Annotated in this window: 44 protein-coding genes and 1 pseudogene (2 of these 45 running past the window's edge); 11 read left to right on the plus strand and 34 right to left on the minus strand. The window is 59.8% G+C overall.

The window, feature by feature from the left end; all coding sequences use genetic code 11:
* The 13 genes from DW189_RS05415 to rd form a co-directional block, all read right to left on the minus strand.
* On the minus strand, positions 1-1357 hold the 5' portion of the coding sequence (locus tag DW189_RS05415) for an NADH-quinone oxidoreductase subunit N (protein WP_117507125.1). It extends 71 nt beyond the left edge of the window; the window shows 1357 of its 1428 coding nt (coding positions 1-1357); its start codon is at positions 1355-1357; its stop codon lies off the left edge, out of view.
* Positions 1358-1363: 6 nt separating this feature from the next.
* Positions 1364-2848, minus strand: coding sequence for a NuoM family protein (locus DW189_RS05420; protein ID WP_022331851.1), 1485 nt, complete (start codon positions 2846-2848; stop codon positions 1364-1366).
* Positions 2849-2860: 12 nt separating this feature from the next.
* Positions 2861-4753 carry an NADH-quinone oxidoreductase subunit L gene (gene nuoL / locus DW189_RS05425; protein ID WP_117507126.1) on the minus strand — a complete coding sequence of 631 codons (1893 nt, stop codon included), beginning with the start codon at positions 4751-4753 and terminating at the stop codon, positions 2861-2863.
* 22 nt (positions 4754-4775) lie between these two features.
* A complete protein-coding gene (nuoK, locus tag DW189_RS05430; protein WP_022331855.1) occupies positions 4776-5084 on the minus strand; it encodes an NADH-quinone oxidoreductase subunit NuoK in 309 nt (102 codons plus the stop codon).
* Between the two features lie 13 nt (positions 5085-5097).
* Positions 5098-5607, minus strand: coding sequence for an NADH-quinone oxidoreductase subunit J (locus DW189_RS05435; protein ID WP_018694688.1), 510 nt, complete (start codon positions 5605-5607; stop codon positions 5098-5100).
* A 3-nt stretch (positions 5608-5610) separates the two neighbouring features.
* Positions 5611-6051: a NuoI/complex I 23 kDa subunit family protein gene (locus DW189_RS05440; protein WP_026318161.1), complete on the minus strand. Its 441-nt coding sequence runs from the start codon at positions 6049-6051 to the stop codon at positions 5611-5613.
* A 2-nt stretch (positions 6052-6053) separates the two neighbouring features.
* Positions 6054-7130: an NADH-quinone oxidoreductase subunit NuoH gene (gene nuoH, locus DW189_RS05445; protein WP_022331857.1), complete on the minus strand. Its 1077-nt coding sequence runs from the start codon at positions 7128-7130 to the stop codon at positions 6054-6056.
* Positions 7131-7205: 75 nt separating this feature from the next.
* A complete protein-coding gene (locus tag DW189_RS05450) occupies positions 7206-8753 on the minus strand; it encodes an NADH-quinone oxidoreductase subunit C (protein ID WP_181969295.1) in 1548 nt (515 codons plus the stop codon).
* A gap of 62 nt (positions 8754-8815) precedes the next feature.
* A complete protein-coding gene (locus DW189_RS05455) occupies positions 8816-9469 on the minus strand; it encodes an NADH-quinone oxidoreductase subunit B (protein ID WP_117507128.1) in 654 nt (217 codons plus the stop codon).
* Entirely contained in the window at positions 9460-9810 is a 351-nt protein-coding gene (locus DW189_RS05460) for an NADH-quinone oxidoreductase subunit A (RefSeq protein WP_018694683.1), read from the minus strand. Before DW189_RS05460 ends, DW189_RS05455 begins: the two co-directional genes overlap by 10 nt.
* 108 nt (positions 9811-9918) lie before the next feature.
* Positions 9919-10281 carry a hypothetical protein gene (locus DW189_RS05465; RefSeq protein WP_018694682.1) on the minus strand — a complete coding sequence of 121 codons (363 nt, stop codon included), beginning with the start codon at positions 10279-10281 and terminating at the stop codon, positions 9919-9921.
* A 281-nt stretch (positions 10282-10562) separates the two neighbouring features.
* Entirely contained in the window at positions 10563-11171 is a 609-nt protein-coding gene (locus tag DW189_RS05470; RefSeq protein ID WP_167496245.1) for a superoxide dismutase, read from the minus strand.
* 57 nt (positions 11172-11228) lie between these two features.
* Positions 11229-11396, minus strand: coding sequence for a rubredoxin (gene rd, locus DW189_RS05475; RefSeq protein ID WP_022331860.1), 168 nt, complete (start codon positions 11394-11396; stop codon positions 11229-11231).
* Positions 11397-11523: 127 nt separating this feature from the next.
* On the opposite strand from rd, the gene DW189_RS05480 reads away from it, so the two are divergent.
* Entirely contained in the window at positions 11524-12900 is a 1377-nt protein-coding gene (locus DW189_RS05480) for a tryptophanase (RefSeq protein WP_117507129.1), read from the plus strand.
* A 185-nt stretch (positions 12901-13085) separates the two neighbouring features.
* Here the strand turns inward: DW189_RS05480 and DW189_RS05485 are convergent, their stop codons facing one another.
* From DW189_RS05485 to DW189_RS05555, 14 genes are all read right to left on the minus strand, one after another.
* Positions 13086-14570 (minus strand): zinc ribbon domain-containing protein, encoded by a 1485-nt coding sequence (locus DW189_RS05485; RefSeq protein ID WP_117507130.1) that lies wholly within the window; start codon positions 14568-14570, stop codon positions 13086-13088.
* Positions 14567-14851, minus strand: coding sequence for a hypothetical protein (locus DW189_RS05490; RefSeq protein WP_141417868.1), 285 nt, complete (start codon positions 14849-14851; stop codon positions 14567-14569). Before DW189_RS05490 ends, DW189_RS05485 begins: the two co-directional genes overlap by 4 nt.
* Before the next feature lie 8 nt (positions 14852-14859).
* Positions 14860-17031: a zinc-ribbon domain-containing protein gene (locus DW189_RS05495; RefSeq protein WP_117507132.1), complete on the minus strand. Its 2172-nt coding sequence runs from the start codon at positions 17029-17031 to the stop codon at positions 14860-14862.
* Between the two features lie 10 nt (positions 17032-17041).
* Positions 17042-18889 (minus strand): C25 family cysteine peptidase, encoded by a 1848-nt coding sequence (locus DW189_RS05500; protein WP_141417867.1) that lies wholly within the window; start codon positions 18887-18889, stop codon positions 17042-17044.
* Positions 18890-18909: 20 nt separating this feature from the next.
* On the minus strand, positions 18910-20442 hold the full coding sequence (locus DW189_RS05510) for a hypothetical protein (RefSeq protein WP_117507135.1): 1533 nt from the start codon (positions 20440-20442) through the stop codon (positions 18910-18912).
* Between the two features lie 89 nt (positions 20443-20531).
* The gene (locus DW189_RS05515; protein WP_130065212.1) at positions 20532-21107 is read right to left on the minus strand and encodes a hypothetical protein; all 576 of its coding nucleotides are present in this window, start codon (positions 21105-21107) and stop codon (positions 20532-20534) included.
* 8 nt (positions 21108-21115) lie between these two features.
* Complete coding sequence (locus DW189_RS05520; RefSeq protein ID WP_117507136.1) at positions 21116-22393, minus strand: hypothetical protein; 1278 nt, start codon at positions 22391-22393, stop codon at positions 21116-21118.
* 4 nt (positions 22394-22397) lie between these two features.
* Positions 22398-23336 (minus strand): hypothetical protein, encoded by a 939-nt coding sequence (locus DW189_RS05525; protein WP_141417866.1) that lies wholly within the window; start codon positions 23334-23336, stop codon positions 22398-22400.
* Positions 23337-23368: 32 nt separating this feature from the next.
* Positions 23369-24319, minus strand: a complete 951-nt coding sequence (locus DW189_RS14410) for a hypothetical protein (RefSeq protein WP_162508139.1) — start codon at positions 24317-24319, stop codon at positions 23369-23371.
* Between the two features lie 10 nt (positions 24320-24329).
* Positions 24330-25598 (minus strand): DUF6175 family protein, encoded by a 1269-nt coding sequence (locus tag DW189_RS05535; protein WP_022331863.1) that lies wholly within the window; start codon positions 25596-25598, stop codon positions 24330-24332.
* Positions 25599-25692: 94 nt separating this feature from the next.
* Positions 25693-26556 (minus strand): hypothetical protein, encoded by an 864-nt coding sequence (locus DW189_RS05540; RefSeq protein ID WP_130065215.1) that lies wholly within the window; start codon positions 26554-26556, stop codon positions 25693-25695.
* Between the two features lie 546 nt (positions 26557-27102).
* Complete coding sequence (locus DW189_RS05545) at positions 27103-27612, minus strand: hypothetical protein (RefSeq protein WP_117507138.1); 510 nt, start codon at positions 27610-27612, stop codon at positions 27103-27105.
* An 88-nt stretch (positions 27613-27700) separates the two neighbouring features.
* Positions 27701-28693 (minus strand): aspartate-semialdehyde dehydrogenase, encoded by a 993-nt coding sequence (locus DW189_RS05550; RefSeq protein ID WP_022332557.1) that lies wholly within the window; start codon positions 28691-28693, stop codon positions 27701-27703.
* Positions 28694-28844: 151 nt separating this feature from the next.
* Positions 28845-32873 (minus strand): two-component regulator propeller domain-containing protein, encoded by a 4029-nt coding sequence (locus DW189_RS05555; protein ID WP_162508138.1) that lies wholly within the window; start codon positions 32871-32873, stop codon positions 28845-28847.
* Positions 32874-33599: 726 nt separating this feature from the next.
* Between DW189_RS05555 and DW189_RS05560 the strand changes: the two are divergent.
* From DW189_RS05560 to DW189_RS05575, 4 genes and pseudogenes are all read left to right on the plus strand, one after another.
* Positions 33600-36898: pseudogene (locus DW189_RS05560) on the plus strand (SusC/RagA family TonB-linked outer membrane protein).
* 28 nt (positions 36899-36926) lie between these two features.
* Positions 36927-38558: a RagB/SusD family nutrient uptake outer membrane protein gene (locus DW189_RS05565; protein ID WP_055210793.1), complete on the plus strand. Its 1632-nt coding sequence runs from the start codon at positions 36927-36929 to the stop codon at positions 38556-38558.
* A 24-nt stretch (positions 38559-38582) separates the two neighbouring features.
* Positions 38583-39467, plus strand: a complete 885-nt coding sequence (locus DW189_RS05570) for a putative zinc-binding metallopeptidase (RefSeq protein WP_117507140.1) — start codon at positions 38583-38585, stop codon at positions 39465-39467.
* A 17-nt stretch (positions 39468-39484) separates the two neighbouring features.
* Positions 39485-41284: a DUF4302 domain-containing protein gene (locus tag DW189_RS05575; protein ID WP_022332564.1), complete on the plus strand. Its 1800-nt coding sequence runs from the start codon at positions 39485-39487 to the stop codon at positions 41282-41284.
* 122 nt (positions 41285-41406) lie between these two features.
* Here DW189_RS05575 and DW189_RS05580 read toward each other — a convergent pair whose 3' ends face one another.
* Genes DW189_RS05580 through DW189_RS05590 form a run of 3 tightly spaced genes read right to left on the minus strand, consistent with a single transcriptional unit; the run spans position 41407 to position 47183 of the window.
* On the minus strand, positions 41407-43821 hold the full coding sequence (locus tag DW189_RS05580) for a transglycosylase domain-containing protein (protein ID WP_117507141.1): 2415 nt from the start codon (positions 43819-43821) through the stop codon (positions 41407-41409).
* Positions 43822-43861: 40 nt separating this feature from the next.
* The gene (locus tag DW189_RS05585; RefSeq protein ID WP_117507142.1) at positions 43862-46834 is read right to left on the minus strand and encodes a hypothetical protein; all 2973 of its coding nucleotides are present in this window, start codon (positions 46832-46834) and stop codon (positions 43862-43864) included.
* Between the two features lies 1 nt (position 46835).
* A complete protein-coding gene (locus tag DW189_RS05590) occupies positions 46836-47183 on the minus strand; it encodes a translation initiation factor (RefSeq protein ID WP_117507143.1) in 348 nt (115 codons plus the stop codon).
* 83 nt (positions 47184-47266) lie between these two features.
* Here DW189_RS05590 and DW189_RS05595 point away from each other — a divergent pair, with 83 nt between their 5' ends.
* Positions 47267-48370, plus strand: a complete 1104-nt coding sequence (locus DW189_RS05595; RefSeq protein WP_117507144.1) for a DUF4435 domain-containing protein — start codon at positions 47267-47269, stop codon at positions 48368-48370.
* Positions 48371-48451: 81 nt separating this feature from the next.
* Here DW189_RS05595 and DW189_RS05600 read toward each other — a convergent pair whose 3' ends face one another.
* Positions 48452-49708, minus strand: a complete 1257-nt coding sequence (locus DW189_RS05600; RefSeq protein WP_117507145.1) for an aspartate kinase — start codon at positions 49706-49708, stop codon at positions 48452-48454.
* 81 nt (positions 49709-49789) lie between these two features.
* Positions 49790-51925: a prolyl oligopeptidase family serine peptidase gene (locus DW189_RS05605; RefSeq protein WP_117507146.1), complete on the minus strand. Its 2136-nt coding sequence runs from the start codon at positions 51923-51925 to the stop codon at positions 49790-49792.
* Positions 51926-52087: 162 nt separating this feature from the next.
* Between DW189_RS05605 and DW189_RS05610 the strand changes: the two genes are divergently transcribed.
* Genes DW189_RS05610 through DW189_RS05620 form a run of 3 tightly spaced genes read left to right on the plus strand, consistent with a single transcriptional unit; the run spans position 52088 to position 54741 of the window.
* Positions 52088-52915, plus strand: a complete 828-nt coding sequence (locus DW189_RS05610; RefSeq protein ID WP_055204173.1) for a 2,3,4,5-tetrahydropyridine-2,6-dicarboxylate N-succinyltransferase — start codon at positions 52088-52090, stop codon at positions 52913-52915.
* Between the two features lie 25 nt (positions 52916-52940).
* Positions 52941-54011 carry a TlpA disulfide reductase family protein gene (locus DW189_RS05615; RefSeq protein ID WP_117507147.1) on the plus strand — a complete coding sequence of 357 codons (1071 nt, stop codon included), beginning with the start codon at positions 52941-52943 and terminating at the stop codon, positions 54009-54011.
* 1 nt (position 54012) lies between these two features.
* Positions 54013-54741 (plus strand): biotin--[acetyl-CoA-carboxylase] ligase, encoded by a 729-nt coding sequence (locus DW189_RS05620; RefSeq protein WP_032135336.1) that lies wholly within the window; start codon positions 54013-54015, stop codon positions 54739-54741.
* A gap of 64 nt (positions 54742-54805) precedes the next feature.
* On the opposite strand, the gene DW189_RS05625 is transcribed toward DW189_RS05620, so the two are convergent.
* Both DW189_RS05625 and DW189_RS05630 read right to left on the minus strand, forming a co-directional pair.
* Positions 54806-55444: a hypothetical protein gene (locus DW189_RS05625; RefSeq protein ID WP_117507148.1), complete on the minus strand. Its 639-nt coding sequence runs from the start codon at positions 55442-55444 to the stop codon at positions 54806-54808.
* A 3-nt stretch (positions 55445-55447) separates the two neighbouring features.
* Complete coding sequence (locus DW189_RS05630) at positions 55448-56956, minus strand: hypothetical protein (protein WP_196012338.1); 1509 nt, start codon at positions 56954-56956, stop codon at positions 55448-55450.
* Positions 56957-57149: 193 nt separating this feature from the next.
* Between DW189_RS05630 and gcvH the strand changes: the two genes are divergently transcribed.
* Both gcvH and mdh read left to right on the plus strand, forming a co-directional pair.
* Positions 57150-57527, plus strand: coding sequence for a glycine cleavage system protein GcvH (gene gcvH, locus DW189_RS05635; RefSeq protein WP_055204183.1), 378 nt, complete (start codon positions 57150-57152; stop codon positions 57525-57527).
* 19 nt (positions 57528-57546) lie between these two features.
* Positions 57547-57671, plus strand: the beginning of a protein-coding gene (gene mdh, locus DW189_RS05640) for a malate dehydrogenase (protein ID WP_022332576.1). The gene runs 817 nt beyond the window's last position; only the first 125 of its 942 coding nucleotides appear in the window; it begins with the start codon at positions 57547-57549; its stop codon lies off the right edge, out of view.

Genomic DNA, 57671 nt, shown 5'->3' on the forward strand with positions numbered 1-57671 from the left:
TCATGCAGAGCGCAAGGCTGAGGCGCGTATAGCGGTCGCTGCGCAGCGGTGCGATCGGCTCTTCGTTGGGCGTAATGTACATCGCCTTCACGACCAGCAGGTAGTAATAGAGCGAAACCACCGTATTGACCAGCGCGATGAACACCAGCAGGTGGAAACCGCCCTTGAATGCCGCGGCGAAGACGAAGAACTTCGAAAAGAACCCGGCAAAAGGCGGGATGCCCGCCAGCGAGAAGAGCGCCAGGGTCATCATCAGCGCCAGCTTGGGATTGGTGCGGTAGAATCCGTTGTAATCCGCCAGCGCGACCTTGCCGCCGCTATGCTGTTCGACGGTCGAAATGATGCCGAAGACGGCGAGGTTGGCCGCCATGTATACCAGCACGTAGAACACGAGCGAAGTCATCCCGATGGCACTGCCGCCGATCACGGCCAGCATGATATACCCGGCCTGCGAGATGGACGAGAAGGCCATGAAACGCTTCAGGTCTGTCTGCCGGATGGCGAAGAGGTTGGCAACCGTGATCGAAAGCATCGTCACGGCATAGAGCAATGTCTGCCACTGCCCGACCATCGGGCCGAAGACCTTCATCAGCACGGTCATCAGCACGAACGCCGCCGAGGCCTTCGACACGACCGAGAGGTAGGAAGTCACGGCCGTCGGCGCACCCTGGTAGGTATCAGCCGTCCAGAGATGGAACGGCACGAGCGAAATCTTGAACCCCAGCCCGGCGAAGAAGAAGACCATCGCCATGACCTGCAACGGCGACCCCGTAATGCGCGCCGCCATATCGCCGAAGTAGAGCGTCCCCGTAGTCCCGTAGAAGAACGAGATGCCGTAGAGCATCAGACCGCTCGCGAACAAGGCGCAGAGGATGTATTTCGCACCCGCTTCGGCCGAATGGTGCTTGTACTTGTCGAACGCCACCAGGCAGGCCATCGGCACCGAAGCCAGTTCCATGCCCAGGAAGAAGAGCAGGAAATTGCCCGCCCCGACCATGAAATACATGCCCAGCAGCGTCGAAAGCAGCAGGATGTAGAATTCGCCCTGTTTGTGGGCCGTGTCGTCGCGCCGCAGCCACGTACCGGCCTGCAGGCAGACGATGAGCGCCCCGATGGCCAGCACGCTCTTGACGACGGTGTGCATCGGCACATAGCAGAACATGCCGCCGAATACCTCGCCGGCCGTCCCCGGAACGACATTGGCCAGCACCTGCACCGCGAGCAGCCCGCAGGCCACCGCCGAAAACCAGCGTCTTCCGCGCTCCCCGGCAATCAGGTCATAGAGGAACAGCAGGACGATCACCGCGATGAGCGTCACTTCGGCCTGCATGTACGAGAATATATTGCTGTAATCCATAGTCGCTTAATTCATTAAGTGTGTAATGATCTCCGAAACGCTGCCCCGGATCATGTCGCTCACCCACAGCGGCGCGAGCCCCATGCCGGCGATGGCGACGACGAGGCAGACGACCGACAGGCGTTCGTCCCACGTGGCGTCGGAGAGCCTGAGATGCGCTTCGTTGGTACAGGTGCCGTAGAGTATCTTCCCGACCACCCGCAGGATGTAGACCGCCGTGATGACGATCGACGTGCAGGCGATGATCGTCACCACACGGTGGAACGTGTCGTTGTCCATGAACGCGCCGTTGAAGATCGTCATCTCGGCGACGAACCCGCTCAGGCCGGGCAGGCCCAGGTTCGCCAGGCCCGCGATGACGTAGCCCACCGCCAGGAAGGGCATCACCTTCATCAGCCCGCTCAGTTCGCGCACGTCGCGCGTATGCGTGCGGCCGTAGATCATGCCGATCAGCGCGAAGAAGAGCGCCGTCATCAGGCCGTGGCTCAGCATCTGCAGGACAGCGCCCGTACCCGCCGTGGTGTTCATCATCAGGATGGCGAACAATACCAGCCCGCAGTGCGACACCGACGAGTAGGCGTTGATGTATTTGAGGTCGGTCTGCACGCAGGCCGCAAAAGCGCCGTACACGACCGAGATCGTCGTCAGAACGATGAATATCCAGCTCAGCTCGTGCGCCGCTTCGGGCATGAGGTACATCGCCACGCGGAAACAGCCGTAGCCGCCCAGCTTCATCAGCACGCCGGCATGGAGCATCGACACGGCCGTCGGCGCCGAAGCATGGCCGTCGGGGCTCCACGTATGGAAGGGGAACAGCGCGCCCAGCACGCCGAATCCGACGAAGACCAGCGGGAACCAGATATATTGCTGCGCCAGGGGAATGTTATGCAGCTGCGCGATCTCCAGGATATTCATCGTCGTGGCTCCGGCACCGAAGTAGATGCCCAGGATGCCGATCAGCAGCAGCGCCGAACCGCCCATGAGCATCAGTGTCAGTTTCATGGCGGCATACTCCTTGCGGCCGCTGCCCCACACGCCGATCAAGAGATACATCGGAATCAGCGCCACCTCGTAGAACATGAACATCGTGAAGAGGTCGACTGAAACGAAGAACCCGAAGACGCCCACGCTCAGCAGGCAGAACCAGAGGAAATACTCCTTGACCTGCTCCTTCATCCGCCACGAGGCGAACGTCCCCGTAAACACGATGATGGCCGACAGCAGCAGCATGGCGACCGAAATGCCGTCTACCCCCACGGCATAGTGGATATTGAGCGGCGCATACCACACATGGCTTTCGGTAAAGAGCATGGCGGCCTGCTCGCCCGCCTCGCGCAGACCGAGGTAGCGGAACACCAGCACCACCGCCAGTGCCAGCAGCAGCGAGGAACCCGCCACCATCACGGCACGCACCTGCCGCGCGGACTTCGAGAGCCAGAGCCCCAGCATCATCAGCACCGGGATGGCGGGAAACAGTGATAACATATTCATAACAGCTACAGTTTAGCAGATTAAAAGCAAGAAGATCGTAAGTCCCAGCGCACCGCCGAGGAACCAGATGCAGTAACGCTGCACGCTGCCGCTCTGCATGTCGCGGATCACGTATGCCGCGCCGTTGGTCGCCCGCGCCAGCATGTTCATCAGGCCGTCCACCACATGGCGGTCGAACCATGCGACCGGGGCCGAGATGCAGGCGAAGATCACCCGGTGGGTAACGAACTGGTAAACCTCGTCGATGTAGAAACGGTGGTAGGCCGCCTTATGCAGTCCCCTGAAGCGCGCTGCCAGGGCATTGGCCGCCGTCTGGCGCTCGCGCAGGTACATCCACGTCGCCAACGCGATAGCCGCGGCAGCCACACAGAGGCTCACGCCCGCCACACTGCGGTCGATATGGATCGTGTAGGGCATCCCGTCGCTGCTGACCAGCTTCCCGAAAGGAATGAACCCCGCCACGCAGGTCACTGCGGCCAGGAACACCAACGGCAGGGTCATCGTCAGCGGCGCCTCGTGCGGCCTGTGCGCCGCATGCAGTTCGCGGTTTTCGCGTCCCCAGAAGATGTTGTAATAGAGGCGGAACATGTAGAACGCCGTCAGGCCGGCGATCCCGGTCATCACCCACCCCATCACGGGGCTGAAGGCGAAGCACGCCGTCAGGATCTCGTCCTTCGAGAAGAAACCGCTCAGGGGCCAGATGCCCGCGATGGCCAGGCAGGCCACGAGGAACGTCGCATGCGTCACGGGCATGTATCGGCGCAGGCCGCCCATGGCCGACATTTCGTTGGAGTGCACGGCATGGATGATGCACCCGGCGCCGAGGAACAGCAGCGCCTTGAACATGGCGTGCGTGAAGAGGTGGAACATCGAGGCCATGTACCCCAGCCCGCCCGTATGGGGATCAGCCGAGGTGCAGACGCCCAGCGCCACGATCATGAAGCCGATCTGCGAAATGGTACTGAACGCCAGCACACGCTTGATGTCGCTCTGCACGCAGGCCACGACGGCGGCGTACAGCGCCGTAAAGGCCCCGATATAGGCCGTCCAGTGCAGCACCTCGGGCGCATAGCCGACAAAGAGCGGGAACATGCGCGCCACGAGGTAGACGCCCGCCACGACCATCGTCGCGGCATGAATCAGCGCCGACACGGGCGTCGGGCCCTCCATGGCGTCGGGCAGCCAGATATGCAGCGGGAACATCGCGCTCTTGCCCGCGCCGCCGATGAACATCAGCCCCAGCGCCAGCGGGATCATCGCACCGGCGGCAGCCAGCAGCTGCACGTCGGGCGTGAAGGAGAACGTCCCGGCATAGTACCCGTAGAAGAGGATGCCGACGAGGAACCCCAGGTCGGCGAAGCGCGTCACGATAAACGCCTTCTTCGAGGCCGCGACGGCCTCCTTTTTCGTGTAATAGAAACCGATGAGCAGGTAGGAGCTTACGCCCACCAATTCCCAGAAAAGGTACATCTGGAAGATGTTGGTAGCCACCACCAGCCCCATCATGCTCATCGTGAACAACGACAGGAAGGCATAGTAACGCTGAAACCCCCGCTCGCCCTTCATGTAGCCCAGCGAGTAGACGTGTACCATCAGCGAAACGGTCGAGATCACCACGAGCATCATCACCGAAATCGGGTCGAGCAGGATACCCAGGTCGATATGCAGCGTCCGGCTGATCGGCAGCCATACCGTGTTCCACGGCACGAGCGTGGGGAACACCCCCGAGGCGTCGCGCCCTGCGGAAAAATACTCGAACGCCGTACAATAGCTCAGCAACGCCACTACAGCCAGCACCGCCGTGCCTATGGCGCCCGCGACGACGGGCTTGAGCTTCATGCCGGCCAGCCCCAGGAAGAGGAAGCTCAGCAGCGGCAGCAGCAGGATAAGGATCGTATATTCCATAACAATCGTTTTTTCAGAATCGTTACCACTTCATCTCCCGCAGGCTCTTCACCCCGATGTTGCGCAGGTTCCGGTAGATGTTGATGATGATGGCGATTGCGACGGCCGTTTCGGCGGCGCTGATGCCGATGGCGAATAGCGTGAAGAAGAATCCCTCCAGCTGTTCGGGGAACAGGAAGCGGTTGAATACGACGAAATTGATGTCGACCGAATTGAGGATCAGCTCGACGGAGATCAGCATCGCGAGCAGGTTGCGGCGCGTCACGAACCCGTAGATTCCCACAAACATCATGATCGTGGAGAGGACGAGGTAATATTCCATGTGTATCATAGTCGTACTCTTTTTAGCGTTTGCGTGCGATGAGGATTCCGCCGACGATGCAGGCCAGCAACAGGATGCTGATGACCTCGAACGGCAGCACGTAGCCATATTTGCCGCTGCTCATCAGCGCGTGGCCGATCGTCTGCACGTCCAGTTCGCCGTGGACGAAATGCGACGGCATGAAATCGTGCCGGAGCGTCACGTAGAGGCATACCCCGAGGCTCAGCAGCGTCGCCGCCAGCCCCACGAACAGCTTGTAGCCCTTTATGTCCTCCGACTTGTCGCCCTGGCTCGAGGTCAGCAGAATCGAGAATACGTACAGCACCGTAATGCCGCCGGCATAGATCAGCAGCTGCACGGCACCCAGGAACGAATAGTTCAGCTGGAAATAGATGCCCGCCGTACCGAACAGCACGAACAACAGGTAGGTCGCCGCGCGCAGGATACGCTTGGTCGTCACGGCCAGCACGGCACTCACGGCCGTAAAGACCGCCAACACCGTAAAGACGATTAATTCGAGTGTTATCTCCATGGCTTATTGTTTGTTCAGGGTTTTGACCAGCTTCCCGCGCGTGTATACCGCGTGTTCGAAATCGGTCGAGAAACGGATAGCCCCCGTCGGGCAGGCGTTGACGCACAGATGGCAGAACATGCACGACCCCAGGTCGTACTGGTAAAGCACCAGGCGGCGTTTCGACTTGCCCGTCTCGGGATCGGTGACCATCTCGGTGGTGATACGGATGGTTTCGTTGGGACATGCCGACTGGCAGAGGCCGCAGGCGATGCACTTGTTCTTCCCCCCGGCATCGTGGGGCATGGTCAGCTCGCCGCAGAAACGGTCGAACATCTTGAGCGTGGCCCGGTTCTCGGGGTATTGCTCGGTGACCTTCTTGGTGAAGAACTCCCGCCCGGTCACCTTCATACCCGTCAGCAGGGTTCCCAACCCGTGGAAAAGTCCTTTAATATAGCTACTCATGACTAAAAATGCAGTTTAAATACGACGACGATGACCATCAGCAGCAGGTTTGCCAGCCCGATCGGCACCAGGTATTTCCATTCCAGCGTCAGTATCTGGTCGATACGCAGGCGCGGGAACGTCCATTTGATCCACATCAGCAGCCACACCACGAAGAACGCCTTGCCGAAGAACCAGACGAAGCCGGGGATGTAGTCCATGGCGGCATTGAAGCCCTCCCAGCCGGGGATGTGCAGCGGCATCCATCCCCCGAGGAAGATGGTGGCCGCAACGCCCGAAACGACGAACAGGTTGACGAACTCGGCGACGTAGAACAGGCCGAAGTGCATACCCGAATACTCGGTGTGGTACCCTGCCGTCAGCTCCGACTCGGCCTCCGGGAGGTCGAACGGCCCGCGGTTGACCTCGGCGTTGCCCGCGATCAGGTAGATCACGAAGGCGACCAGCGCCGGGACATGCCCCTTGAAGATGAACCAACCGTCGGCCTGGCGGGCGACGATCTCCGAGAACTGCATCGTATCGGTCAGCACGACGATCGTCAGGATCGACAGCCCGATCGACAGCTCGTACGAGATCATCTGCGCACCGCTTCGCATGGCGCCGATGAGCGAATACTTATTGTTGGAGCTCCACCCCGCCAGCAGGATGCCGACCACGCCGATCGACGAGGCCGCCATCAGGAAGAAGACGCCCACGTTGAAGTCCAGCACCTCTAGCCCCTTGTTCACCGGCAGGCAGGCGAAAGCCAGCACCGACGCCAGGATGACGATGTAGGGCGCGAGGTTGTAGAGGAACCTGTCCGAGCGGCGGATGGTGATGATCTCCTTGGTGAGCATCTTGAACACGTCGCAGATCACCTGCAACGTACCCCACGGCCCCACGCGCACGGGCCCCAGGCGGCACTGGAACGCCGCGCAGACCTTACGCTCCATGAAGATCATCAGGATGGCGATCACCGCGTACATCAGCAGCAGGCAGACACCGACGATCACGCACTCCAGGAAGACCGCCAGCCCCACGGGCATCAGCGACGTGAGCAGCCCGTGAACCCAGCTCGTTACTATACTAAAATCAAACATATCTGTAAGTTTTTCCTTTTTTATCCCGCTCCCGCCTCAAGGGGAGGGGCTTATAAACCCGGAAGCGACATCCGGCTACCTGTCTATATCGGGCACGACGTAGTCCAGCGTACCGCCGATGGCGATCAGGTCGGCGATCTTCGTCCCCCGCGCAATGGTTTCTAGGCACGACACGAGCGGGAGTCCCGTCGAGCGGAACTTCATGCGGTAGGGCGACTTCTCCCCGCGGCTCTCGATGAAGACCCCGAACTCCCCGCGGCTGCCCTCGACGGCGGCGTAGTAACTGCCTTCGGGTATGCGGATCACGGGCTTCATCTTCAACTGGTATTCGCCTTCCGGAATGTTGTCTATCAACTGTTCGATGATATTCATGCTCTGTTCGATCTCACGCATACGCACCATGTAACGAGCGAAACAGTCGCCCTCGTCGTAGAGTACTTCCTCGAAATCCACCTTGCCGTACATGGCGTAGGGGTGGCGCTTGCGCACGTCGCACGCCCAGCCCGAGGCACGCCCCGTACCGCCCGTGGCACCGAACGAGATGGCGTCTTCGCGGGTCAGCACGCCGGTGCCTTTCAGGCGTTCCCGGGCGATGACGTTCCCCGTGAACACCTCGTGGTACTCGCGCAGCGTCGGGCGCATGTAGGCGATAAACTCCTTCACGCGCCGTACGAAATCGGGATGGATGTCGGCCTGCACGCCGCCGATCGTATTATAAGTCTGGATCAGGCGCCCGCCGGTGGTCTGCTCCAGAATGTCGAGCACCTTCTCACGGTCGCGGAACCCATAGAAAAAGGCCGTCAGGGCCCCCATATCCATGCAAAGGCAGGCAAAGAACAGCAGGTGCGAGTCGATACGCTGCAACTCGTCCATGATCGTGCGGATGTACTGCACGCGCTCGGACACCTCCACACCCAACCCCTTCTCGATACACATGCAGAGCGCATGGCGGTTCTGCGACGCCCCGAGGTAGTCGAGGCGGTCGGTAAGCGCCAGCGTCTGGGGGTAGGTCAGGCTTTCGCACATCTTCTCGATGCCGCGGTGGATGTAACCGCAATGCACGTCGAGCTTGCGGATGATCTCGCCTTCGAGCGACACGCGGAAACGCAGCACGCCGTGCGTGGCGGGGTGCTGCGGGCCGATGTTGATGACATATTCGTCCTCCTCGAACAAGACGTTGCGGTGGCGGATGAAGCTGCCGTCCGCCGTCAGTTCGAAGCTCGGGGCGCTGTCCTTCGACACTTCGTTGGTCATGCGCAACGGGTTGAGCCCCGGGTCGTAATCCTTACGCAGGGGGTACCCCACCCAGTCGTCGCGCAGGAACAGGCGCCGCATGTCGGGATGGTTCAGGAAACCGATGCCGAAATAGTCGAAGACTTCGCGCTCGTTGAGTTCCGCAGCCTTCCACAGGTCGCAGACCGAAGGCAGCCCGCACTTCTCGCGGCTGGGGGTCAGCGTCCGCAACACGACGTTCTCGCCCGTCGCGGTGGCTTCGAGGTGGTAGACCGCCCCGAACCCCTCTTCGCCCCAGTCCATGCCCGTCAGGCTGCGCAGAAAATCGAATCCCTCGGCCCTCAGGCGTGCAGCCAGGGCGTGAAATTTCTCCACCGGGACGGTAAACATCCCGTCCCCGGCCGCCGACCACACGGCGCCGGGTTCCCAGGCCGTTATTTTTTCGTTGATATTCATTGTTTTTCTCCTCCTTCCACGTTCAAATCGTTCTTTTCGGCCGTCAGATCCCGGCGAAGCAGCTCTTCGTACTCCTGCTTGCCGATCTGCTTGTTCACCCCGCCGAAAAACCGCTGTAATTTCACTTTGCGCTGCAACTGCATCAGCCCGTAGAGCATCGCCTCGGGGCGCGGCGGGCACCCGGGGATATAGACATCGACCGGCAGTATCTTGTCCACGCCGTCCAGCACGTGGTACGATTTCTTGAACGGGCCGCCGCTGATGGCGCATCCCCCGACGGCGATCACATACTTCGGGTCGGCCATCTGGTCGTAGAGGCGCTTCAGGACAGGGGCCATCTTGTGGGTGATCGTCCCGGCCACCATGATGAAATCGGCCTGGCGCGGGGAGGCGCGGGCCACTTCGAACCCGAACCGGGCAAAGTCGTAGCGGGCCGCCCCCACGGCCATGAACTCGATCCCGCAGCAGCTCGTGGCGAAAGTCAGCGGCCAGAGGCTGTTGCTGCGCCCCCACTCGATCAATTCGTCGAGGCACCCTACGATCACGTTCGTACCCTCGCGGCGCAGCTCGGCCACCATCTTTTCGAGGTATTCGTTGTCATTGAAATCCTCGTATTTCATTGCCTTTATCTCAGGCTTCCTTATTTCCATTCCAAAGCTCCTTTCCGCCATGCGTATGCAAGGCCCAAAACCAGTACGACCAAAAAGAAGAGGATGCTCACCAGCCCGTAAATCCCCAGATCCTGGACGACCACCGCCCACGAAAAGAGAAAGACGGTCTCCACGTCGAACATCAGGAACAGGATCGCGAACAGGTAGTACCCCACCTTGAACTGCATCCACGACCGTCCGCGCGTCGGGATACCGCACTCGTACGCCTCGCCTTTCTGCGGGTTGTACGAGCGCGGCGATATGGCGCGGGCGATACCCAGCGCGACTGCGACCAGCGCAATAGCCGTCAGGATGACGACCACCAATAGCGTAAAATACATAACTTATCGTTTTTACGAATTTACTCGGAACACGAAAACACGAACGCATCTCCGGGAGAAAAAATCCTCATCCGGGAACATGCGGCAAAACGGGAACGGGAACAGCGGCTAAATCAGGATACGCCCCAGCGAAAAGACATAATAATCGACCGGCTTGGGATGCAGGTCGAAGCAGTCCGAATAAGCCGGACGGCAGGACAGCCCGCGGGCCGACGCCATGGCCCGGGCATCATGGCGCAGACGGACGATCGCCTTCTGGGCGGACGGTTGGACGGGATTTTCGATCGGAGCGTCGCAGGTGAAGACTGCCGCCGTGAAACAATTGTGTGCCGGAACCGGCGTCCGGAGAGTGGACTGGCAAATCCGGTCGGGCTGCGAAACTACCCTACCGGACTGAACCTGAGCGCCATCCAGGCTTCCTGCCAAGACAAAAAGCAAGATGAACAAAGCATATTGAATCCTCTCCAGCATTTCGACCTTACTATTTTCGTGCTGCGAAGATACACTCTTTCGCGCAGAAAACGGAATCCATGGACGAAAAAACGTACATAATGATGAATTTTGAGTACAAAAACACCCATAGCCGGATTCAGGTAATACTCCGGAAACAAGCCCGGCGGATGGCAACGAGCCCCGCCCGGTATATTCCGCCCCGGCAACTGCGAAAGGCCGTGCCCGGAAGGTTTGCCTGCAGCACAAAAGAAAATGCCGCCCCGAAAACCGGAGGCGGCATTTCCAACAGAAACAAACCCTTATTTCTTTTCGTAACGGTCTGCAACGACCTTCCAGTCGATGCGATCCCAGAGGGCGGCGACGGCGTCGGCGCGACGGTTGCGGTAGTCGATGTAGTAGGCATGCTCCCATACGTCGAAGCACATCAGCGGCTTCATGCCGTGGCACATCGGGTTTCCGGCGTTCTGCTCCGTGACGATGGCCAGCTTGCCCGATTTGTCCTCGGCGAGCCAGGCCCATCCCGAACCGAAAAGGCCGACGGCAGCCTTCTCCATCTGGGCCTTGAACTGCTCGAACGAACCGAAATCCGCGTCGATGGCCTTCAGCAACGCCCCTGTCGGACGCGCCTCGCCATCGGGCGAAAGCTGGTCGAAGAAGAACTCGTGGTTCCACATCTGCGCAGCGTTGTTGAAAATCGCGCCGTCGGCCGAAACGACGATGTCCTCCAGCGGCTGCCGGGCGTAAGGCGTATCGAGAATCAGCTCGTTGAGTTTATTCACATACCCCACGTAATGTTTGTCGTGGTGGAAGCGCAGCGTCTCTTCGGAGACCTGCGGTGCGAGAGCGTCGTAAGCATAAGGCAGCTCCTTGGGGGTAAACCGTGCCTGTGCTGCAATGTCTGTTGCCATAATAGGTAAAATTAAAAGTGAAACAATGAGGTTGAACTTAATCATAGCCATCCCGTTTTAGTTTGCTTCGAGCGGTTCGAATGCCCATTTGCCCTCGTTACAGACCGGGCATACCCAATCGTCGGGCAGGTCTTCGAAAGCCGTACCGGGGTCGATGCCGTTCTCCGGGTCACCCGACTCCGGGTCGTAAATGTATTCACAGACGGTGCAACGATACTTTTCCATGCGGTAAAAAAGTTTAAGAAAATCCACACCGGCCTACACAAATATAATACCGATGTCAAATATCTCAAAATATTTTTATAATTTTGAGGAAAAGAACAACAATTTATAACCTAAAACGCTCTTTTCTATGACACTTCCGTATGCAGAACCTTACAAGATCAAGATGACCGAGGCCATCCGCACCTCCACACGTGCGGAGCGCGAAGCATGGATCCGCGAAGCCCGCTACAACCTTTTCAAGCTGCGCAGCGACCAGGTCACGATCGACCTGCTGACCGACTCGGGCACAGGCTCGATGAGCGACCGCCAGTGGGCGGCCATGATGACCGGCGACGAAAGCTATGCCGGAGCCTCGTCCTATTTCCGGCTCAAGGAGACGATCGAAAGCATCTTCGGGATGCCCTATTTCCTGCCCACGCACCAGGGGCGTGCTGCGGAGAACGTGATCTTTTCGGCACTGCTCAAGGCGGGCGACATCGTCCCGGGCAACTCCCACTTCGACACCACCAAAGGGCACATCGAATTCCGCCATTGCCACGCTGTGGACTGCACGATCGACGATGCGGCCGACACCCAGAAAGAGCTGCCCTTCAAGGGCGAGATGGACATCGCCAAGCTCGAAAAAATCCTGCGCGAGAACCCGCGCGAAAAAGTCCCGTGCGTCGTGCTGACCATCACCAACAACACGGCAGGCGGGCAGCCCGTGTCGATGCGCAACATCCGCGAAACGGCCGAAGTCTGCCGCCGCTATGGCGTACCCCTGCTGCTCGACTCGGCCCGTTTCGCCGAGAATGCCTATTTCATCAAGACCCGCGAGGAGGGCTATGCCGACAAGACCATCAAGGAGATCGTCCGCGAAATCTACACCTATGCCGACATCATGACCATCTCGGCCAAGAAGGACGGTGTGGTGAACATGGGCGGATTCGTGGCCATGCGCAGCGAAGAGCTCTACAGGCAGGCCATGACCTTCAGCATCATGTTCGAGGGCTACGTGACCTACGGCGGCATGTCGGGCCGCGACATGGATGCGCTGGCCGTGGGGCTGGACGAAAATACCGAATACGAACAACTCGACGCCCGCATCCGCCAGGTGAAGCTGCTGGGCAACCTGCTCGACGAATACGGCGTACCCTACCAGCGGCCGGCCGGCGGACACGCCATCTTCATCGATGCGAAAAAAGTGCTCCCCAACCTGCCGAAGGAACAGTTTATCGCCCAGACGCTCGCCGTGGAGCTCTATTTGGAGGCGGGAATCCGCGGCGTGGAGATCGGCTCGATCCTCGCCGACCGCGACCCCGATACGCACGAGAACCGCTACCCGCGGCTGGAACTGCTGCGCCTGGCGATCCCGCGGCGGGTCTACTCGGACAACCACATCCGCGTGATCGCCGCGGCCTGCCGCAACATCTACGAGCGCCGCGCAGAGATCACCACCGGCTACCGCATCACCTTCGAAGCCCCGATCCTGCGGCATTTCACCGTGGAACTGGACAAAATCTGAACCCGAAGATGCGTCCGCCGCTCCACCGGACAGCATCCGCGGAATAGAATATAACGAACCGGGCAGGGAAAAACCCTGCCCGGTTTATTTTCGTCGGCCGCAACGGCCCGCCCCCGAAGTCCGCAACCCGAGTCCATCGCCCGGGAACAGAAACCCCCGACGGGCCCGCAGCCGCAGCCCAGCCTCTATTGCAGCGATTCGGGAGCCGGAATCAGGAACAGCAGCCCGATTAGTGCGATCAGGCATACCACCACGATCAGGATCGTCTTTCCCCAGTTCCGCTTCTTCGTCCCCGGCACGACCGTCTCGTAGCCCGCAAAGGCTTTCGAATCCGCCTGTTGCGTCGCCGCGGGTTTCGCACCGCCCAGGCGCGCCATCTCCTGCTCCATGCGTTTGGAGCGGTCGGCCGACATCTCGGCCTGCTTCCGGCGGAGGGCCTGCGCGGCGGCCTGGCGTTCGCGCTCCAGCTTCGCCTCGGCCTCGCGTGCCTCCTGTTCGCGCCTCGCCTCGGCCTCACGGGCTTCCTGCTCCTTGCGCGCCTGCTCGGCACAAAGGTATTCGATATACTTCCCGGCACGGAAAACATCCACGAAGACAAAAGTCTCCATCGGGGTGTATTTCTCCTCCAGCCGGATATTTTCGCGGACAAGCCGCTGCAAGGTATCGTAGACGGGCACCAACGGCTTGGAAAGGTACTCCCGCCGCACCGACGAGGCAAGCTCTCCGGCACGTCCCAGCATCGAGGTCTCGAACGCATCGAATCCCCGGGCAAGGTAATAGATCGCCTCGGCCAGCCGGATGTCGTCCTCGCGCTGGCCGAACACCGACCTCAGGCGGTCGACCGCAGCCCCGCCCTTGGGCGACCCGGTGTTGCAGTAGCCCAGGAATCCCCAGTACCGCTGCCAGTAATCGTCGGTCAGCTCCTCTTCATAGGCCTTCACCGACTCCTCCGGGCAGACGACCGCCCGCGCGAGGAAATACCAGTAGTCGGCCTCGTAGTTCGACGAATTTTCGTGCAGCACGGTGAGGGCTTCGAGGCTTTTCTGCGCCGGTTCGGGCTCCGTCGCCGTGATCAGGCGCGACACGGCCGCTTCCAGTTCGGCACGCTGCACGGAGGTGAGCTCGGCAGATTTCCCAGCGGGCTTTTGCTGCCGCGCCCTGAGGATCGAAGCCTGCGTCGCGGCGTCTATCTGCAACCGCTGCGCTTCGGCATCCAACTGCTGCTTGCACGCCGCATCGAGCGGCCCGGCCCCCGTCGTCCGCACGACGAACGCACGGTACTCCTCGCGCGCCTGCTGCTCGCAGTTCTCGCAGCGCTTCGACGCCTCGACATAATATTCCAACGCCACCTGCTTGCCGCACTTCGGGCACACGACACTGTGGTCTAAGTAGATACGCTTGCCGGAAACCGCACACACGATCGTCGTGTGCGAATGATCCTCGGTGATGTTGTTGTGGATCGTGATGTTCGACGCCTCGTATTTCTCCTGCTTGCCGATGATCGTACTTTCATTGATCAGGTTCTTATCGCCGACGAGCGGCGCGGCTTCCGGCGCCTCGGCCGCCGGCGTGCGCTCCACCTGCACCGCAGCGCAGTCGCAACCGCACTTGTGGCAGAAGCGGGCTGTATCGGCGAGTTTATCGTAACCGCACTTGGGACATGTTTTCATGCTTGTTCGTTGTTTTCTTCGGTTTCACTATCAGCCTCATCCCCGGCAACGGCCTGCTCGACCGCCGAGGCGACCAGCCACCCGTGGCTCATGGTTCCCGTGACGACGACCTCCTGCCGGTCGAACGGCACGAAATAGGGGTCGTCGGTCGGCACCGCGCCTTCGCGGCAGAGCTTCACGACGCTCATGTCGTCGTCACGCACCAGAAAGGCATAATGCCCTTCGGATTTCGACCCGGCATTCTGCAACCGGATCAGTATTACTCCCTGGTATCTCTCCATGGCCGTGCTCATTTGAGATCTCGCCCGCAGTTGGCGCAGAAACGCACGCCCTGCACGGCTACCGTACCGCAGTCGGGACATACCCGCCCGACAGACTGGGGAGCCTGCGCCTGGGGCTTCGCGGCCGCCTGGTGGTTGTTGCGCGTCGCATATTCGAGGGCACTGTCCTGCGTCTTGTCCACGCGGTCTTCCTGGCGTTCCATCCGTTCGCGGTAACGGTCGCGTTCGGCATCCTTGTTCTGGACGATGTGCCCGGTCATGGTCGTGGCCATATCCTTCATCTCGCGCATCATCTCCAACATACGGTCTTCGTGGCGCTGCGAGTCGGCGATACGGGCATCGGCGGCCTGCTGCACCTGTTCGGCGTTCTTTCCCGCCGAGAACGACTCGGCGAACTTCACCGCGGCCTGCGAATCGAGGTTCTCGCCCGCAGCCACGGCCATCAGCTGCTCGGCCGTCATCCGCGCCTTCTTGTCGAGGGCTTCCTGCTTCAGGCGCTCCATCTCGCGCTCGTGATCCAAATCCATCTTCTTGTCCTCGCGGTTGAGCTCCTTGACCTTGCGCAGGCGTTCGATCTGGGCATCCATCTCGGCATTGTCCAGTTCCATCTCCGACTGGCGGTCTGCCCGCTGCAGCTCGCGCTCCCGGGCGCGGCGTTCGTCGGAATACTCGTCCTCGCGCTTGCGATGCGCGAGCGTCAGCTCCTGCAACTCCAGCCCCTGGCGCATCTGCTCCACGGCGATCTGCCCTTCGCCCGCCGTGCGGACTTTCTCGAACTCGATCTGGTCGCGCAGCTGCATGAGCTTGATCGCCTCGCCCCGGCGGTAACGGCGCTCGGCGACGTCGATGCGCAGGTTGTCGACATCCTCTTCGCGCAGCAGCCCGGTCTTTTCGATGTCGGCCAGTGCAGCCTCCACCTCGTCCTCGCTGCGGGCATCGCGGATCCGTTTCTCGCGCGAAAGCACGGTGTAGAACTTATCCAGTTCGTCGTCGGCCAGCAGGCGGTCTTTATTGACCTGCTGCAACCCCTCATAGAGCTGCATGTCGCTGCGTGCATCGGCAATAGCCTGCGAATTGGTCTCCGCAGCCAGGCGGTTGCGGAAATCGTTGGTGCGGCGCAGGTAGTCGAGTTCCTGCTCCGAAAGGTAAAGTTCGCGGCTCAGGCTGCGCAGGCGTTCCAGGTCTTCGTTCGAAGCCGCCACTTCGGCCACGCGCTCCAGCGCAAGGCCGTAGAACTGGTCGCCGGAAGCGGCAATCCTGGCCGCGATCGCCTCGGCGACCTCCGCCGGGATCGACGTGCCTTCGATCTGGCGATCCTGCATCACGGCCTGCACGGCATTCTGCATTACGGGCTGCAACTTCTCCGCAATCCTGCGGGTCGTGGCGACGGGCTCGTCCGTCAGGAAATATTCGGCGAAACGATTGAAGTCTGCGATACGGAAAATCACGCGCAGGCCGACCTGCAAGTCCAGCAGTTTCGTACGCACGGACATCGGCCTGAACTCGGCCATATCCTCGGCCGTTCCCGAACCGAATACCAGCGAGAAACTCTTGTCGAGCTTGAGCAGCAGCGAGAAAGCCTCGTGCCGTTTCATGCTCTCGATCACGGCATCGAGCGAGCGCTGCCGTTCGGGAGCGTCCTTGTCGTCGAACTTGTCCTTCACGCGGCGTCCCAGCAGGGCGTTTATCAGGAAACGGCCGCTGCCGGCCACCAGCCCCGCAGCCCCGCCCGTACGGCTTTCGAGTACGCGCTTGAGCTCGTCGGGATCTACGAAATCGTAGATGCCCCCGTGGATTTCGGCCAGCACCTTGCCGTTGGCCTTGATATACGCCGTCGTGCCGTCGTTTACGATCAGCCCCTGCGCCGAATCGTAGCGGATAAACTCCGATTCATTGACCCGGCAGGCGACTTCGCCTTTCTGGATATTCCAGAAAATCTTCTGTTTCACCGTGGCGAGCTCGCCGCCTCCGGCAGCCTGCCCGTCCGGCGCCTGGGGCGCCTGCGCAGCGGCGGGTTCGACCGCAGCGCCGCACGTCGTGCAGAACCTTGCGTCGGGCAGCATCGGGGCATTGCATTTCGGGCACACGGGGCCTGCGGGCGCAGCGGCGACGGGCGTACCGCACGTCGTGCAGAACTTCGCATCCTCCAGGAGTTCGGAATTACAATTCTGGCATTTCATAGTAGTCGTTCTATTTGGTTGATATGATTGATTTCACGTTTCCGTTCAGGTCGGCGGTCGCCGTATGGCAGCTCTTTATGGTACCGTCCGTCTGCAGGTAATTGAAGGCATAAAACTCGTCGCCGTTGCCGTATTTCATGCGGGTGACGGTCGACAGGCTACGCGGTTCGACCCCCAGCTGTTCGTACAATTGCCGGTCGACAGCGGCGCGGATGAGCGACAGGTTGCGGTCGACGGCGCTGCGCACCCGGTCGAGCAACGAGGCCGGAGCGGCTTCATAGACGCACTTGCGTTCGACGACCGCGTTGACTGCGCCTTTCGCCAGCGCCTTCACCGCCCGGGGATGCGCCTTCGCCCCCTCCCGGCGCACGCCCACATGCAGAAACGGATCGCCGAAAAGGTTGAACTCGACGATCGTAAGTGCTTGGTGGGGCGTAAAGTAACCGTCGTTATAATCGAAGAAGCTCTGCCGTGCCATGTAGAATGCCTCGCCGGCCGTATACCCCTCGAGCAATTTGGCCATATAGACGTTCGTCAGGCGGTCGGCATTGTCCAGATCGGCTGCCGAACTGCTCTTCGAAGCACCCCACGCGATGCGCGACGACCCCAGGTAGAGCAGCGTCATGTCGCCCATCGCCGCGAGCAGCATCGTCTCGCCGCGGCCGTAATCCTGGAATTTCCCGCCATAGCACGCCTCGGTCACCACCACGTTCGGTTTCTCGGCGGACGCCAGCTGCCGGGGCGTGACTGCCTCGTAACATTGCTGCTGGTAGGAAGCATAGAAACTGCATGCGGTCGGGGCATCGCTGCCGTGCAGGTTGAAATAGTAGAAGTCCGCACCCCGGTCGAAAACCTTGTCGACGATCGAACGCTCGACGCAGGGGCTGACAAAAAGGTTCTGCGTATAGATACGCTCATCGAGCCGCACGTCACCCCGGAAGAGTCGATTGCGGCGGAAAGGCTCGCTGACCGAAGCCGAGGCCGAAAGCCACGTGAGGTCGGTCTGCCCGTAAGCCCTGCCCACGGCCATCGAACCGGGGGCTTTGGCCGCACGGCGCAGGTATCCGGCCAGGTCGTCCAGCGACGCGTCATGCGCCAGCGGCAGGCGTCCCGCATGGAAATATTGTTCGTACTGGAAAATTTCGGCCGTCCCCAGCATGGGGTAAGTCCGCTCGCCCAGCAGGTAGGCATAAGGGATATCGGAGTCGATGTCCGTATCGCTGTAATCGGGATCGGAGATATACTGCGGCAGGACGGGCATGGGAATGACATCGGCGCCTCCGACGATGAACAGGTAGTTGGTTTCATCGTCGGCCGTGCTGCGCCCGAAACGGTAATAGTCCGCCAGCAGGTAACCGTGTTCGACCCACGAATCGGCCGGTGAAAGCGCCACGGCGCGGTTGCGCCCGGCCTCGGGGTTGCGAAAAACATAGTCGCCGGCATCGACGATGCGGTAACGGATGCCGTGTGCCGCCGATGCTTCGGCATAAGCGGCGAGCAACTTGCGCACCGTCGCGGCATCGGTTCCGAATTTGCGGGCCAGAGCCTGCAGGTTGGTGAAGATGACGCCCTCGGCCATAGGCCCCGCCGGCTCCTTCGAGCCCGCGGCCGCGCCGCTTCCGGCCCGGGCGTCTGCCCGGGCGCTTGCGGCGGATGCCGCCCCGCATCCCGAGGGGTTTGCGGCGCCATGCGAGGCCGAAGCCGCCGGGGTATCGCCCGCAGCCCGGACAGCCGGGGCAACGGGTGCCGCATCTGCCGCCGGGGATGCCGTCACCGGGCGGGCGGGGAGCCTGGTGCCGCAGCCCCCGCAGAAAAGGTCGTTATCACCGCATTTCTTTCCACAATTGGGACAAAACATCGCGAATCGGTTTTAAAGGGTTAATCAATCCGGACGACTTGGGCCGGCGTACGCTTCAGGTCGGGCATCGCCTCGCCCACGCCGGCACCGATATAGGTCGCATCGCAGATTACATAGCGTTTGTTGCCGAGCTGCATGTAGTCGCCCTTCACCTCGCCTTTGAAGCATACCGCCGCGGCGATATGCGCCGGATAATAGAGCAGCACGACATCCAGCCCCAGCAGATCCTTGACCAGCCGCGCAAAGAGGATCGAACGGTCTTCGCAGTCGCTGTACGGATAGTAGTACATCTCCTCGGCGAAGAGTGTCCGCTCGATGCCGAACTGTGCTTCGTCGGTCTTGTAGGGGAAAGCCCTGTGCAGGTAGTGCAGCAGCAGTTCCGCCGCCTCGCGCTCGCCCTTCCCGGCCACTGCGGCGCGCAGCAGGGGATAGAGTTGCCCGCGCACCGGAGCGGTAAGCGCCGTGGCCGCATAGACGCTCCAGTGACAGGGCGGATAATTCGTATAGAAATCCATCAGGTTGCGGTTTACCGTCACCGTCGTCGAAACCACGCCGTCGAAATTGCGAACGACGGGCGCCGCGGGTTTCTGCGCGAAGAGGGGCGGCGCGGGCATCGCCAGCGACAAAGGCCGCTCCCCGGGGATCGTGAAATTGCAGATATTGTACGACGCGGCCCGCGGGACATCGTCCAGGATATAAAATACCTGGCCGTCGATATTGAAATAGGGACGGGCATAGACCTGCCCGTCGGTGGCCAGCAACAGAAACAGCCGGCCGTCGCCGCGCGCCATGCGCACTTTATAGCCCGCCTCGGCCATCAGGAACGATTGCAGGACGACCGATTCGTTCGTTTTGGGGCCGCAGAATCCGTCGGCGAGTGTCCGCACAAGGTCGTAATAGCCCCAGTCGTTGAGCCCCAGCGCCTTTTTCAGCGCCACGCACTCCGCCGCCACGGCATCGTATGAACCTCGCGAAACGCCTTCCCAGGCATTGGCCACGCTGTTCTCCTGCACCGAGGCGAGGTTGAAGCGGTGTTTCGCAGCCAGCGATACGGAACAGCCCGTGCCGTAGAACGTGAACTTGAAGGGACGCGAAACGTCCACCGCCGGAGCCGCGTCGTCCGTCCCCGCGGCGGGTTTCCGCCCCTGCTGCACACCGTTATCCCCGGCCCCCTTTCCCGCGGCGGGTTTGCCGGGAAGCATAGGTGTTTCCGCAATCCCGGGCGCATCGGGCATCTCCGGAGCCGGCTCGGGCAGGTCGACCACCTTGTCGTAAGGCATCCTGTCCTGCGTCGGCACAGAGGGCGCATCCGGGCGTTTCATAATGGGGATGTCGGGTTCCCGGCGTTCGGGCACGGGTACCGGAGCCTCGGCGCGGAAAGCCTCCCAGCGCTTGCGCATGAAGTCGGCGCACGCCTTGCGGTAGTTGTCCCGGAATTCGGTATAGGCCTGCCTGCGGCGCGCCTGGTATTCCAGCAACGCCTCCCGGCGGGACTGCGCCGGCAGGGGAAGCACGAAAAGCAGCGACAGCAACAGGGTCAGATAGCGTTTCATAGGCGGAGCGGTTACGGGTAAAAGACGGCGGCTTCCCTCGTCCGAGGGGAGCGCCGTCTCTCGATTGGACATGGTGCCGGCCAACAGGGCTACTGCTGCGAGAAAGCAGCCATCTGCTCCTCGAAGATCTTTTTGAACTGGGCGCGGTCGAATTCCAGGTTGAGTTTGGCATCCTTGGCGATCGCATCCTCGATGGCTGCCTCCAGGGCAGCCTTGGGAAGCTGCATGCAGACATAGTAACGGAACGAGCCGTTGTCCTGGCGGAACATCTTCTCCTCGACGACCTGCACGTCGCGCAACTGCTGGCCGACGGCCGTGTAAGCCAGTTCCTGATACTGCGACTTGTGCTCGGCGGAAACGCCCGTATCCTGGTTCTTCACATAGTTCTCGATGACGAGCTTCACATCGGCCTGGATGGCCGCGGCAAGATCCTGGCGGCAATTCTGCATGGCGATCTTCTGCGCCGTGCTGCGCTCGGTGCTCACGCCGTTCTGCACGGCACGGTAATATTCGGCATTGCTGCGGTACTGTGCGCCGCTGAGCGGAATAGCCTCTTCGACCATGCCCGCAGGGGCAGCGGGCCCGGAGGCCTTTTTCGACGAACTGCACGACACGGCGCCGGCAGCGAGCAGGAGAGCGATAGCTCCAATAAGGGTTCTTTTCATCTTTCGGATTATTTGGTTGTAAGTTTATAGTGCAATGTAAAATCGGCTTCGGAGGCCTTCCCGTCGGCGGGATTCCCGAATCCGATGCTTCCCCTGAGGACGTCCACCCCGTCGGTTGCGGGGCTTATCGAGCCTTGCGCCTCGAACGTTACGCTGCAATCGCCCCCGGCGAGCTGCGGGGGTTCGATCCTTTCAGCCACGATCCGGGCCCCGTCGGCCGGGTTGAACAGCACGATCCGCCGCACCTCGGCCGCCGTCCCGCTTACGCGCAGCTGCATCGTCCCGCGGATCACCCCGCCGGACTGTTCGATCCTGAGCGTGCCCTTAGGCCGGACTGAAACGGCGTCCCCGGCCGGATTGAAAAAGATCGTCTGCGACACGCGCGCACCGCCGAACAGGTAGAGCACTTCGATCTTGTTGATATCGGTCGGCGAAGCGTACTGCGGATCATAGGAGAGCAGGTAGCGGCCGTCGCCATAGGGCTTGACGGCCATCTCCAGCACCGATTCGCTTTTCAGGCGCGGCTGCACGGCGGTCGTGGCCGGACGGCCGTCGAGCCGCAGGGAATAGACGCACTCGCCCGGCGCCTCGGACTCCACCTCGATCGACACGGCATGGTACAGTGCCCGGTAATTGCGCCGCAGGGTCTCGACATCGCCCTTGCGGGTGGCGTCGAAGAAATAGTCGTACAACCCGTCCAGCTCGTTTACCGCCAGCTGGATACGGTCTATGTCCGTAATCGTGCCCAGTTCGCGCCGCAGCCGTTCATACTCGGCCTGCTTGGCGTCGTCGATGGCCACGAAAGCCTCGATCAGCTGCCGCCGCGTCTGCTCCGGGAAGGGGTACAGCACCGAATATTCATAGCGGTAGGTCTTGGTCTTCTTGCTGTATATCCGCTCCCAGTAGACCGCCTCGGCGTTCGAGAGGGTGATATCGTTCAGGTAGGGCAGCTGTCCGGCCTCGGTCATCAGCACCGACGAATAATCGCTCATCGCCGAGACCAGCTGGTCGCGCGTGATCTGGCGCGTCGCCATCTTCTCGGCGGACGAGACATTCACGGCCACGGCATTGACGATATACTGCCGGATCGAGGCCATGCATTTCCCCGAGGCGGCGGCAAGGGTCTCCCCCACCTCCGTCACCGCAAAATGCGACCGGTCGGAGCTGCCGATCCATGCCGGCTTCCGTTTGCTGCTCGCCTCGACGACCTTGTCCTTCTGGGCAAAAGCCGCCGCCGAGATGCAGAGTGCCGCCAAAAGCAGCGAAATAGGTAATAAACGCTTCATCGGGTCACTTCGTTAGGGATTTAACCTTTTGCGTATCGGAATCGTAGCGCAGCGACACCTTGCCGGCAAAGGCGTCGAGCGCAACGGCATCCTTCTTCGCTTTGTAATGGCCGGCGATCAACATGGCGCAATCGGCATCCCCGACCTTGCCCTGGCAATGGGCGAAGAAAAAATCCTCGGCCGCAGCGCCCTGCCCGTCGGCGAGCATGGCACGCACGACGGCGATCCGCAGGTCTTTGCCCGCATATTCGTCGTCGCCGGCCGCTGCGGCGTAGCTGTCGCGCAACCTGACCCACTCGGGCTGCGCCGCATAGGCGGCCTGGGCCTCGCGGGCCGCATGGTTTCGCACGGCCAACGCCCCTGCACCCGCAGAACAGCAAATCAGCACGACGGCCGCAATGACCGTCACCTTACGGCGGTTTTGCGCATGCGCCGACGCCTGCCGTGCAAGGGCGTCATCCAGCCGCAGCTGCATGGCATCGAGCCGGGCCAGCACCCCGGCATCACCGCCAAACCGCTCCCGCACGGAAGCGGCATCCTCGGCGAAGACCCGCGCTGCGGCCCTTACGACCACTTCGCCGGCACTCAACCGCAGTTTCCCCTGCATACGGGCAAGCAGCGACACGGCCAGCGGCACCAGCGCGACGGCGGCCAGCAGGTAGAAGATATTGGCACCCGTAGCGACCCCGGCGAGCAGGCAAAATACCAGTGCCGCAGCGCACAGCGCAGGGAGCATCTTACGGGCCGTATCGCCCAAGGCGGGCAGCGGCACGGCATCCAGCCCGGCAAGCCCCTCTTCGAGGCTCGCGAGCATCAGCCGGGAATCCGCCCCCGCACCGGAGGCAATATCGTCGACGACGGCCCCGACATAGTCGGCGCCGCAATCCGGGCACAGGTGCTGCGAATCCTCCATTCTATTTCCGCAGACAGGACAGGTTTTCATCGTATTTCCAGATTAGTCAGACAATCGTTCGGTCAGAGTCCGAAGAGCCATTCGCCCAGCGACTTGCCCTTCTTGGCAGAGGACTCGGCACGCTCGGCCTTGAGGCTCTGCGCCTCGACGGCAGCCTCCTGCTGCGTCCGCGCGCGCATTGCCTCGGCATCCATTTTCCGCAACTCCTGCTCCATCGCCGCGGCTTCGGCCGCCGCAGCCTGCGCATCGAGGCGGTTGAGGAACCGGATCACCTCGCCGTAGTTCGGGCTCACGGGGTTGCACGCACGGCACAACTCCAGCGCCCCGTCGATATCGCCCTGGCGCACCAGAATATCGGCCTGGGCAACGGCACGGGTCACCTCGCCGGCGAGCAGTTTGTCGTAGACCTGCACCTTGAGCTCCTCGACCGCCTCGTATTCGTCGACACTCTCGGGAATCACGGCCAGCGCCGCCATCGCATCCTCGTACTCCTCACGGGCGACGAGCGAGTTGACCTTGGCGAGTATCTTCGGCATCTGGCGCGTATAATAGTCGGCGATGCCCTGCTGCACGTCACCGATCAGCTTGGCGAAACGCGCGTCGTTGACGTTCACCTTATTGATCAGCGACCGCATACAGGCTTCCATGCTTTTGCCATTGGCCTGGAGCGATATGGTCTGGCTGCCAAAAACCGTATCTTCGAAGAGATTTTTGACCGACAGGGTCAGGTCGGCACGCAGCACGTGCAGCGTGGTCATCCCCGTATCGACCGCCCCGTCGTCGGTGATTGTAAGCGTCGGCGTGACGACGAAAAGCCCCGCGGCATCGGCCATGCCGTTGCGGGTGATGATCTTGCTGATCTTGTTTTTGAGGGCCGCGGCGTTGTTGTCACCGAGCTGCGCGGTCGTCTCGTCGTCGATATAGGCCGAGAGGTCGATTACGGCCTGGGCCCGGAGCGACAGCGCGGCCAGCACGAACACCAGCGAGAACGATAGTTTACGAAGCAGATTCATGGTCTGTTGTTTAGTAGATGATTACGTCGATGGAATTACCCGTGATCGTACGCGACACGGAGAGGTTCAGCCCCTTGAGGTACTGGTATAGCGCCAGTGCGAAATCATTGACGTCCGACTGCATCCCGTCCTCCATGGAGTTGTCCACAAAAATATCGCTGAAGGCCAGCAGCGTGCTCGTGCGGCCCTGCGTATGGTACTTGCCGTTCTTGGCATGGCGCTTCACCCACGAAACGAGGATGTCCGACAACGGCATGATGTTGTTGATCTCGGTATCCATGTTGATGGCCGATCCGGGGTCGATCGTAAAGCGCACGGCCACGCTCTGCCCGGTCGAAATCTTGGTCGCCATGCGTGTGGATATCTGCTTCATGAAGTCGCCGACCATCGCCTGCGCCATCACGCCGCACAGCACGTCGGCCGTCGTGCGTTTGCGCCCCGAAATTTCGGATTTGGTGGCCAGCGTATTGCCCGTGGCGATCTCGATCGCCTGCAGGGTCAGCGACACGCGCACCCCGCCGTCGTTCACATCCTGGTTGATATCGACGCTCACCGAGACGTCGGCACCCGAGTTGATGAGGATCGCATCGTCGAGCGACATGCCGTCGCCCATGCGCACCTGATAGGTATTGGCGTTATTGAGCGACGTCAGCAGGTCTTTGGTCTCCACGCCCTGCTTGATAAAACCTTCGTTGACCTTCGAAATGGCCATGCGCATATCCGAATTGTCGCGGATGGCCTCTTCGTAGGACTGGCCGCTCTTGCGGAAGGGCACGACCATCACCGTCGGCATGGCGATCATCTCCTGGGTTTCGGAGAGCGCTATATCGGCGGCATTGCGCCCGATGATACCGTTGTTGACCAGGTCGCGCTCGAGCGATTCGGTGTAGAGGTCGATCGTCGCAAAGACCTGGATGTCCTTGGCGGCGGTCTTGTTGGTCTTGTCGGCGATGGTGCAGCTGCGGATGTAGTTGGCATAACGGGTCGTCCCGAGCAACTGTCCGACATACTGGGCCGCTCCGGCCGAGGGTTTGCTGCCCAACAGGGGTTTGTTGTCGTTCAGGCCGTCTATACCGTTATATAAATAAGTGTAGATCACCGATTTCTTCGCCATCTCGATCGCCTCCTTCTTCGTGCGGGCGATTCCCGAACACTCCAGCGTAGCGATCTTTCCGGTCGTGCGTTTCAGGATGGCATCGGTCGTATAATTCTGTGCGGAGGCGGGAAAAAGCGCCGACAAGAGAACAACGATGACTGACAATACGGACTTCCTAAACATCTGATAAATATTTTAAGTTTGAACGGATAAAATCCCCGGGGTACCGTCAGCGACACCCCGGAGATCGTTTCCAGAAGAATTATATGCGGTAAATTTATGCACCGACGAGCCCTTTGAAGAAACCGCCCGCCGCCGTCCCCTGCTTGTCGAGGATGACGACCAGCTTGTCGCCGTTGTTGAATTTCTCCTTGATGGCATCCTCGCCCGAAGCGACCTGGCATTTGGTAACGCCTTCCATCACCTCGACGGCCACGATGGTGCCGATCTCCGACTTGGTTACCTTCGGGCCGATCTTACGCTCCAGGAATACCTTGAAACGGGTCTTTTTGGCAACGCCCATCTCCGTACCGCCCGAGATATAGAGCTCCTTGACGCGGCCTTTCTTGTCGGCCTCGCCCAGCTCGAGGATATAGGTCTCGAACTTGAAATGCTTGTCCACGAACCCGACCATGCCCTTGCGGAGGTCTTTCATCGCGTCGTTGAATGCACCGTCCTTCGAATCGGCGTCGATACCCGAAACCGAAAGGTCTTCCGAACCGATCATGGCGCCGTCGGCAATGTTATATACCTTCAGCGAATAGGTCACCTCGGCCTTGTTGTACATCTTGCCGTCGATATCCGACTTGAACTGCGAGAACGAAACGTTGTTGGCCTGTCCGATGACGACCTTCTTGGCGCCCAACGCCTTGTAGGCGGCTTCGCTTTCGCTCTTCCAGTTAGCATCGTTCACCACGTCCTCGACGTTGCGGTCGGCATAGAGTTTCGACAGCGTACCGTCGGTCAGTGCGTCGACGATGTGGAAACGGCCACGGTCGGCAAAACCCGACAGGACGGCCGCCCGGATGTTGTCACAGGCTGCCTGGCTGACAGCGGAGGTGTGCGTAAAAGGATTGATGATGACAGTCTCCTTCGAAGGATCGTCCTGGGCAGAGGCGCCCAGCCAAACAAGCACGGCCACAGCGGCCAAAACGGTTTTGAAACAGTTTTTCATAAATATAGCTGAGATTAAAAGGGTTAGGAATCGCATGCTTTATGATGGGACATAGCTCCTACAGTCCCCCGCACCTGGGAACTAAGCAATAAATGTAAAATTAAAAAAAAGGAAAGCGTGGTGCTGTAGCTATATTTCAGAGTGGGAAGGTTCTTGCAAAACCTCGAGAATAAAATAAGCAACAGTCCCACGCCTATATCCGTAAACGGATAAGACGCGGAGAAATGCCGGCTTATTCTCTTCTCAGTATTAATTTGCAAGATTTACCACTCGAGAATAAACTTACACTTTCCGTGTTAGTCAGTATGTATCACAAATATAGTGAATATATTCGAAAAATACAACTTCGGCACCTCTTTTTCGGGACTGTCGCGACCCTAAATTACAATAAAAAATTCTAATTCGCTAACTTCAGGCCCAAAATGTGCCATACGAAGACCCGGAAACGAGCCGTCTCCGATCGCCGGCAGAATAAAACGCACACGCCCGTGCCAAGGGCTCCGGCAGCACGCCCTACATCGCCAGCGCCAACACCACGACCATCAGGGCAACGCACCACAGAGGCAGGTCGCAGCGCTCCCCGGACATCGCGGCATCCAGCGCACGGGAGCGCTCCAGATAAAGCAGGAAGAAGAACCACAAGGCACCATATACGACATTCCGGGCAATGCCCCGGATAAACATTTCGGTTCCTCCGTACAGATGCGGATCGTATCCGGAAAAGAGCAGCATGAGCAGCGCAGCGAAATGCAACACCACACGCAGCCCGGCATACCAGCGCGCCAGCGACAACCCGTAGGGGCTCCGGCCGACCAAGCCCCACAGCACGCAGACGGGCAGCGCCACGCCGGCCGCAGGGATCAGGAACATCAAAGCCGTGCCGCCGCCCAGCCGCCACGAGCCCGAAACGAACTGCATGAGCAGCCCGAACGCCCACTCCCCCAGCCGGGAAACGACATAAGCCCCGAACACCCACACCGGGCCGGGCAACTCAGCGATACGGGCTGAAAACTTGGATTCCATAGGGCACGAACTTTACGCCGGGAACAAAGGTATGAAAAAAAGGGAGACCCGCAGTCTCCCCTTTTCCTGTTTTTTAAATTTCCGGCCATCAGACCAGTGTCTCCAATATCTGCACGGCATTGAGCGCCGCCCCTTTTTTGATCTGATCGCTGACGCACCAGAACGTCAGGCCATTCTCGCAGGTCAGGTCTTTGCGGATACGCCCCACGTATACCGGCTCCTTGCCCGCGATGAACAGCGGCATCGGGTAAACTTTGCCCGCCGGGTCGTCCATCAGCACCACGCCCTGTGCCCTGGAGAAAGCCTCGCGGGCTTCGGCAACCGACACGGGACGCTCCGTCTCGAGCCATATGCTCTCCGAGTGGGCACGCATCACCGGCACGCGCACGCACGTCGCCGACACGGCGATGTCCGAATGCATGATCTTGCGCGTCTCGTGAAACATCTTCATCTCCTCCTTCGTGTAGTCGTTATCGGTGAACACGTCGATATGGGGAATTACGTTGTAGGCCAGCTGGAATGCGAACTTGCTGACCGTAGGCTGCCTGCCGGCGCCCAGCTCGGCATACTGCGCGACCAGTTCGTCCATCGCCGCGGCTCCCGCCCCGCTGGCCGACTGGTAGGTCGAAACGTGTACGCGGCGGATGTGCGAGAGATCCTCGATCGCCTTCAGCGCCACGACCATCTGGATCGTCGTACAGTTGGGGTTGGCGATAATGCGGCGCGGAGCGTCCTTCGCATCGCCGGGATTGACCTCGGGCACCACCAGGGGCACATCGGCATCCATGCGGAAGGCGCTCGAATTGTCGATCATAATGGCTCCGTGCCGGGTGATCGTCTCCGCAAACTCGCGCGATGTCCCGGCACCGGCCGACGTCAGGGCGAAATCCACCCCCTTGAAATCGTCGTTGTGCTGCAACAGCTTGACGGTAATATCTTCTCCGCGGAATTTGTACGTCCGTCCCGCACTGCGTTCCGAACCGAACAGCAACAGGGAGTCGATCCCCAGGTCGCGTTCCTCCAAAATTTTCAAAAATTCCTGGCCCACAGCCCCGCTGGCGCCCACAATCGCAATTTTCATGTTGATATCGTTAAAAAATGACCATCGTTCCCGCTCGGACGAACCGTACACGGAAACTCCGGAGGCAAATATAGCGATTTCGGGCCGAATAACAAAAAAGCGCGGCCCCGCCCCGCCGCGAAACGCGCGGCCGGCAGGATGAACAGCCACCTCAGGTTGTCTCGGCTTCCACTCCCGCCTCTGTGCCCGGCCCTGCATCCGTTTCCATCGCCTCACGGACTTTCTGTTCGCGGTACACCTTCGGCGTACATCCGAAACGGAGCACGAACCCCCGGAAGAAAGTACTGCGATTCGAGAAACCCGATTTGTAAATGATCTCGTCGATCGACAGCCGGGTGGTCACCAGCAGCTGTTCGGCCAGACCGAGCCGGTATTCCCGGATGATGCAGGCCGGGGTTCGATCGGTCACGCCCCCCAGCCTGCGATAGAAGTTGGGCAGGCTCATCCCCATCCGGTCTGCGATGAACTGTGTGGAAAGCGACGTGTCGAGGATATTGCCGTGGATGATCTCGAGCATCCTGTCCAGGAAAACCTTGTCTTCCTTGTGGAGCAGGTGCCCCTGCGCCAGGTCGAACGCGCTGTATGCCGAACGGCCGTAATCCTTCAGCGATTCATAACGGCGCAGCAACTGCCCCACGACGTTTCTCAGGTGCGCGATGTCGAAGGGGAAGGCCAGGCAGATGTCCACCTCCGACTCCAGTCCCTCGATCTTCATCCCGGAACGCGAGGCCGACGTCAGCAGGATGACCGGCACCTGTGCCATGTGCCTGCTCCTGCGGATATGCCGGATCACACCGGTCATGGCCGGATCGAGCGTCACCGCACTGCAAATGACGACCTGTGGCCGCAACGCTGCCAGTTGCTCCGCAGCCTGCCCGAGCTCTCCCATGACCTTAAGGTCATAGGCGCCGGCGAAGAGTTGCGCGAGGAACGAAGCCATGTCGGGGTCTTCGCACACCACGAGCATCGTCGGCAACGCATCGCGGGAGGTTACGGCGGAAACAGCCGGGGCGCCGGGCATCCCGAACTGCCGGTCGGAAGCCATGTCCACCTGCAGGACTGGCTGCGTTACCCGGGCGATCTCCAGTTCGGGAAACGACAACGTGACAGTCGTAACGTCGCCTTCCGATGCGATCCGGAACTCCCCGCCCAGCTTCGCGGCCAGGTTGTGGCAGATCGCCAGCTCCATATCCCCTTTCTGCGAAAGGCCGCCCTTGCCGCGGCTTTCCAGATAGTCCAGCAGCCGGTAACGGTCGGAGAGGAACTCGATCTGCCCCAGGTCTACGCCCTCCCCACGATTGGAAACCACGACCCGCAGCCTATCCTGTACAACGGATACACCGAAGAAAACCTCCCCGCCCGTCTCCGAGCGCCGGAAGGCATTGGACAGCACGATATTCAGCACCATGCTCAACGTACCGCGCGCCGAGGGGAAGAGCATACCTTCCCCCACCTCGGTACGGTAGCCTACCTTGTGTGTTTCGGCATACTCGGCAAAAGTCTGCACCAGTCCGTTGCACATCCGGGTGACATCGAGCAGCTCGACGTCGTCGGGACGATCCGCCGCCCCGGCCGCCCTGAGCTCATTAAGCAAACAGGTCAGATCTTTCAATTTCAGGGCATTGCGATGAATGAATCCCACCTGCCGGAGCACGAAGCCGTCGGAGGCCCCGCACTCCAGGATCTGCTGGCAGGAACCGTTGATAAGCGTCAGCGGCACCGAAAGTTCGTTGGTCAGGCTGGCAAACGAACGGATACGCGACTCGTAGAGCAGCTCTTTGGAGTGCTGGTCGTAAAGCGCCTGCCGCCTGTGCATGCGTTCACGGCGGCGGCGCTCCAGATAGCGCCCCGTGAACGCAGCAAACACACACGCGGCCGTACCATACACCACCCATGCCCAAGCGGAAGCATAGGGCGGCGGCAACACCCGGATCGCCAGCCGGCCTACGGGACTCAGCTCCCCGGTCATATTGTTCCGGTAGCGGACGTTGAGCGAATAATTGCCGGGCGGAAGGTTGGCGAAAAGCAGCCGGTTGTTATGGCGGTTGTCATTCCACTGGCTGTCGAACCCCTCGAGGTTATACAGGTACGAATAGTTGCCGCCGTTGATATAGTCCAGCGCCACGATCGAAAGACCGAAAGCCCCTTGCCGGTGGGTAAGCACCAGTTTGCCCTTGCGCATCAGCTTCGAAATGCTGTGATCCGTGCCGTCGATGGTCACATCCCGAAACCGCACCGGGGGCATATACCCCCGGTGCAGCGACTCGCCGCCCGAGACCACGACCAAACCGTTGATGCCGCCGAACAGCAGCTTCCCGGCACGGCGGTCGTAAAAATAAGCACCGTCGCTGAACTCCACGACCTCCAGCCCGTACGAAGCGCCATAGGCCACCGAACGGTGCGCAGCCGGATTATAGCGGACAATCCCGGCATTCGTGGCGGCCCAGACATTGTCGAGCGAATCGGCCAGCAGTCCGTGAATCACCCCGGCCTGCAACTGGTCGTGGGCGAACTCGACGGCAACCGCCCCTTCCCCGGGGCGGTAACACCCCATGCCGCACCCCGTTCCGAACCAGAGCGTCCCGTCGGAACAGCGCACGGCGACCGTCACGTCGTTCGCGGCCAACCCACGGCGTCCGTCCAGCGGGATCACCTCGCCCCGGCGTGCGTATTTATGGTATCGCACCGCCCCGATGCCGTGGTTGCAGAACCACAACGTCGAATCGGACTCCTCGCAGAACGAGAAAAAGAAATTCCGGCTCCGCTCCCGGCTCCCCAGATCCACGGACTCGGCCAGCCGGGCAACGGGGGCGCCTGCGTGGCCTGCAAGCTCGATGCGGTATACTCCGCTACCGATCGTTGCCGCCCACAGCACCCCGGCAGCATCCTCATGCAAGCCGTGTACATTCGCCAACTGCTCACAGCCCGCCAGGGCATGGATGCGTCCGTCGCCGTAGGAATAAAAGCACACCCCGCCGTCGCCCCCGATCCACAGCACACCCCGCCGGCTCGCGGCAAAGGCATAGACTGAATTCTTACGCAGGGCGGTATTCTCGGCTATAAAATTCCGGGTATTTTCCCGTCCGAACGCCCGCTGTGCATAGAAATCGCGGATGCACAGGATCCCGTCGTTCTTCGTCCCGACCCACAGGTTGCCGCGCTCGTCGACGAACAGCGCCTTGATCGGTTTGGTAAGCTTGTAAGGCAGCATGTCATAGGTTATGGAGCGTACCGCGATATCCCCGGCCGACTGGCGGAGCAGGCCGCTGCCGTCCGTCCCGATCCATACGATATCCTGGTTCCGATCCTTGAGCAGCGAGAAAACGCCGCAAGCGACATCTATCTCCCGCAGCGTATAGCCCCCAGATTCCGACCCGGAAGCATGGAGGCGCAACACCCCGCCCATTTCGAACGCCAATACATAGTCGTCCCCGTCGCGGATAACGGCCGCAAGCTCCCCGCGCCGTTCCAGTTCCTGCGCGAGCCCGCAGATGGCCGACGTCAACTGCCGCTCGGTATCGAAACGGCAGAGGCGGCCCGCACCGTCGACGAAATAGACCGTGCGGTCACCGTCATAGCGGACGAACGAAATACCGTTGCGCACCGGAATGTGTTTCCACGCCCCCAGCACCGCACGCCCCTCGGCGTCATAAACTACCGGAGCGCAGTCCATGCCGTCGCGCCGCACGAACCAGAGCACCCCGTCCGGGTCGAGGCAAATGCGCAATACATCGTCGGCATCGACTCCGCAGAGCGGTTCGAAACGCGACTCGGAGGCGACATACCCGTACAAACGCCCTTTATACAGGAAGAACGCCTCGTCACGGCTCCGTGCCGTATATTGGTAAACACGCGGGAAGTCGGCATGCAGTTCGGCGGTTCGGGCCCGTGCATCGACCCGGTCGACCCCATAGTTGGTGCGCACCCACAGGTAGCCGTCGTCCGTAGCGACGATCTCCTGCACCAGGTTACCGGAAAGCCGGAAGTTCCGGGCATAATGCCCGTCCCAAAGGTTCAGTCCGTCACAACTCCCGGCCCAGACATATCCGTCCGCATCCTGCGCAAGCGAGAGGATGGAACAATTCGAAAACCCCTCGCGGTGCGAGATACGGCAAATATTCTGGGACAACGCCGGTACCGCGACGCACACGGCGACCAGCAACAGATACCTCAGGTGCATAAGACGGTTAGATAAAAACATACTCCGTTTCCATGTAAAAATAGGGAAAAGAAAGCAAATCGGCAATAAATCAGGGCACAACAACCGCATTTCCGATATATAATCATACTATTTTCAGATGAATTCATACTCCACAAAGGATACAAAAACATAATTTTGTATAACCGGATATACTAAAAATTTACCGGCAGGACAGAACACCCATCAAAAATCTGGAAGCCATGAAAAATTTCTACTCGTTGCCGCTCCGCACGGGAGATTCGCGGAAAGTGTTTAAGTGCCAGATTTGTCCGGCGGCACAGGCCGCCTTCCGTATTTTCGCCGGAAACAACCTTGTATATAAGGGACCTTTAATATAAAGGCAATAAAAGGGGAACACTCTCCGCCACGCCGAATCCTCCGGTATTCAACGGCCACAGTCGAACTGCCGACCATCCTGCTTCGCAAACACCCGGACGGTTCATTGCCCCGGATTCGGCACCCTCCATCAACTCTACGAATGTCTGCTTACGGAAACCTGCCCACACAGGCGATCCCGTAATTTGCGGCTCCCGGAAAATCCGTTTGCCACGGCAAACCGCCGCCAGCAACCTTTCCGGCACGCTGCAATCTCTGCGAACCGTACACGGAACTCGCTCCCGTCTCCGTACAGGGAATGTTTGCTCGTTTTCAAACCCGGCCTGCAAAGGCCCCCATACTTAATCCTTTAATTAATAATTATTGCCTATGAGACGAAAGATCCTCCTATCGCTGATGGCAGTCTTCTTCATGGCGGCAGCGTCGGCCCAGACCAGAACGGTCAGGGGTACCGTTGTCGACGAGAACGACACCCCGGTAATCGGGGCGACCGTGATCGTGAAAGACAGCCCGACACTCGGCACTTCGACCGATGTCAATGGTGAGTTTGTACTCAAAGACCTTCCCGCCGGGGGGGGGAATTACAGGTTTCCTATGTGGGTTATAAGACCCGGACAATAGCCATCACCCCCAATGTCCGTATAAAGCTCGAACCCGATGCCCAGGCCGTGGAAGCAGTCGTGGTCACGGGTATGACCAAGACGGACAAGCGCCTCTTCACCGGGGCATCCGACCAGCTCGTCGCCGATGACGTGAAACTTTCCGGCATGGCCGACATCAGCCGCGGCCTCGAAGGCCGTTCGGCCGGTGTCTCCGTCCAGAATGTTTCCGGTACATTCGGTACCGCACCCAAGATCCGCGTCCGCGGTGCCACGTCGATCTTCGGAAGCTCAAAACCGCTGTGGGTCGTCGACGGCATCATTATGGAAGACGTGGTGGACATCGACGCCGATGCGCTCTCGTCGGGCGACGCCACGACACTGATCTCTTCGGCCATCGCAGGCCTGAATGCCGAGGATATCGAAAGTTTCAACATCCTCAAAGACGGTTCCGCCACCTCGATCTACGGCGCACGCGCCATGGCGGGCGTCATCGTCATCACCACCAAGAAAGGCCGTGCAGGCGTCAGCCGCATCAACTACACCGGTGAGTTCACCTACCGCATGATCCCCTCGTACAACGAATTCAACATCATGAATTCGCAGGATCAGATGGCCGTTTACGAAGAGATGCGCAAAAAGGGCTGGCTGAACCTCGCCGAAACGGCCAACCGTTCCGAGAGCGGCGTTTACGGCAGGATGTACAACCTGATCTCCGCCTCCCTGATGGAGAATACGCCCGAAGCGATCACAGGCTATCTGCGTTCGGCCGAATACCGCAATACGGACTGGTTCCAGGCGCTGTTCAACAACAATATCATGCACAGCCACTCGGTGAGCCTCACTTCCGGAACCGAGAAATCGTCCTACTACGCTTCGCTGAGCGCCCTGTACGACCCGGGATGGACGAAGACCAGCAAGGTTTCGCGCTACACGGCCAACCTCAACGCGACCTACAACATTCTGGACAACCTCACCCTCAACCTGATCTCGAATGCGTCCTACCGTAAACAGAAAGCGCCGGGAACGCTTTCCAGCACTACGGACGCCGTAACGGGCACCGTGAAGCGCGACTTCGACATCAACCCCTATTCGTACGCCATGAACACCTCGCGTACGCTGGACAAAGACGCCTATTACACGCGCAACTACGCCCCCTTCAACATCCTCCACGAACTGGATGCCAACTACATGGATCTGGACGTGGTGGACACGAAATTCCAGGCCGAACTGAAGTGGGAGCCCGTCAAGGGACTCGAGCTGGCTGCGCTGGCCGCCGTGAAATACAACGCGACGGTGCAGGAACACCACATTACCGACGAATCGAACCAGGCGACGGCCTACCGCACCGACTCCCCGACGACCGTGCGCAACAACAACCCGTTCCTCTATAAGGATCCCGACAACCCCTATGCCGTAAAAGAGGTCGTATTGCCGGTGGGCGGCATCTACGAACGTGACGACCGCAAGATGTACTCGTACGACTTCCGTCTTACGGCGACTTACAACACGACGATCAAGAACGCCCACATCATCAACCTGTTCGCGGGTATGGAGGTCAACTCGGCCGACCGCCACAACACCTGGTTCCGCGGCTGGGGCCTGCAATACGACATGGGCATGACGCCGTTCTACGACTACCGGATCTTCAAGAAGGGACAGGAAGAAGGGTCTAAATACTACACGCTGGGCGACACCTACTACCGCAACAACGCCTACTACTTCAACGGCACCTATTCCTACAAAGGGCGCTATACCGTGAACGGCACGTTCCGCTACGAAGGCACCAACAAGCTCGGCAAGTCGCGCAAGTCGCGCTGGCTGCCCACCTGGAATATTTCGGGCGCATGGAACCTGCACGAAGAGTCCTGGTTCCAGAAGGCACAGCCCGCGCTGTCGCACCTGTCGCTGAAGGCGTCCTATTCGCTCACTGCCGACCGCGGCCCGTCGACGGTGACCAACTCGCGCGTGGTGATCAACGCCTACACCCCCTGGAGGCCGTCGGCCGGCGACGGCGAATCGGGATTGAAGATCGAAGACCTCGAGAACTCGTCGCTCACCTACGAGAAGAAACACGAGCTCAACATCGGGGCCGACATGGGCTTTGCCAACAACCGCATCAACCTGGTAGTCGACTGGTACAAACGTAACAACTTCGACCTGATCGGCGACGTGACAACGCAGGGCATCGGCGGTATCATCAAGAAGAAGGGCAACGTCGCCGAGATGAAATCGAACGGCATCGAAATCAGCCTTTCGACCAAGAACATCAAAACCAAGAATTTCAGCTGGACGACCGACTTCATCTATTCGCACATCCACAACGAGGTGAGCAAACTCGAGACCTCGGTGCGCGTGATGGATCTGGTGGCGGGCAGCGGGTTCACGCTGGAAGGCTACCCCGTACGGTCGCTTTTCTCGATCCCCTTCATGGGGCTGAACGAGATCGGTCTCCCGACATTCCTCGACCAGAACGGCGACGTCTCGACGACCGGCATCAACTTCCAGGAGCGTGAAAACCTCTCTTTCCTCCAGTACTCGGGTTCGGTTGACCCAACCGACATGGGGTCGTTCGGCAACGTCTTCCAGTGGAAAGGGCTCAAGCTGAACGTCTTCATCACCTACTCGTTCGGCAACGTGGTGCGCCTCAACCCCGTATTCAAGTCTTACTATTCGGATCTCACGGCTATGCCGCGCGAATTCAAGAACCGCTGGATGGTAACGGGCGACGAAAAGAAAACAAACATCCCGACGATCCTTTCCCAGCGCATGTACCACGACAACAACAACCTGTCGCGCGCTTACAGCGCCTACAACTATTCGACGGCTCGCATCGCCAAAGGCGACTTCATCCGCATGAAGGAAATATCGCTGACCTACGATTTCCCGAAAAAGCTGATCTCGAAGCTGAAGTTCCAGAGCCTCTCCGTAAAATTTCAGGCGACCAACCTCTTCCTGATCTACGCGGACAAGAAACTCAACGGACAGGATCCGGAGTTCTTCAACACCGGAGGTGTCGCGGCACCGGTTCCCCGCCAGTTCACGCTGACCATCCGCATCGGCTTATAGTCCCTAACACTTCAAAGAGAACAACAAGATGAAAAAAAGCATATTCTATACGTTCGGCCTCGCGCTGGCTGCCATTGCCTTCGCGTCATGCGACGATTTCCTGGACAAGATGCCCGACAGCCGCGCCGAACTGGATACCGAAGAAAAGGTCGTCAAGATGCTGGTGTCGGCCTACCCGGACAATACTTATAACATGTGCGCCGAGTTCTCGTCGGACAACGTCGACGACTATGGTTCGATAAAGAGTTACAACCAACTTCAGGAAGAGCTCTACAACTGGCAGGAAGTAAGTTCGGTCGAAACCAATGAAAACCCCAACGCGGTATGGGGCGATGCCTATACGGCGATCGCCGCGGCCAACCAGGCGCTCGCGGCCATCGAGGAACTGGGCGGTGCCAAGACAGCCAAGCTCCAGGCCGCCAAAGGCGAGGCGCTCATCTGCCGCGCATACGCCCACTGGGTACTGGTCAACATGTTCTGCATGCATTACAACACCAACCACCCGGACGACCTCGGAGTACCCTATATGGAACACGCCGAAACCGAGCTGAACCCGAAATACAGCCGGGGAACGGTAGCCGGGGTCTACGAAAAGATGATCGAGGACATCGAAACCGGCATCCCGCTCATCGACGACGCGATCTACTCGGCTCCCAAGTACCATTTCAACTACAAGGCCGCCTGCTGCTTCGCATCGCGCGTCTTCCTGTTCCACGAGGACTGGGACAACGCCATCAAATACGCAAGCATGGCGCTCGGGTCGGATCCCAAATCGCAGCTCCGCGACCTCGATTACCTGGCCGCATTCCCGCGCAACCCGTTGAACGACATTTCGAAAGCGTACAACTCCACGTCGCTGAAGGCCAACTACCTTATCTCGACGGGACTTTCCAATGCCGGCGCGATTTTCTGCAACTACGGGAGCCAGAACCGTTACACGCACGGCAAGTCGATCGCCGCCTACGAGACGATCGAGACATCCGCGACCACGATGAGCCCCCTGGGCAGCAAGTACGGCTGGAAGCTCCGCACATGGGTATACGGGTCAGGGCGCTACCTGCTTCCGCGGGTGCCGTACCTCTTCGAATACTCCGACCCCGTGCAGGCCATCGGCTTCACCCACTCGCTGTTCGTGGTGGCCAGCGGCGACGAAGCGCTGCTCAACCGTGCCGAGGCCTATATCATGAAAAAGGACTATCCGGCCGCCCTGGCCGACATGAACATGTGGGCGCAGAACCAGCTCACCGCCTCTTACTACAAAGAACTGACCGAAGAGTCGATCAACAAATGGGCAGATGCCCTGGGCTACGACATGACGCCCAAGGATCCCGAAAAACCCGAGGACGACCTGAAGAACATGTATCGTACGGCCAAGAAAAAACTCAACCCGGGCTTCGTTATCGACCCCGGCACGCAGGAGAACATGATCCATGCGATTCTCTTCATGCGTCGCATCGAATTCATGCACCTGGGCATGCGCTGGTTCGACACCCGCCGCTACGGAATCACCCTTTACCGCCGCCTGATCGACCAGGACGAGGATACTCTGGTCAAGGTGACCGACACGATGACCGACGAAGGCGGTAACCGCGACCCGCGCCGCTGCCTGCAACTGCCGCCCGACGTCATCGCCGCCGGACTGACGGCCAACCCCCGGTAAAAACGATAAAAATGATTTTCGATTATGAAAAAGAACCTCATATATTTCCTCGTATTGCTTCTCTTCCCCGCGGTACTCGCAGCCTGCTCGGAAGACGACCTGAGTTCCACGAGCGTGATCCAGCCGCCGCAAGTCGTGCAAAACGATTTCGACCGTTGGCTCGACAGGCATTACCTCGCGCCCTACAACATCGAATTCCAATACCGCTACACGGACATCGAGTCGAGCATGGGTTACTACCTGACGCCCGCCGATTACAACCAGTCGATCGCGCTGGCCAAGCTGGTCATCGCACTCTGCCTTGAGCCCTATGACGAAGTGACGGGCAGCCGGGACTTCATCCGTGCTTATTTCCCGAAGATCATCTTCCTCACCGGTTCGCCGGCCTACAAGAGCAACGGCTCGATCATCCTCGGCACGGCGGAAGGAGGCAAGAAGATCACGCTCTTCAATGTGGACGCCCTGCAAATAGCCACGATCGACGCCAGCACGAACTACTTCAAGACGATCCACCACGAGTTCGGGCACATCCTCAACCAGACCAAGCCCTATACCACCGACTTCAAGGAGATCACCGGAACGCTCTATGTGGGCGATTCCTGCTGGGATACCTACAAGACGGATGCCTCGGCACTCCAGGTCGGGCTGATCAGCCGCTATGCAGGCTCCGAAGATACGGAAGACTTCGTCGAACTGATCTCGATCTACGTCACCCGCCCGCAGGAAGCCTGGGACAAACTGCTCACGACGGCCGGCGCCGACGGTGCGGCCATCATCAACCAGAAATTCGAGATCGTCCGCAACTACCTGCAAAACAGCTGGAACATCAACATCGACGAACTGCGCGAGTCGGTACTGCGCCGTGCGGACGAAGTCCCCGACATGGATCTGGAATCCCTCGACGACTAACTAAAAAAAACTGAGCCATGAAAAAATTAGCGATAATACTTCTGGGGCTGTTCCCCCTGGTGCTGAGTTCGTGCCTGAAAGAGGAGGAGGATTATTTTGACAAAAGCGCCAGCGCCCGGATCGAAGAGGCCGTCAAGAACGCCATCTCCGTGCTCGAAGGCGCGGAGAACGGCTGGGCCGTGAAATACTACCCCAACCCCACACAGACCTTCGGGGGGTTCAACCTTTTCTTCAAATTCGACGACGGCACGGTAACCGTCAGCTCGGAGATCGAAAGCGCGTCGACGACCGCCACCAGCCTCTATTCCGTAGGGCAGGAAGCGGGTCCCACGCTGGCGATCGACACGAAAAACGAGCTGATCAACTATTTCGCCCACCCGCGCAATCCGGACGGGTACGGGTCGAACTACAAGGGGCTGGAAGGCGACTACCTGTGGACTGTCCTGAGCGCAACACCCGAAAAGGTGATGCTGCGAGGTGTCAAATCGGGAAGCCTCTACACCCTCACGCCGCTGGAAACCAGCGACTGGGCATCCGAAATGCAGGCATACAAGAACGCTGCCTCGGACATGGAGTTCCCCTCTTATGTCTGCGTCGTCAAGGGCGACTCGCTGGAGTGTATCACCACCTCGGAGGGCAAGTTCCTCTACCGGAACCTCACGATCAGGCAGGAAACCGACAAAGGCATCGAAAGCTACGCCGCGCCGTTCATCTACACCAAGACCGGCATCGAGCTGTACGAACCGCTGACGATCAACGGAGTCACAGCCCAGAAGCTCGATCTGAAGGAGGAGTACTATTTTGCCAACGAGGACGATTCGTTCATCATTTCGGGCCCCAAACCCGTTACCTCGGACAATATCCTCACATACGGGGCGGTCGAAACGACCTTCAATACGGTCAAAGTGACTGTAACCCCATCCAATTCCGACACTTACTACGTGGCGGCGTTCCTGCCTTCGGAGATCGCAGGTTATACCGACAAGCAACTGCGGAACGCGATCTGCGACCTGCTTGCGGCCGGCGACCTCTACTCGGGTGAGAAAACACTCACGTTCAACTACCTGTACGACCAGGCGGAATATATCCTCGTCGGTTTCGGTATCGACGCAACGACCATGGCCTCAACGACCAAGATATTCCGCCAGAGCGTGACGACGGGCACACTGCCGGATACGATGGCCGACGGGTACAAGGCATGGCTGGGTACATGGACTGTCACATCGACCTCGTCCGAGAAATCGAAGACCGCGTACAGCTTCGACATCGAAATCCGTCCGAGGACGATCGACGGCACCTATCTCGTACGGGGATGGGGTTATACGGTCATCAAGGACGACTACGAAGTCGATGCGAATTACGTCAGTTCGACCAAAGGCTTCCAGTTGTTCAAACGCGAGGTCGGCACGCTCGGCGACGGCGGGGCACTGACGCTGCTCCCGCGTATCCTCAACCACCAGACAAACGCCTACGGGCTGCTCAACACGAGTGCGTACCTGCTCTACGCGAAACCGGACGGGGAAGGCAAGGGCAACATCACGGGCCGTGAGGGTTCGCTCTCCGGCGGCGGTACGTTCACGATCGTGTCCGCCGACTTCTGGAACGTCAAGAACGGGTCGAACTACTACTTGCAGGCCATGGATCCCTACACCTACCAGGATTTCTTCGTCGGGCCTTACACGATGGTACGCAAATCCACGGACTACGGGCCGTCGGGACGTTCGGTAGCCAACGCAATGGGCATCGAAGAACGGCAGGCCGCAACTGCCGTTACCATGCCCCACGACGTGAAGGTTCCCTTCCGGGCCGAAGAGTAACCCGGGGCAGGCTGCACGGCGGGACATCCCGTAAAGATGTCTCCCGGCAGGCTCCCCGCAGGAAAAAACGCGAAGGGGCGGATCTGAGATCCGCCCCTTCGCCATATCCATCGGCAACCCTGTCAATCGAAGAAATTGTCGTCCTCGGCGATCCCGGGCTCCGTAGGGCGTTCGTCGGGGTCGACCTCCTCGTCGCAGTCGTAGCGCGGCATCATCGCCGGGCGGATGAACTGGTCGGCGCGGCTCACGCCGAGGCGCCCGTCGTCATAGACCCGTTTCATGAAGTCGCCCACGATCGGCAGCGCCATCACGCTGCCCTCGCCGCCCGCCACGAAATGCACGGCCTGGTCTTCGCCGCCGACCCAGGCTCCGGCCACCAGTTTGGGCGCCACGCACATGAACCATGCGTCACGGTTCTTGTTCGAAGTGCCCGTCTTGCCGCCAATCTCCATGTCGTTGAGCCCGAACTGCCATTTCAGCCGCCCGGCCGTACCCGAGTTGACCACGTCCTGCAACATCGTCAGCATCGTATAGGCCGTGCGCTCGCTCACGGCATCCTGCGACTGGGGGATGAAGTTGGCGATGACGTTGCCCTGCCTGTCCTCGATGCGCGTCACGAAGATGGGATCGGTATGCACGCCCTCGTTGGCGAAGGTCGAGAAGGCGCTCACCAGCTCGAAGACGTTCGACTCCGAGGAACCGAGGCAGAGTGCCGGCACGGGGTCGATAAAGCTGCGTATGCCCATGTTATGGATAAAGTCGGCCACGGCGGCGGGCTGCTTGGCCTGCTTCATGATCCACGCCGAATAGTTGTTGCGGCTGCGGGCGAGCCCCCAGCGCAGCGGGTGCATCACGCCGTCGTACTCGACCTTGCCCGCTTCCTTGGGCGACCAGGCCGTACCGTTGGCCGTCTCGATCGTCACGGGCAGGTTCGGCACCATCGTGCAGGGCGTCAGCCCCAGGTGGTCGATGGCGAACGTATAGACGAAGGGTTTGATGGTCGATCCGATCTGCCGCTTGCCCTGCTTGGCCATGTCGTACTTGAAATAGCGGAAGTTGGGGCCGCCGACATACGCCTTGACATACCCCGTGCGGGGATCGAGCGCCACGAACGACGCGCGCATGATCCGTTTGTGGTGCAGGATCGAATCGCGCGGGGTCATCAGCGTGTCGCGCTCGCCCCGGTACGTGAAGACCTTCATCGAACAGGGTTTGTCGAACGCCGCCATGATCTGTTTCGCGCTCGCCCCGGCATCCTCCATCTCGCGGTAGCGATCCGAATAACGGATGGCATGCCGCATGATCCGCTCCCGCTCCTCGCGCGTCGCGTCGATGAAGAGGGTCTTCGTATTGCGGTATTGCGCGTCCATACGGGGCTGGATCACGCTCTGCATCTGCTTCTGCACGGCTTGTTCGGCATATTTCTGCATCGTCGAGTTGACCGTCGTATAGATCTTCAGCCCGTCGCGGTAGATGTTGTAGGGCGTACCGTCGGCCTTGCGGTTTTTGCGGCACCAGCCGTAGAGCGGGTTTTCCTCGTACTCCTTCACGGCCTGGTCGTAATCCCATTCGGTGTAGAACTGGTTGCGCTTGGGGCGCTCGGCGTTCATCACAAGGCGCAGCATCTCGCGGAAATAGGTCGCCGTGCCCTCGTTATGCGACACGGGCTTGTAGTTGAGCACGATCGGCAGGGCGCTGATCGAGTCGCGCTCCTTGCGTGTCAGCGCCCCGGCATCCTCCATGCGCGAAAGCACCAGGTTCCGCCGCGCGAGGGCGTTCTCGGGGTTGCGCACGGGCGAATACCGCGTCGGGGCGTTCACCACCCCCACCAGCACGGCCGCCTCCTGCACGTTCAATTCGTGCGGCTCCTTGTTGAAGAAGGTCTGCGCCGCCGACTTGATGCCATAGGCGTTCGAGCCGTATTCGACCGTATTGAGGTACATGGCGGCGATCTCCTCCTTCGTATAGTTGTATTCGAGCTTCAGCGCCGTGATCCACTCCTTGAGTTTCGACACGACGAGTTTCGACGAACGGACGATACGCCCCCGGTTGCGCACCGTGTCGCGCGGGAAAAGGTTCTTGGCCAACTGCTGCGTGATGGTCGAACCGCCGCCCTGCGACGTATTCTGCAACAGCACGGTTTTCACCGCCACACGTGCCAGCGAAGGGATGTCGATCCCCGAATGGGTGCGGAAACGGGCGTCTTCGGTTGCGATCAGCGCCGCGACGATCGGCGGCATGTCATGCCCGTCGAGCCGGATGTGGAATGCCGAATCGGCCGGGAAAAGGTCTTCGTACTGCACATAAGAACGGTTCTGCACGAAGAAGGAACCGATCACCTTGCCGTCCTCGGAGTAGATTTCGGTGGCCAGGTTGCTGCGCGGGTTCTCCAGCTCCTCGAACGAAGGCATGCGCCCGAACAGCCCCAGGGCCGTCAGCAGCAACATGACCGCCAGCAACGCAAAGGGTGCGAAGACCACCCCCCATATCCATTTTATCGTTTTCGGGCTGACGCCCGCCTTTTTCCTTTGTGCCATAGGCCTGAAATTTGCGCTAAAGATACAAAATTTATTACAATCAGAACGGCAGCCCCACGGCCGCGGCCCACCAGACGCCCCCGGTGCTGGGATGGTAGACCGACAGCTTGAAGGTCGACGTCGCCGACGCAGGCTGGCGGAAAGCATTGATGTCGAACACGATGTCGCCGCCGACCGACCATATCCGCCGCCAATCCATGCCTTTGCCCGCAGGGCGGCGGAACTGCGCGTAATCGCCGCCTGCGTTGAGCCGGATACGCTTGAAATAGAGCACCGACCCGATGCCGCCCTCGGGATACCACACCGGCAGCTGGTAGTCGAGCGACACGGCCGTATAATTGTTCGATACGATGTCCGCCGACGAGAAGCCGCGCGGGATGAGCCGCGTCGACTTGTAGCTCAGGGGCGCATAGCCCGCAGGGAACTTGTACCCGCCGACCGAAGTCTGGTAGGTGGCCGCCACCTTCAGCGAGTTGTGGGCGGCCAGGCCGGGCAGGTAGGCCTGACCGAAGAACGAGATCAGGTCGCTGAAATGCACGTTCGCGGGGTTGAACGTATACAGCGTGCTGAGCGTATAACCCCACCGGGGCGCAATGTCGCGGTGCGCCATGCGCACCTGGTCGGAATAACCGAGCCCGAACGAGAGTTTGTGCAGTCCCTTGCGGAAGCCGATGCGTTGGATATTGGAGATCTGCCCGCGATCCCATTCGATCTTGTCGAGGTTGGCGACCATGCCGTTCGAATAGTTCCAGCCGGCAGACACCGACAGTTGGCGGGTGTGGTACCCCCGCTGAAAATAGAGCGGCAGCGTCGCGGCGAGCCCTATGGAGTAGTATTTGTCGGGACTGGGACGCTTCTGGTAAATGGGATCGCCCGTCTGCGGATCGTACGACACCAGCGAATAGAAAAGCTGGTTGCCGCCGTACGATGCGTCCAGGTCGAGGTGCACGCCCAGCCCGAAGTAACGCACGCCGAGGTTGAAGAGCGACCCTTCGTTGCGGTTCCAGCCGTAGGAGGCATAAGCCTCGGTATTCGACAGCAGGTTCTGCGACAGGAGCGTAACGCCCAGATTGAGGTTGATATTATGCTCGTCCACGGCATCGAAGGGATTGAACGCCACGGGCATCCAGCTGTGTACGTTCACCAGGTTGGGCACCTTGCGGTAGCGCCTGGCGCGGAACGTACCGCTCTGACGCAGCGAATCGGCCCCGGTGAACCGCACCGTGTCGAGGTTCACCACGTCCCAGCGCTTGCGTTCGGGGTTCACGACGTTGAGCGGCAGCTTCGAGGGGGCGACCGGGATCAGCGTACTGTCCGCGACCCGCTGTGCGGCGACGCGGTACCCCCTGCGGTCATACGTGGTCAGCAACACCCCTTCGCCGTCCGCGGCGTCGTGCCACGGCGCCGGGGAAAACGAACCGAAGGCCGACGTGGTGATGCGGTATTCGCGGCGGGCCATCAGATCGTAGCAGTGTGCTTCGTCCCTGCCCGAGGCGATCGAGCCGTAATAGAGCTTTCCGCCGCCCGCCCTGAGGTTGCTCAGTGTGATATAAGCCCCCTCGGTGAGGGGGAACACCCCTTCGTCGTCGATCCGTCCGAGCCACATGCCCGCGTCGTCGGTCACGATGACATAGTAGGCCAGCGTCACGTCGTCCCACGCCAGCCCGTGTATCTCGGTATGGCGGGGCGTGCCGAAACGCCGCTCGGGCTGCCCGTCGCGCTGCACCACGACCGTATAAGTCCCGTCGGGATTATACTCGACCCAGGCCAGTTCCCCGGGTGCCGGCGTCGGATAGAGCGCATTGCGCCGCCCGACGAAAGTACGTGCCGTCCCCCGCTCCAGATCCATGTAGCAAAGCTGGGAGTTGACCCGCTGCTCGAAGAGCTTCGAACGGCGGTACTCCGTCCACCATACGCGCCCGCCGTACATCGCAGGGCGGGTCGAGACCAGCCCCGTATAACACACCGGCTCCTCGGCACCGGTACGGGTGTCGAGCCGCACGAAACGCGACGGACGGTCGTAATCGGTCTTGAGCACCAGCACCGTCGTGTCGCTGAGCGGCAGCGGCCACTGGTAGGTCGTGTAGTTTCCTTCGGGCATCGCCACGAGCGGCGCGGCGCTGTCCCCGGTTCGGGGCAGCGAATCCCAATGACGTTCCAACGCGTCGAAGGTCTCGCGGAAAAGCTCACGGACATTCGTGCCGTAATATTTTTCGAGCGCGATGCGGGTCGTGGCCAGCATATAGGGGTTGCGCGAACCGAACCACGCCACCCTGTCCCACACGTTCTCGTCGTAACGCGCATAGGCATAAGAACATATCTGGTATCCCAGTTCGTAATGGTCGGGGATGTAGTCGCGGTAGGATCCGCAGAACCACTTGTCGATATTGCGGCGGTCGCGGCGCCCCTTGTAATCGCGCCCCACACGCCCCATGGCACGGTAGCCCATCGAGAACGAAGGCTGCAACCCGCGGCCGAACGACGACATGGCGGTCTCCGACATCACGGCATCGCCCTCCATCGCCCATATCGGCATGCACAACAGGCCGATAGTCGAGCCCTGCTGCCCGAGGATATAGCTCAGGGCGCGTATCACGCCGCGGTTCAGGTTGTTATACTGCACCGCATGGCGGTATTCGTGCGCCACGAGCTGCTTGTACCACGGCATGGAATAGCCGTCGATGGCCGGCGAAGTGAGGAACTCCACACGCTTGGGCAGGTACATCACCAGCCCGTTCGACTGGAAATTCTCGGGGTGCATGACGAAGGGGATGCGCATGGGGCCGTGGCGGAACCCGTACGAGATGTCGGGCTGCACGGTGCGGATGTAAAACAGCGTGCGGCGTGCCACGCCCGACACGGTATCGGGATAGATCATCCGCACGTCGGGCGTGCGGATCGTGCTCCACTTCAGCCCCGCGGGGTCGGAACCCCACGTGTAATATTGCGCCCGGGCTTTCGGCGCGACGCCCAGGGCGCACAGGAACAGTGCGGTATACAGCAGCCTGCGCATCTCAGGAGCCGGCTTTTTTACAGCGGTAGCCGCCCTTGGCGAGGATCTCCACAACGCGGTCGCGGTGGTCGCCCTGGATGATGATCTCCCCGTCCTTGGCCGTGCCACCGACTCCGCACCGGGTTTTCAGCAGGCGAGCCAGCTCCTGCAGGTCGGCGTCGCACCCGACAAATCCCCTGACGAGCGTCACGACCTTGCCCCCGCGTTGCTTGCGGTCGAGCCACACGCGCAGATCCTGCTGCGCCGGGGGCAATGTCGCGGGCCCTTCGGCCGTGCCGGTGTCATATTGAAAATCAGGGTTGGTCGAGTAGACCATCCCGAGCCTCGCTTTCCAATCGTTGTCTGCCATATTGTTCGAATAGTAGGAATCGAACGTCCTTTTAGGACGTCTTATTTTGTGCAAAAATAATAAAATATTACCTTTGTTGACGTATGGCGAAAAAGTTCCGCGAAAAACTGCGCAAATTAAACCCGTTCACGCGCCCGGCCACGCTCGAAGAGCTGCCCAAACCGCTGCCGGCCAACCCCGACCAGCGGCTCGTGAGGGTTTATGTCGAAGGCTACGAGGACGTGGCTTTCTGGCGCGGCATCTTCGACCACTTCCAGAACCCCTACATGCGTTTCGAAATCTCGGTTCCCAACCGCGCCGACCTGCCCAAGGGCAAGAAGGTGCTGATGGGCATGATCCCCCGCTCGTCGGACGAACTGATCCTGTGCGTCGACTCGGATTTCGACTTCCTGTTCGCCGACCGTACGGAGCAGTCGCGCGAGGTCAACAACGCCCGCTACATGTTCCACACCTACGCCTACGCCACCGAGAACTTCCTCTGCTACGCCCCTTCGCTGCACAACATCTGCGTCAAGGCCACCAAGAACGATACCCGCATCTTCGATTTCGTGCGTTTCATGCATGAATATTCCTGCACGATCTACCCGCTGTTCCTCTGGTACGCCTACTCGGCGCAACTCTCCTCGGAGAACGTCTTTCCGCTCATCGACTTCAAGTCAGCGGTGCGCATCGGCTACCTCGACCTGGCGGACAACGGCGAAAAAACGCTCGAATGGCTCCGGCGCAACGTGGCCAAACGCGAGGAGATGCTCCGCAGGCGCAACCCGAAGATGATCGAACCGATGAAGGAGTTCGAGGAGCAGCTCAGGGGGCGCGGCCTGACACCCGAGAACGCCTACCTGTTCATGCACGGGCACACGCTGATGGACAACGTGGTGATGATCCTGCTGAACTCCGTGTGCGAGAAGCTGCGGGCGATGTCGATCGCCAAGATCACGGCTTCGAAGAAACAGGGCGTGGCGCTCAAGAACGAGATGGCGAACTACACCAACTCGCTGCGTTCGATCCGCGACGTACTGCTCGACAACGAGAACTACACCAAATGCCCGCTCTACAAACGCCTCCAGCGCGACATCGAAAAATACATCGCCCGCACGATCTGGAACATGAAACGCAGCGGCGCGATCCGCGACGATTCGACCTGGACGGTGCTGCGCAACATGCGGCAAGGCTCCGAAATAAAATAGCGAACCGGAAGCGGCCCCGCGGGGCCGCTTCCGGTTTTATACAGGCACGGCGCATCCGCCGATCCCCGTCCGATCCCGCCGCTAACTGCGCTTGCGCACCACGCGCACGGTGGACTGCGTCGCCTGCCGCACGAACACCTGCGGGCCGCGGGCGTATTTGCGCCACAGTTCGTCGGTATAGCCGCGCACGGTCAGCAACTCCATGTTCTCGGCCTTCATCACGTCGAAGCCCGCCTCGCGCAACGCCTCGATCGCCTCGTCGATATGCCACGAGTTATCGACGCACAGGCTCAGGTTCACGGCCGAGTTGTGGATCAGGTTGGTCTTGATGCGGAACCGCTCCAGCAGCGAGAAGATCGTGGCGAACTTCTCCTCCAGCACGAACGAAAAATCGCGGGAGCGGATCGTGAGCAGCACCTGGTCTTTCTTGAGGATAAGGATCGGCACGACGACCGGCGCCGACATGCCGCGGATCACGGTGCCCGGCTTGCGTTTGTCGCCGAAGGGACGCACGTAGAGCGGGATATTCTTGTTCTGCAGCGGCTTGATCGTCTTGGGATGGATGATCTGCGCGCCGCTGTATGCCAGTTCGATGGTATCGAGGTAGTTCAGCTCGGCAATCTGCTCGGCGTCAGGGAAAATCTTGGGGTCGGCATTCAGCACGCCGTCCACATCCTTCCACACCGACATCGACTCGGCGTCGAGGATGTTCGCCACCACGGCCGCCGAGTAGTCCGAGCCTTCGCGGCCGAGCGTCGTGGTCGTCCCGTCGGGTGCCCCGCCGATAAAGCCCTGCCCGATGAAGATGTTCTCGACGCACTCGGCCAGTGCGTTTTTCAGCAGCGGCTCCGAAGCCTCGAGGTCGACCCCCGCATCCTTGTGGCGCTGTTCCGTGAGGAAGCAGCGGCGCATGTCGATCCAGCGGTTCGCCACCCCGGCATAATTGAGGTATTCCGAAATGATGGTCGTCGACACCAGCTCGCCGAACGCCACAATCGTATCGTACCACAGTTCGGCATCGGCGGGCTTGTAGACCGTACCGACAGCCACGCGCTCCAGTTCGTCGAACAGGGCATCGACCTTCTCCAGCCGCTTGGGGCCGTGCCACAGGTCGCCGATGATCCCGGCATGGTACTCGCGCAGTGCCGCGACATGCTCCAGCGAAAGATCCTTGTCGCCCTTCTGCACCCCTTCGAACACCTTTTCGAGCGCATTGGTCGTTTTGCCCATGGCCGAAACAATGATGAAGAGGTTTTGCTCATCGTCGATAATCTTGCGCAGGTTGCGCACCCCGTCGGCATTCCTCACCGACGCACCTCCGAATTTATAGACTTTCATTATACCTTATTTTACTAACCTGACTAAAAATCGGCCGGTGCCTTCCATGGCCAGTGAAGGCAGCCGGCAATATACCGAAAACTACTTCGCAACGGGTTTATAAGGCACCTCGATGTTCTGGAACAGGAACGCATAGGTGTCCGCCTCCTCGTCGATACGCTTCGAAGTGGGTTTGCCTGCGCCGTGCCCGGCCTTCGACTCGATGCGGATCAGGATCGGGGCGTCGCCCGCCTGGCAATGCTGCATCTGGGCGGTGAACTTGAACGAGTGCGCCGGGACGACGCGGTCGTCGTGGTCGGCGGTCGTCACGAGCGTCGCAGGGTACTGCACGCCCTCGCGGATATTGTGCAGGGGCGAATACTTATAGATGTAGTCGAACTGCTCCTCGTTCTCGCTCGAGCCGTACTCCACGGCCCAGCCCCAGCCGATCGTGAATTTGTGGTAACGCAGCATGTCCATCACACCGACAGCCGGCAGGCAGACGGCATAGAGGTCGGGGCGCTGCACCTCGCAGGCGCCGACCAGCAGTCCGCCGTTCGAACCGCCCGCGATGGCGAGTTTGTCCTTCGAGGTATACTTGCTGGCGATCAGATACTCGGCCGCCGCGATGAAATCATCGAAGACGTTCTGTTTGTTCTCCAGCATCCCGGCCTTGTGCCAGGCCTCGCCGTACTCCGAGCCGCCGCGCAGGTTCGCTTCGCAGAAGACGCCGCCCTGCTCGACAAACATGATGGCCGAGGGACGGAAACCGGGCGTGCGGTTGATCTGGAACCCGCCGTAGGCATAGAGGTAGCACGGATTCTTGCCGTCGAGCTTCAGATCCTTGCGGTGTGTGATGAACATCGGCACCTTCGTGCCGTCCTTCGAGGTGTAGAACACCTGCTCGGTGGTGAACAGCGCGGGATCGAAATTCACTTCCGGGGCCTTGAACAGCGTCGATTCGCCCGAGGCGACATCGTACCTGTAAATCGTGGCGGGAGCCGTGTATCCGGACACCGAATAATAGATTTCGGCAGCCTCGTCCTCGCCTTTGAACCCCGAGGCGGTGCAGATGCCCGGCAGTGCGACATCGCGCACCGGCCGGCCGTCGAAGCCGTACTGAACGACCTTGCTCTGCGCATCCTGCAAATAAGAGGCGAAGAAGTATCCCCCGGCGGCGGTCACATTTTCGAGCAGGCTCTTTTCATTTTCCGGAATGACCGCCGTTACGCCCGAAGGGGCGTTCAGGTCGACCTTCATCAGCGCATAGTTCGACGCGTCCTTGTTCGTTATGTAATAGAGCTGGTCGTCACGGCACTCGACGAGCGCGTAATCGGCCTCGAAGCCCGGCAGCAGCGTGCGGAATTTCGGCTCGGAAACTTTCTTATAAAGTATCTCGGTTCCCGACGTACCCTCCGAAGCGGAGATGAAGAGCCATTTGCCGTCCTTCGAGGGCCATGCCGAGAAGTAACGCAGCGGATGTTCGGCATCCTTATAAATCAGCTTGTCAGCCGACTGCGGCGTACCGAGGCGGTGGTAATAGACTTTCTGGAACTGGTTCTGCGAAGAGAACACTCCTTTTTCAGGAGCGTCGTAAGCGCTGTAATAGAAACCTTTGGAATCGGGCGCCCACTCGGCGCCGGAGAACTTGACCCAGTTGATCTTATCGGTCGTGAACGTGCGGTCGGCGGTGTTCATCACACGAATCTCCACCCAGTCCGAGCCGGATTCGGCCACCGCGCAGGCGCAGTATTTCCCGTCCTTGGAAAAAGCCACCGACGAAAGCGCCACCGTCCCGTCGTCCGAGAGCGTATTGGGATCGAGGAACACCTCGCCCTCCGCACCGGGAGCCGTCGTACGGTAGAGCACCGACTGGTTCCGCAGCCCGTCGTTGTAGAAATAGTACCACGCATCGCCGTGTTTGGCCGGGATGCCCTCCTTGGGGTAATTCCACAACTGGGTCAGCCGCCCGCGGATCGCGTCGCGGAACGGAATCTGCGACAGGTAATCCTGCGTCACGGCATTCTGGGCCTTGACCCATGCCGCCGTCGCCTCCGAATTGTCGTCTTCCAGCCAACGGTAGGGGTCGGCGACCTTCGTCCCGAAATAGTCGTCCGCCACGTCGGTGCGCTGCGTCTCGGGGTAGGGCATGTGTTTTATCTGCTTCATGTGGTTGCAACTTGCCATCATCGCCGCAGCGCCCGCCAGGGCCACGGCCTTGCGTGTCAATTTCATCATAGCATTCCGGAGTTTGGGTGAATATCGTGGCAAAGTTAGGAAAAAATAAGAAACCACACGCATTTTTCCCCTTACCGGCCTACAAAAGGGTTATTTTTCACCCTACAAGCCGGGAAACCGAAGTTTTTGCGTAACTTTGGCTTGCAAAAACAACCGAAAATCATGTACAGCGAACTCAAAAAGATAATCGAACAGGCCTGGGAAAACCGGGAACTGCTCAGCGAAGAACCCGTACGGCAGGCCGTGCGGCAGGTGGTGGAACTGGTGGACAAAGGACAACTGCGCACGGCGGAGCCCGTCGACCCGGCCAAAAGCGAATGGAAAGTCAACGAGTGGGTCAAAAAGGCCGTCATCCTCTATTTCCCGATCCAGCCCATGCGCAAGATGCAGGCCGGGGAACTGGAGTGGTACGACAAGATGGAGGTCAAGCACGGCTACGAGGAGCTGGGCGTGCGCGTCGTACCGCACGCCGTGGCGCGCTACGGCGCCTACATCGCCCCGGGTGCGATCCTCATGCCGTCGTACGTCAACATCGGCGCCTATGTCGACACGGGCACGATGGTCGACACGTGGGCCACGGTAGGCTCCTGCGCCCAGATCGGCAGGCACGTCCACCTATCGGGCGGCGTGGGCATCGGCGGCGTACTGGAACCCGTGCAGGCCGCCCCGGTCATCATCGAGGACAACTGCTTCATCGGCTCGCGTTCGATCGTGGTCGAGGGGGCGCATGTCTGCCGCGAGGCGGTGCTCGGCTCGAACACCGTCATCACCGGCTCGACGCACATCATCGACGTCACGGGGCCGGAGCCCGTCACCTACAAGGGTTACGTGCCGCCGCGTTCGGTGGTCGTCCCGGGCAGCTACCGCAAACAGTTCCCTGCGGGCGAATACAGCATCACCTGCGCGCTGATCATCGGCCAGCGCAAGGAGTCCACCGACAAGAAAACCTCGCTCAACGACGCCCTGCGCGACTTCGGCGTATCGGTATAACCCCCGGTCTGCGAACCGCCCCTCCATGAAAAAGACACTGTTCCTGCTGACTGCCTCGGCACTGCTGTCCGGATGCCGCCCGACAGGCTTCCGCTATACCCTTACGGGACATATCGAGGGGCTGAACGACTCGGTCGCACTGGTCGAATCCGTCACGAAAGACACGCTCGCCGTGCTTCCCGCCCCGGACGGCTCGTTCCGTTACAAGGGGCGCTACGACGAACCGACGGCAGCCGCCCTCGTGCGTAAAAACGGACAAACCGCCGCGGTGCTCTATATCGAGCCGGGCAATATCCGCATCGAGGGACGCCTGAATGCCGAGGAGTCCAGCAACCACGACAAAATCGAGTACTATCCCTCCGGCACCCCGGCCAACGACGCTTTCGGGGCGCACCTGCGATTCGTGAACCGGGCGCTGCATGCCTACAATTTCGAAGACCACGACCAGGCCTACCGCGCCGCGCTGCTCGACAGCCTGATCGGCTCCTCGGCGCGCAACCTCGCGGCCAACACCGACAATATCTTCGGAGTGGCGATGGTCGACGGCGTTATCCATTACGACAAGGACATTTCGCGGGCCCGGGTCGATTCGATCGTCAGCCTCTTCCCGCCTCACCTGCGCACCTGCCGGCTGATGAAACGCCCCCTCGAACATATCGAGCGCGTGCTCCGGTCGCGGGAACTCGCCCGATACGTGGATTTCACGGCGAACGACGCCGGAGGCAACCCGGTCACGTTAAGCCAGGTCATGAAACGCAGCCGCTACCTCCTGCTCGACTTCTGGTTCGCCGACTGCGTGCCCTGCCGCAGCGAGATGCCGCATATCAGGACTGCCTACGAGGCCTATCACGACAAGGGATTCGAAGTCGTCGGGCTGTCGACGGACAAAGACGCCGGGGCATGGAAAAAAGCCATCGCCGAAGACGGGATGGCGTGGATTAACCTGACGGACGCCGACAGGCGTGTCTGCGACCTCTACTCCGTCACCAAATTCCCGACCAACTACCTGATCGACTGTTCGACGGGCGAAGTCGTCGCCCGCGAACTGCGGGGCAAGGCGCTCGCAGAAACCCTCGGAGAACTTTTCAAGCAATAACATGATTTACCGCATCGCAGAAACCACCTCGACCAACGACGACGCCAAGCGGCCGGAATACCGCCACGGCGACATCGTCTGGGCCGAACGGCAGACCGCCGGGCGCGGGCAGCGGGGGCATTCGTGGACGAGCCCCGAAGGCGAGAACCTCACCTTCACGCTGGTGCTCGAACCCGTGTTCCTGCCCGTCGGCGAACAGTTCCTGCTCTCCGAAGCCGTCACGCTGGCGCTTACGGACACCTTCGCCGCCTTCGGCATCGACGCCCGCATCAAATGGACGAACGACATCTATGTCGGCGACAAAAAACTGGTCGGCATCCTCATCGAACACAGCTATTCGGGCCCGACCCTCGCGCGGACGATCGCGGGCATCGGCATCAACGTCAACCAGCGTGCGTTCGACCCCGCACTGCCCAACCCCGTGTCGATGGCGGTCGCTAGCGGCCGCACGTTCGACCGCCGCGAGGTGCTCGAATCCTTCCATGCCTGCTGCATGGGCCGCTACGACCAGCTCGTACGGGGCGAAAAGGCAGCCTTGCAGGAAGAGTACCGGAAGCGCATGTACCGGCTGGGCGAAACACACCCTTACCGCCGCCCCGACGGCACGCTCGTCGAGGCCGTCCTCGAAGGCGTACGCCCCTCGGGCGAGTTGATCCTGCGCCACGCCGACGGCACGCGGCACGCATACCTCTTCCGGGAGATCGAATTCGTGATCGCCGGGAAAAGCTGAATTGCCATAATCATTAGAATCGATCGCAAAACTCCCGGAGGGCCGCACGCTCGAACAGGCAACGTCAATTCCACGGAGCAGGTTTCAACGCTTCATCCCCGGGATTGCGGGGCCCTGTCGGCACCGTCAAGTCCGGAATTTCAGGTTCCGATGACGGATATTGAAGGCGTATCTTCGAAAAGTTGACAAAACTCATCCCATGCATAAACTGCAATTTCCGGCCGAAAAGATTAACGTCCCATTTCACATATCGCTTGAGATTTTTTTCCAGCAATGCGAATTTGGATGGCGGAATAGCCAACATACAAGGAACATAATCTATTGTAAACGAAACTTCTTCCGTAACACCCGCTGGTGAAATGACATAACCTATTGTAAGAACGGCTTCTGCATCTGTTCGCAACAGTTCATACTCCTCCCGCGTAAAAGTCTCTGTAAAAGCCTTTTCCACACATCCGGGGATCGTATTCGCAACGGCGTATTCTTCGAATTCCGGTTCGATAGGGCTGCCATCCTTATAAACTTCCGGTGCATTTTCCCGGGTATTGGTTATATTGGCCAAAGATAGAATTACGCCCTGGTAGACAGAAGCCAAAAATGTAATCCCGTCTGCAGTAATACGATCCCGGCCCGTATAGTAATCCTGAGCGGAAACAGTTGATCCAAGCCCCAAAATAATAATGATGCTAAACACTCTTTTCATATGCTATTCATTTTTATATTCCGGACAATCCTCCATCATTTTCATTAAAACATCGACGTTCACAGCATCCTCGGAAAAAGGATATAGCGTAACATCCGCGTATGAACGGCTCATACTCCTTAGCAAGGACGCGGCATTCCGATATTCTTCTCGAAAATTATCACTTTTTATATTTCCGGCCATAATATATTTACTCAAAGTTCCAAATATCCGTCGCCCCTCGCCTTCACTGATATATTTACTGACTCCGTTCATATTCCCGATTTTCAACCGATACATATACCAGCACAGTTTGGCCTCGATCTCGTTATTGAGCCGCATGCCCCTGTACTCTTCGGGGGTTTTGCCCGAACATTGGTGCGTATGGAAAAGCTCTTCGAGCAAAGTGATATCGTCGAGCCGAGACCCCATCCTGATCTCGAAATCGTCCCATACGGTACCGCCTTCGAAAGTATAGGCAGTCGGGATCATCACCGAACTTCCGAAAAAACCGGTGCGGATCGTTACATTCCCCCGGATCGAACCGATAATCTTCCCGGCCATGCAATCCTGGCGCAACGAATCCAGCAACGGTTCCAGTTTTTCCCTGCTGTCGGAAGCAAGCATTATATTTTCATTTTCCCGATAACGGGTGTTGGCCGGACTTCCCGGATTAGAGGAGGCACCGCCACCGCCGCCACCGCTGCCCGAAGGGCCCCGATCCTCTTCGGTAGGCTTGACGGGATCCGTATCCGAACGCTCATATTTGATATGGTTTACAGGGCGCTTGGCAGAAACCACAACCGCCTCTATACCGCCGCCGTCAACCGGCTCGCTTTTCTCTGACTCCGCCTCCGCACGTGTCACCGCTGTTTCCCGGCTGCACACGACACTCAGGCCATCCAGCATTTCGCCCAGGCGGGCAGTATTTTCCGCCTGTGTCCGCGACTTATCGTAAAGGAACGCTTCAGCCTGGCATGCTCCTCCGGCATAACGAACCGCATGAACCGGAAATCCGTCGAGCGAGGTGTAAACCGCCAGCCCGGTGAAATCCCCCTTGGAGCCGCTGTTGAGCAGCCTGTCGTAGTCGTCGGCCGTGCGCCCCGCGGCATAGTCCGGATCGGGAACATAAAAACGCAGATAGCTGCTCATGACACCGCTGCGGGAATCCTTTACGACGACCAGTTTGTGGTAGATCGGGGTAAAACGCGGTTCGCCGTACTCGTCGATCCGATAACGAAAATAGCGGAACTCGCCCCGGACAGGCACATCGGTACTGGAAAGCACTTCCCCGGCCGAGACCGTCGCCAGCGACCAGTCGGGCATATAAGTCCCGAGCGTCAGCGTCCCCTCTTCACTCCCGGCTCTGGTCGGTGCCGCAACACGCTCGAAATAGCGGCGTGCCTCGGCCACGGACATAGTTTCCGGATTTCCGGCCTGCGCGGTATCATTCGCCGCATGATCGGAACAGGCCGAAAGGGCATACAGGACAACAGTACATCCTGCGGCAATCAAATAGGATCGTTTTTTCACAGGTTGTGGTTTCAGGGTTTCCGTCGTGACGTAAGTTGTTTTAAAATTAACAAATATTTACGACATCCCAAAAACTTCGGATACCCTTACGGTTATTGAGTTAAAAATATAACATAAATCCTTGCTGTTACGGAAATAACAGTTATATTTGCAATGAAAAAACCGCATTTGAATTTTAAACGATAACCACACCATGAACGTACCCGCAAATCTGAAATACTCGAACGACCACGAGTGGTGCCGCGTCGAGGGCGACACGGCCGTAATCGGCATCACCGACTTCGCACAGAGCCAATTGGGCGACATCGTCTTCGTAGACGTGCCGACCGTAGGCGAAACCCTCGCCGCGGGCGAAGTATTCGGCTCGATCGAAGCCGTAAAAACCGTGAGCGACGCATTCCTGCCCATCGGCGGCGAGATCCTCGAATTCAACGACGCCGTGGACGCCGACCCCGCCATCGTCAACAAGGACGCATACGGCGAAGGCTGGCTCGTCAAGGTCAGGATGTCCGACCCGGCCGAGTACGACGCACTGCTGAGCGCCGCGGATTACGAAAAGCTGATAGGCTAAACACAAAAAATAAAAAGCTATGTCTAAAGTTACAGTAGTAGGTGCAGGTGCCGTTGGCGCAACCTGCGCAAATGTGATGGCTTGCCGCGAAGTTGCGAGCGAAGTCGTCCTGATCGACATCAAGGAAGGTCTTTCGGAAGGCAA

Origin of the sequence: Alistipes sp. AM16-43, from assembly GCF_003435745.1 — a bacterium.
In the GTDB taxonomy this organism is placed as follows: domain Bacteria; phylum Bacteroidota; class Bacteroidia; order Bacteroidales; family Rikenellaceae; genus Alistipes; species Alistipes onderdonkii.

What these genes read in the sequence shown, in the direction of transcription:
- DW189_RS05420 (WP_022331851.1), bottom strand. Translation starts at nt 2,848, where the DNA reads ATGAATATGTTATCACTGTTTCCCGCCATCCCGGTGCTGATGATGCTG.
- DW189_RS05585 (WP_117507142.1), bottom strand. Translation starts at nt 46,834, where the DNA reads ATGCGCAGGCTGCTGTATACCGCACTGTTCCTGTGCGCCCTGGGCGTC.
- DW189_RS05465 (WP_018694682.1), bottom strand. Translation starts at nt 10,281, where the DNA reads ATGCTGGAGAGGATTCAATATGCTTTGTTCATCTTGCTTTTTGTCTTG.
- DW189_RS14410 (WP_162508139.1), bottom strand. Translation starts at nt 24,319, where the DNA reads ATGAATCTGCTTCGTAAACTATCGTTCTCGCTGGTGTTCGTGCTGGCC.
- DW189_RS05455 (WP_117507128.1), bottom strand. Translation starts at nt 9,469, where the DNA reads ATGGAAATAAGGAAGCCTGAGATAAAGGCAATGAAATACGAGGATTTC.
- DW189_RS05575 (WP_022332564.1), top strand. Translation starts at nt 39,485, where the DNA reads ATGAAAAAATTAGCGATAATACTTCTGGGGCTGTTCCCCCTGGTGCTG.
- DW189_RS05450 (WP_181969295.1), bottom strand. Translation starts at nt 8,753, where the DNA reads ATGTTTACCGTCCCGGTGGAGAAATTTCACGCCCTGGCTGCACGCCTG.
- DW189_RS05500 (WP_141417867.1), bottom strand. Translation starts at nt 18,889, where the DNA reads ATGTTTTGTCCCAATTGTGGAAAGAAATGCGGTGATAACGACCTTTTC.
- DW189_RS05610 (WP_055204173.1), top strand. Translation starts at nt 52,088, where the DNA reads ATGTACAGCGAACTCAAAAAGATAATCGAACAGGCCTGGGAAAACCGG.
- DW189_RS05550 (WP_022332557.1), bottom strand. Translation starts at nt 28,693, where the DNA reads ATGAAAATTGCGATTGTGGGCGCCAGCGGGGCTGTGGGCCAGGAATTT.
- DW189_RS05460 (WP_018694683.1), bottom strand. Translation starts at nt 9,810, where the DNA reads ATGTATTTTACGCTATTGGTGGTCGTCATCCTGACGGCTATTGCGCTG.
- DW189_RS05470 (WP_167496245.1), bottom strand. Translation starts at nt 11,171, where the DNA reads ATGGCAACAGACATTGCAGCACAGGCACGGTTTACCCCCAAGGAGCTG.
- DW189_RS05510 (WP_117507135.1), bottom strand. Translation starts at nt 20,442, where the DNA reads ATGAAACGCTATCTGACCCTGTTGCTGTCGCTGCTTTTCGTGCTTCCC.
- nuoL (WP_117507126.1), bottom strand. Translation starts at nt 4,753, where the DNA reads ATGGAATATACGATCCTTATCCTGCTGCTGCCGCTGCTGAGCTTCCTC.
- DW189_RS05620 (WP_032135336.1), top strand. Translation starts at nt 54,013, where the DNA reads ATGATTTACCGCATCGCAGAAACCACCTCGACCAACGACGACGCCAAG.
- rd (WP_022331860.1), bottom strand. Translation starts at nt 11,396, where the DNA reads ATGGAAAAGTATCGTTGCACCGTCTGTGAATACATTTACGACCCGGAG.
- DW189_RS05580 (WP_117507141.1), bottom strand. Translation starts at nt 43,821, where the DNA reads ATGGCACAAAGGAAAAAGGCGGGCGTCAGCCCGAAAACGATAAAATGG.
- DW189_RS05490 (WP_141417868.1), bottom strand. Translation starts at nt 14,851, where the DNA reads ATGGAGAGATACCAGGGAGTAATACTGATCCGGTTGCAGAATGCCGGG.
- DW189_RS05605 (WP_117507146.1), bottom strand. Translation starts at nt 51,925, where the DNA reads ATGATGAAATTGACACGCAAGGCCGTGGCCCTGGCGGGCGCTGCGGCG.
- DW189_RS05555 (WP_162508138.1), bottom strand. Translation starts at nt 32,873, where the DNA reads ATGCACCTGAGGTATCTGTTGCTGGTCGCCGTGTGCGTCGCGGTACCG.
- DW189_RS05520 (WP_117507136.1), bottom strand. Translation starts at nt 22,393, where the DNA reads ATGAAGCGTTTATTACCTATTTCGCTGCTTTTGGCGGCACTCTGCATC.
- DW189_RS05495 (WP_117507132.1), bottom strand. Translation starts at nt 17,031, where the DNA reads ATGAAATGCCAGAATTGTAATTCCGAACTCCTGGAGGATGCGAAGTTC.
- gcvH (WP_055204183.1), top strand. Translation starts at nt 57,150, where the DNA reads ATGAACGTACCCGCAAATCTGAAATACTCGAACGACCACGAGTGGTGC.
- DW189_RS05535 (WP_022331863.1), bottom strand. Translation starts at nt 25,598, where the DNA reads ATGTTTAGGAAGTCCGTATTGTCAGTCATCGTTGTTCTCTTGTCGGCG.
- DW189_RS05515 (WP_130065212.1), bottom strand. Translation starts at nt 21,107, where the DNA reads ATGAAAAGAACCCTTATTGGAGCTATCGCTCTCCTGCTCGCTGCCGGC.
- DW189_RS05435 (WP_018694688.1), bottom strand. Translation starts at nt 5,607, where the DNA reads ATGGAGATAACACTCGAATTAATCGTCTTTACGGTGTTGGCGGTCTTT.
- DW189_RS05480 (WP_117507129.1), top strand. Translation starts at nt 11,524, where the DNA reads ATGACACTTCCGTATGCAGAACCTTACAAGATCAAGATGACCGAGGCC.
- nuoK (WP_022331855.1), bottom strand. Translation starts at nt 5,084, where the DNA reads ATGATACACATGGAATATTACCTCGTCCTCTCCACGATCATGATGTTT.
- DW189_RS05440 (WP_026318161.1), bottom strand. Translation starts at nt 6,051, where the DNA reads ATGAGTAGCTATATTAAAGGACTTTTCCACGGGTTGGGAACCCTGCTG.
- DW189_RS05545 (WP_117507138.1), bottom strand. Translation starts at nt 27,612, where the DNA reads ATGGAATCCAAGTTTTCAGCCCGTATCGCTGAGTTGCCCGGCCCGGTG.
- DW189_RS05625 (WP_117507148.1), bottom strand. Translation starts at nt 55,444, where the DNA reads ATGAAAAGAGTGTTTAGCATCATTATTATTTTGGGGCTTGGATCAACT.
- nuoH (WP_022331857.1), bottom strand. Translation starts at nt 7,130, where the DNA reads ATGTTTGATTTTAGTATAGTAACGAGCTGGGTTCACGGGCTGCTCACG.
- DW189_RS05615 (WP_117507147.1), top strand. Translation starts at nt 52,941, where the DNA reads ATGAAAAAGACACTGTTCCTGCTGACTGCCTCGGCACTGCTGTCCGGA.
- DW189_RS05525 (WP_141417866.1), bottom strand. Translation starts at nt 23,336, where the DNA reads ATGAAAACCTGTCCTGTCTGCGGAAATAGAATGGAGGATTCGCAGCAC.
- DW189_RS05565 (WP_055210793.1), top strand. Translation starts at nt 36,927, where the DNA reads ATGAAAAAAAGCATATTCTATACGTTCGGCCTCGCGCTGGCTGCCATT.
- DW189_RS05595 (WP_117507144.1), top strand. Translation starts at nt 47,267, where the DNA reads ATGGCGAAAAAGTTCCGCGAAAAACTGCGCAAATTAAACCCGTTCACG.
- DW189_RS05570 (WP_117507140.1), top strand. Translation starts at nt 38,583, where the DNA reads ATGAAAAAGAACCTCATATATTTCCTCGTATTGCTTCTCTTCCCCGCG.
- DW189_RS05485 (WP_117507130.1), bottom strand. Translation starts at nt 14,570, where the DNA reads ATGAAAACATGTCCCAAGTGCGGTTACGATAAACTCGCCGATACAGCC.
- DW189_RS05590 (WP_117507143.1), bottom strand. Translation starts at nt 47,183, where the DNA reads ATGGCAGACAACGATTGGAAAGCGAGGCTCGGGATGGTCTACTCGACC.
- DW189_RS05600 (WP_117507145.1), bottom strand. Translation starts at nt 49,708, where the DNA reads ATGAAAGTCTATAAATTCGGAGGTGCGTCGGTGAGGAATGCCGACGGG.